A 57,671-nucleotide genomic window follows, 5' to 3' on the forward strand; every position below is an offset into this window, starting at 1 on the left:
CGCATGAGCTGCTGCGCCAGGTAGCACTCGCGGTAGTGCCGCCCGAACCTGCGCCGGTGCGCCTGCTCGAACCCCGCCAGGGCACGCGGCAGGCCGGCCCCGGTCCATGCCACCCCGGAACGGTCCAGCCCGCCGAGGTGCTCCGCGAGCTGCACGCCCGCGGCCATCCCGTAGAAGATCCCCTCGCCGCTGAGCGGGTTGATCGTCGCGGCGGCGTCCCCGACCAGCACCGCGGCCCGCCCCCGAGCGGTCATCGGCGTGCGGGCGGCGGCGTGCGGGAGCTGGTGCGTGGCGACCCGCTCCAGCCCGGACACGGAGAATCCCCGCCGCTCCAGGTCCTCGACGTACAGGTCGAAGAGGTCGCGCAGCTTGCGGCCGTGGCGCGCGGTCTGTCGCTTGAGGTGGTTCACGGGGAGGCCGACGCCGATGTTCGCGCCGTCGTCGGGCAACGGGAAGACCCAGCCGTAGACCGGCAGGAGGGACTCCAGGAAGTCGAACCGGAGCGTGTCGCTCACGGGCTTGTCCGGGTGGGTGACCCGGCCGTAGGCGCGCATCGCGATGTGGGTGTGCCGCATCGACGGGCGCTCGACGCCCAGGGCGCGCCGCACCGTGGAGTAGGCCCCGTCCGCGCCGACGACCAGGTCGAACGTCTCCTCGGCGGTGGACAGGGTGACGCGCTCGCGCGTCCCGGCCGGCGTCATCCCCTCGACCGCGACGCCCTCGCGCACCTCGGCACCGGCGTCGCGCGCCGCGTTCAGCAGCAGGTCGTCCAGGACGAGCCGCGGTGTGACGTGTCCGGCGAGGTCCCTGCCCTCCATGAGCGGGCCGCGCGCGAGCGCCTCGACGCCGCCCGGGCCGCTGATCGCCACCGACATCGGCATGTGGAACGGCTCGAGCAGCTCCGTCAGGCCCAGCCCGTCCAGCACCCGGCGGGCGCCGGGACCCAGCCCGTCGCCGCAGGTCTTGTCGCGCGGGAACGTCGCCTTGTCGACCAGGGTGACGTGCGCGTCGGGCACCTCGCGGCGCAGCGCGATCGCGGTGGCGGCACCTGCGGGGCCGCCCCCGACGACGAGGACCTTGAGTGCGTGGTCGCCGGTCACGCCGTCGACACTAGACCCGCCCGTGCGCAGGGGCCAGAGCGGGCGAACCGGTCAGCGGTGCTGCTTGCGGTTCGGCGTCACGTCCTCGGCGGTCCCCGGCACGGTCTTGCCGTGAGGTGCAGGGCCCGGCGTCGTGCCGGCCTGCGCGGGACCGCCCGGCGTCGCGTCCCCGGTCGTGCCCGGCACCGTGCGGTGCTGGCGGAACCGCCGGATGGCCTTGTAGAGGGTGACGCCCGCGATGACGATCGCTATCGCGTCGTCGCCGAGGCCGAGCGGCCCCAGCACGCCCTCGGACAGGAGGTCGATCGGGCTGGCCACGTACCCGGCGCCCGCGACGAACGTGAGGATCTCCTGCCAGGTGAACTTCCTGGGATCCTTGCCCCGCTTGTTTTCCTCGCGCATCCTCGGAACGTAACGGAGAACCGGACGACTCGCCAGGGATGTCCCGGAAGCCCGGTTTGTGACATCGCCCTCGGCCGCGGTCACACGTCGATCGGACGGCGGTCCTCCACCAGCCGCGACGTGTACCCGGCTGCCACGAGCCGGTCGAAGGCGCCCATCACGTCGGCGGGCACGTCCTCCTCGTGGGAGATGAACCCGAGCTCGGCGTAGAGCGTGAGGCGCTGCGTCTCGCCCACGAGCATGTCGACGACCCGGTCGGCGTCGCCGATCGTGCGCACGTACGCGTCGAGCGACATCGGCCGGGACACGCACAGCACGTCGACGTCCGGCCAGACCATCTGGGCCGTCGCGAACGCGCGTCGCTGCTGGTAGGGGTGCGAGACGAGCAGCACGGAGGTCGGCTCGACCTGGTTCTCCGCGAGCAGCTTGCGGCTGTACTCCAGGTTCTCGCTCGTGTTGGTGGCGGCGGGCTCCACCAACATCGCCTCGGCAGGTACGCCCTCCGCGAGCGCGCGGTCGCGGTAGCCGAGCGCCTCGCCCTGAGGGAACGCGTCGACGGTGGTGGGCGCGTTCGCACCCGTGAAGACGATCTGCGGGAACAGGCCCGCGTGGTAGAGCTCGGCGGTGTAGACGGCCACGCCGAGGTCATGACCACCCAGTCCGATGCCGACGTCGACCGGCCGCGGCTCGTGCTGCAGGTCGTGGAACACCCACAGTGTCTCTACGTCCTCCCGCACTTCGGCGGGGATCATGACGTTCGGCATATGACGACCATATTGCTCGGAGGAATGAGGGGCACAACCTGAGTGAGAGTGCACGCCCGGTTTCCACTGGAATTGCGTGCAATGTCACATTCATCGGGAACGCACCGCCGACGTCGCCCCTCCGTGTCCCCGGGCCCCCCGCACCGACATCCCATACGGAGACAAGGTAGCGGAACGGATGAAACCGCCCTAGCGCGGGGGATCGTCGTCGTCCTCCCCCTCGCCGGCCGGCTCGGCGGCGACCGGCACCACGTCGTCCTCGAGCTTGCCCGAGAACAGGTCGAGGTACTGCAGGTGGAGGTGGTAGCCGGCCCCCAGCGCGATCCGCCGGATCATTCCGAGCGTCGGTTCGACCTGACCGGACTCGATACGACTGATCGTCGACGTGGGCACGCCCGCGAGCACCGCCAGGGAACTCATGCTGAGCTCTCGCTCGGCGCGGATCCGGGCGATGATCTGGGCTGCGTTCGTGAGCAAGGTGCCCTCCCGTCGACGCTCTGCCATCGAAACGTGCCATGACGCACGACAGGGCCTGCCGGAAAGTAGAGATCTGTTTTCCGGCAAGCCCTGTGAGACCTGACTCTATACGTCTATGGCCGTCGCGGCGCAGCGACGAAGCATGTGTCGCCATGTTTCCCCCGGGGGTGCCGCACCGACACGTTGGCCTACTACTCTCAGCCCCCATGGGTACTGCGAGCTCACCGGGCGACGCCGCGCCCCGGCCGGCCGCCGGGCACGGGGCAGGTCGCCGCGGCCAGGCGGCGCGCGCCGTGCGCGCCCTTCTCCAGGAGCACCCCGGGTGGGTGCTGCTGCGGTCGAGGAACGCCGCGGCCGCCGTCGTGCTGCTCGACCGCAACCTCGGGGCGTCCCGCCGCCGGCTGCCCGTGGAGCAGCTCGCCGACCGGATCGACGACGACGTGCCCGAGCTGCGCCGCGCCGGGTTCGAGCTGCCCTACTCGGGCTACTTCTACGTCTCCGAGTGGATCGACGAGGGCGTGCTGGTGCGCCGGCGCGCCGCCCCGCAGGCCGGGGGCGAGCCCGGCGCCGAGACGGTCGAGCTGTCGGACGGCGCCCTGCTCGCCATCCGCTTCGTCACCCGCCTGAGCAGGCCGCACCCCGCGGTGACGCCGTCGCGCCTCGGCGCGGTGCTCGACGGCCTGCACCGGCTGGCCGACGAGGCCGACCCCGACCCGGAGGCCCGGCTCGCCGCGCTCCTGGAGCAGCGTGCCGCCCTCGACGCCCGGATCGAGCGCGCCCGGCGCGGCGACTCCGAGGCCCTCCCGGCGGACGTCGCGGCCGAGCGGGCCCGCGAGATCCTGGCCCTGGCGGGCGACATCCCCGCGGACCTGGCCCGGGTGCGCACCGAGCTGGAGCGCACGGACCGCGAGCTGCGCCGCCGGCTCCTGGAGTCCGACGGCTCCCGCGACACCTTTCTCGACGACATCTACCGCGGCGTGGACCACCTCGCCGAGTCCGAGGCAGGCCGCGGCCTGGTCGGGTTCCGCGAGCTGCTGCGGCAGTCGGAGCACACCGCGCAGGACGACCTCGGCCGCGTGCTCGACTCCGTCCACCTGACGCCCGGTGAGGCCTCCGCGCTGCGTCGCCTGCTGCCCACCCTGCAGGACGCCGCCGACGAGCTCACCGACACCATGGGAGTGCTCCGCCGCGCGCTGCAGCGGACGGTGCGCTCCGGCGAGCTGCCCGCCGAGCGCGCGCTGCGGCGCCTGATCGGCGAGGCGCAGGACGCCGCCCTCGCCGCGGCGCCCGACGTCGCCCCCGGCACCGAGCTGCGCCTGACCCTGCCGCTGGGCGCCGTGGCGCCCCGGTCCGTGGGCGGCCTCGCACCGCACAACCCCGGTGGGGAGGACGCCGAGGCGCCGCCCGCCGCCCCGGCCCTGCCGCCGCGGCCGGTCTCGCTCACGGCGCTGCGTGCCATGGCCCGCGACTCGGAGATCGACGTGGACGAGCTGCGCGGGCACGTCAACGACGTGGTCGACCGGGCCGGCCGGGCCACCGTCGGCTCCGTGCTCGGCGCGCACCCCGCCACCCAGGGCGCCGCGAGCGTCGTCGGCCTGCTGACGCTCGCCGAGCAGCACGGCACCCCCACCGGCGACCGCGAGGACGTCAGCTGGCGGTCCTCGCGCGGCGTCGCGCGCCGGGCCGCACTACCCCAGCACCAGTTCGAGGAGCATGTCCCGTGACAGAACCCGGCGTACCCGGATCCGGCCCGGCGCGGCCCGACCCGGCAGACCTCCGCACCGCGCGCCCCGGGCGACCGGCCGGCACGTCGTCGGGTGGCGCCCCGACCTCTGGCGGCGTCGCTCCCGGAGCCGGCGGCGAGGCCGGGAGCCATCTGTGGCCCGGCGATCACGGCACGCTCCCCGCGCCTGCGCGCCTCGCGCTGGCGCGCCTCGTGCGCGGCCCCTACCTCGCGGCCGAGCCCGAGCCCGACACCTGGCGTGCGCTGCTGGCCCACGAGGACGTGGTCCGCGAGCGCCTCGCCGACCAGTACCTCGACCTGGTGGTCGACGCCGACGCGCAGGTCGCGTTCGTGCGGGACGTGCCGGCGGCCGACGCGCCGCAGGTGGTGCGCGAGGTGGCGCTGACGTTCCTGGACACGGCACTGCTGCTGCACCTGCGCGCGCTGCTGCTGGACTCGTCGGACGGACGGGTGGCGATCAGCCGCGACGAGGCGGCCGACCACCTCGCCGTGTACCGGCGGCGCGGCGGCGGTTCGCCGATGGACTTCAGCCGGCAGCTCGACGCGACGTGGGCCCGGCTGATCGAGTCCGGCATGCTGGAGCCGCTCAGCGGCGACCGGTGTGCGGTCTCCCCCGTGCTCCGGACCGTGTTCGGGGCGGACCAGGTCGCGGCGCTGAGCGCCGAGTACGTCCGGCTGGCGAAGGAGAGCGCATGAAGACCACGCACCCGTCCCCCACCGGGCAGTGGCGCCTGGCGCGCGTCGAGCTGGTCAACTGGGGCACGTTCTCGGGCCACCACGTGGTGCCCGTGCCGCGCGAGGGGTTCCTGCTCACGGGCCACTCCGGCTCGGGCAAGTCGTCGCTGGTCGACGCCGTCGCCGCGGTGCTGACCCCGCCCGAGCACCTGCGGTTCAACGTGGCCGCGGCCGGGACGGCCGCCACCGAGCGCGAGGCGGGCGACCGCGACGTCGTCTCGTACGTGCGCGGCGCGTGGCGGCACCGGACCGACGAGAGCACGGGCGAGGTGGTGGCCGACCACCTGCGCCAGGGCGCCACCTGGTCCGGTGTGCTGCTGCGGTACTCGAACGGCACCGACGCCGACGACGGCACCGTGACCCTCGTGCGCCTGTTCCACCTGACGCGGGGCTCGTCGACGCCGTCGCTGCTGCACGTCGTGGTGCCGGGCGAGGCGGGGCTGCTGGACTTCGAGCGGTACGTGCGCTCCGGGCCCGACGTCGCGGGCGTGACCGCCGCGTGGCCCACCGCGACGGTGAGCGAGCGGCACGCGCCGTTCGCCGCGGCCTTCACCCAGGCGCTGGGCATCGGCTCGGAGCAGGCGCTGGTGCTGCTGCACCGCACCCAGTCGGCGAAGAACCTGGGCAGCCTGGACGACCTGTTCCGCGGGCACATGCTGGACGAGCCCGGCACGTTCGAGCTGGCGGCCCAGGCCGTGAGCCAGTTCGCGGACGTGGCGCGCGCCTACGCCGACATCGAGACGTCCCGGCGGCAGATCGATCACCTGGGCCGGCTCTCGGCGCTGACCAGGACGTACGACGAGGGGTCGGCGGCGGGGGTGCGCGCGGCGACGCTGCGCGGCTCGCTGGAGACCTTCAAGGACGCGTGGAAGCTCGACCTCGCCCACGGTGCGCTCGCGGGCGCACGGGCGGCGGAGGAGCGGGCGCAGCACCACCGCAAGGCCGCGGACACCGAGGTCGACGTCGCCGCGAACACCCACCAGCAGGCCGTCAACGTGCTGGGCGCGCGTGGCGGGCAGGCCCTGGCCACGCAGGCCGACCGCCTGCAGCGGGCGGGCGAGATCGCCGCCCTGGTCCGCACGCGGCGCGGTGAGCTCGCGACCGACCTCGAGTCCGTGGGCATGAACATGCCCGAGACGTTCGCGGAGTTCGCGGCGCTCAAGGAGAAGGCCCGGTGGGAGCTCGGCGGCGCCAGGCCGCCGGCCACGGGCGCGGTGCCGACCCTGACGGGTGCGGTGCCCGCCGTGGCCGCCGCGTCGACCGGCCAGGTGGCGGCCGTCGCGACCGGCGCCGTCCCGGCGGTCACCACGGAGGCGCTGCCTGTCGTGGCGACAGGCGGCGTGCCGACGGGCGCGGTGGCCACGGTCGGCCGGTCCCGCGCGCCCGAGGCACTGGACGGCAACATCCGCGAGGCCCTGGCGGCGCGCTCCGCCGTCGGGCAGCGGCACGAGGCCGTCGCCACGCGGATCCAGGCCGTGCGGCAGACCCAGACGAACGTGCCGGCGGCGCTCGCCACGGCCCGCCGAGCGGTGGCCGAGGCCGCCGGGCTCGACGTCTCGGTGCTCCCGTTCGCGGCCGAGCTGCTGCGCGTGCGCGAGGACGACGCCGCCTGGCGCCCCGTGATCGAGGAGATCCTGCGCCCGCTGGCCACGCTCGTGCTGGTCTCCCCCGCGCACCGCGCCGCCGTCGCCCGCGCCGTCGAGGCCGGCCCCGGGCTGCGCTACCGCGTCGTGGGCGTGCGCAACGACGCGCCGCGGTCCACCGACGACTCGTCGCTGGTGCACAAGGTCGAGGTCAAGGACGGCCCGGCGTCGGGCTGGCTGCACCGGCGCCTGTCCGAGCAGTACGACTACCTGTGCGTCGACGAGCCCGCCGGGCTCGACCTGCACGACCGCGCCGTGACCCGCGAGGGCCTGATCAAGCACGGGCCGGAGGAGATCGAGCAGCCGGTGCTGCCCGGTGTCGAGGACTGGGCGCTCGGCTGGGACGCCGACGACCGGCTCGACCAGCTCCTGGAGCTCGCGCGCGAGACGCAGGCCCGCCTCGCCCGGGCCGACGAGGCCGTGGCCGACGCGGTCGCCGAGCAGCGCGAGGCCGTGCGCCGTCAGCTCACGCTGCGGCACGTGGCCCGCCGCGAGTGGCGCGAGGTGGACATCGAGACCGCCGAGGCCGACCTGACCGACGCCCAGGCGTCGTTCGACCGGCTGCTGGACGGCACGATGGACCTGCTGCAGGCGTCGCAGGACGTCGCGGCCGCCGAGACCCGGCTGGACCAGGCCCGCGCCGCCGCCGCCGAGGCCGCGGACGCGCTCGCCGAGGCCCGCGCGCACCGTCGCTCCCTGGAGCACGTGGTCGCCGAGCTCGGGGACGCGCCGACCAACGCGATCCCGCTCGCGCACCGCCAGGAGCTGGAGAAGCGCTACGCCGCCGTCCGGAAGACGGTGACGCACGAGGTGATCGACGACGTCTCGCTGACCGTGTCCCGCACGCTGGACGCGGAGCGCGAGGCCGGGCTGCGCACGTCCGGCGCGGCCGAGCGGGAGATCGTCGGGCTGCTGGCCGAGTTCCGGCGCCGTTGGCCCGCGATCACGCGCGACCTCACGGCGCAGGTGGGCGACCGGGCGCGGTACCTGGAGGTGCTGGAGCGCATCCGGACGTCGCGTCTGCCCGAGCAGGAGGCCCGGTTCTCGGACCTCCTGACCGACCAGGCCCGCCGCGCCCTGCGCAAGCTCGCCGCCGAGATCCGGCAGGCGCCGGCGACGATCCGCGAGCGGATCGTCGGGGTGAACACCTCCCTGCGCCGGTCCCCGTTCGACACCGACCGGTTCCTGGAGATCCGGGTCAAGGAGCGGCGGCCGGCGGCCGTCGAGGAGTTCCTGACCACGCTCGACACCCTCACCGGCGACACCGAGCCGGAGTACGAGGTGCTGGAGCGGCTGGTGCGCCGGCTCGGGTCCAGCGACCCCGCCGACCGCGCCTGGCGTGCCCTGTGCCTCGACACGCGGCGGCACGTGCACTTCACCGGCGTCGAGGTCACCGCGGGCGGCATCGCGCTGGCCGTGCACGACTCCTCCGCGGGCCTCTCCGGCGGTCAGCGGCAGAAGCTCGTGGTGTTCTGCCTGGCCGCGGCCCTGCGGTACCAGCTCGCCGGGGCGTCCGACTCGGCGACGCCCGCCTACGGCACGATCCTGCTCGACGAGGCCTTCGACAAGGCCGACACGGCGTTCACCCGCACCGCGATGGACACGTTCACCGCGTTCGGGTTCCACATGATCCTGGCCACGCCGCTCAAGCTGCTGCAGACCCTCGAGGACTACGTGGGCGGCATCGGCCTGGCGACCTGCCGGGAGATGCGGGAGTCGCGCGTGGACGTGGTCCTGCTGGAGACCCCGCTGCCCGACGTCGACCCGGTCGCCACCGCGACCCGGGGCGGGGCCGGCGGTGGGGCGGGTGCGGCCGGAGGTTCGGGTTCCGGCGGTTCGGGATCTGGCGGTTCGGGATCTGGCGGAGGTTCGGGTTCCGGCGGTTCGGGTGTCAGCGGTTCCGGTGGCGGGCCGACAACGGCGCCGCCGTCGCGTGGTGCTGGTGCCGGTGCCGGTGCTGGTGCCGCGGGGGCGGGTGCTCCGGCGTCGGGCACTCCTGCTGCGCAGGTCACGAATGGACCGGTGACCCCGTCGAGCGGGCCGACGCCGGGCCAGGGACAGCAGTCGACCGCGCAGCCGCCGTCGTCCGCCGGACCGGCTCAGACCGGCGCCGCTACCGCGACCACGGCCGCCACCCCGGCAGGCGACAACACGGCGACTCCGGCGCGCGGGCTCCCCGCGGTTCCGCCTCCCCCGCCCGGTCCGGCGCCGACGGGGCTCCAGCCACTGACGTCGGTCGCGCACCCGCCGGCCGCCCCGGCCGCGGCGGAGGCTCCCGCCGGGACGCCGTCGGACACGATCGACGACGGCGAGCCGGAACCGGACTGGTCCGCGACGGTGACCGCCGAGGAGTCCGACGCGGCCTCGCCCGTCGTCCGGATGACGTCGCGCCGGCCGTCGCTGTAGCGGGGCCGGACCACGCCCCTGACTCGGCGCCCGGCATCAGGCGAGTCAGCGGGGTGGTCCGACCAGCCTGCTGACTCGGCACCCGGCATCGGGCGAGTCAGCGGGGTGGTCCGACCAGCCTGCTGACTCGGCACCCGGTATCAGGCGAGTCAGCGGGGTGGTCCGACCAGCCTGCTGACTCGGCGCCCGGCGTGGCGCGAGTCAGCGGGGTGGTGCGCCGTCAGCCAGCGTCGCCGTCGGCGTCCGCCCGGCCGTCAGCCAGGCCGCGGGCGTAGGCCTCCGCCGAACCCTCGCGGAACAGGTCGTCCGCGCTGGCCCGCACCAGCGCGCGGGCGCCGGGTCCGTCCTCGGCGGTGACGTGCCGGCCCATGCCGCGCACGACGGCGACGGCTCGGCCCGCGGACTTGCCGCGCACCAGCTCGGACGCCGCGGCGATCTCGTCGACGACGGCGGTGACCGTCACGTTGAGCGGCCGCCCGTGCGTGTCGGTGCTGCCCCGCAGGTCGTCGGTCGGGCTGATGCCGGCGCAGCCGATCGCGATGTCGACCAGCGCGTCGCGCCAGGGCCGGCCGGCCGTGTCGGTGACGACCACGCCGATCCGCTCCAGGCCCAGCCGCTGGGTCAGCGCCGACCGGACGGTGCGGGCCGAGGCGTCGGGGTCCACGGGGAGCAGCAGCACGGTGCCCTCCGGGGTGTTGCTCGCGTCCACGCCGGCCGCGGCCATCACGAGGCCGAGCTTGTTCTCGACGATCCGCAGCGGTGGCAGCCCCGGCCGGGCGCGCTGGGCGACCACGCGGACGGTCTCGTCCGTGATCGCCTGCTCACGGTCGTCGGCGGCCACGACCCGGCCCTCCGCCTTGGACACGATCTTCGAGGTCACGACGACGACGTCGCCGTCACGCGGCCGGTCCTGCTCCTCCAGGCCCGCCAGGAGGTCGGCGATCAGCTCGCCGAGGTCGTCGCCGGGGGTGATCTCGGGCAGCCCGTCGGGGGCCCAGACGCTGAGTCGTTCCACGGGACCATCCTCACATCGACCAGCGGGCGGCCGTGCCGGCGCGATACCCTGCCAGGCGTTCGTCACAATTGTCTGTTTGATACCGCGATCGATGGGGGAAACGTCCGGTGTTGCACGACCCGCCCGCACGAAGGACGGCGCCCGTACCGGAACCGGCAGCCCTGCGCCCCGGCGAACCACGCGCGATCGGACCGTTCCGGATCCGCAGCCGGCTCGGCAGCGGCGGCATGGGAGACGTCTACCTCGGGACCACGCGCCGGGGACAGCAGGTCGCGATCAAGCTGATCCGCGGGGCACAGCTCGACGACGACGAGTTCCGCACCCGGTTCCGGCGCGAGGCGCGTGCCGCGGCCAGGGTGCGCAGCCGGTTCATCGCGAACCTGGTCGACGCCGACGCCGACGCGGACCTGCCCTGGCTGGCGACCGAGTACGTGGCCGGGCCCACCCTCTCGCAGGAGCTGGCGGCCAACGGGCCGCTGGCCGAGGCGGACGTGCTGAACCTGGTGACGGGTGTCGCCGAGGCGCTGTACGAGATCCACCGCGCCGGCCTGGTGCACCGCGACGTCAAGCCGGCCAACGTGATCCTCGGGCCGGACGGGCCGCGCCTGATCGATCTGGGCGTGGTCGCGGCGATCGACGCGACGCGGCTGACCCTGACCGGGCAGCCCGTCGGCACGCCGATGTACATGGCGCCGGAGCAGGCGACCGGCAGCCGCGCGACGTCGGCCGCCGACGTCTGGGCCCTGGGGGCCCTGGCCTACTACGCCGCCACGGGCAACCACCTGTTCGAGGGCGACCACCCCGCCGTCGTCCTGTACCGGGTGTCGGCGGAGGACCCGTCCTACGCCGACAGCCCCGCGTACCTGCGCCCCTTCCTCGACGCCCTGCTGGTCAAGGACCCGGAGCTCCGGCCGTCCCTCGACGCGATCCTGCGGTCGCTCGGCGTGCCGCAGCCCGGCGGTGCCGCGCCGACCCTCGTCACCCCGGCGAGCGGCCCGGTCGCGTCCGCCTCGGGCCGGGCGGCGAGCGTCGCGCCGGGGGCGGACCGGACGGATCGCGCCGACCGCTCCCCGCGGCGGACCCGCGGGCGGCTCCTGCTCACGGTGGGCTCCGTGACGGCGGGGGTGCTGGTGCTGGGCGGCGCCACGCTCGGCCTCTGGAACTCGCTCACGGGCGACGACACGGAACGCAGCGACCTGGGTCAGAGCGAGACGGCCGACCCGCCGCAGGATCCCGTGACTCAGTCGCCGGGCGGCAGCACCGGCCCCGGGGCGGGCACACCGGGCACGGACGTCCCGGCCGGGGACGGGAGCGCGGGCGCCCCGTGGGCGCAGGGCACCGCGCAGGTCCTCGCCGACGGCTCGTGCTGGACCGTCAGCGTCGACCGGGTCGAGGGGCATCAGGTCACCCTGACGTTCTCGTGCGACGGGGTGGGCACCAGCGAGTACCGCCACCCGACGCCGAGCAGCTGGCTCCGGGTCTACGCCGTGGGGGTCGACGGCACCGTCCGCCGCGCCACCGCCGCGGACGCCGCCGCGCAGGACACCTTCTGGGCGCACGGCAACCTCGCGGACACGGGCGACGTGACCGCCACCGTCAGCCTGCCCGACGTCGGGCCCCTCGCCTCGGTGGCCGTGCAGAACAAGGACAGCGAGGGCTGGTACTGGGCCGCACGGTGACGCGTGCGCGCCGTCACCGCACCAGCTTGGGCAGCACCTCGCGCCCGAACGTCTCGATCCACTCACGCTGGTTGCGGCCCGCGTTGTGGAGGTAGATGCGGTCGAACCCGAGGTCGACGTACCGCTGGATCGACGCGCGGTGCTCGTCCGGGTCGGCGGAGACCAGCAGGCGCCCCTCGAAGTCCTCGGGCCGGACCATCCGGGCGAGCTGGGCGAAGTCGTGCGGCGAGCGGATGTCGGACCGCGGGAACCGCATGCCGCCGACCGGCCACTCGGTCAGGGCGTTGGCGACCGCCTCGTCGTGGGTGGGTGCCCAGGAGAGATGGAGCTGGAGCGCCTTGGGCATCCGCGCCGGGTCGCGGCCGGACTCGCGGGCGCCGTCCGCGAACCGGGTCAGCAGGGACGCCATCCGGTCCAGGGGTGCGGCCTGCGTGATCAGCCCGTCCGCCGTCCGCCCGGCGCGGCGCGCCGTGACCGGGCCCGCCGTGGCGACCAGGATCTCGGGGGCGGCGTCCGGCATGGTCCACAGCCGGGTCGACTCCAGCTTGAAGTAGGTGCCCGCGTGCTTGACGTCGCGCCCCGCGAGGGACCCGGCGAAGAGCTTCCGGATGATCTCGACGGCCTCGAACATGCGGTTGATCCGCTCGGCGGCCTCGGGCCAGTAGCCGCCCACCACGTGCTCGTTGAGCGCCTCCCCCGAGCCGACGCCGAGCCAGTGCCGGCCGGGGTTCATCGCCGCGAGGGTCGCCGACGCCTGGGCCACCACCGCGGGGTGCCACCGGAAGGTCGGCGCGGTCACCGGCCCGAGGTCGCCCGTGGTGTGCTCCGCGGCGGCCGCGAGCACGTTCCAGACGAAGCCCGCCTGGCCCTGCTGCGGGGTCCAGGGCTGGAAGTGGTCGGCGGCCATGACGCCGGAGAAGCCGTGCGCCTCGGCGAGCGCCGCCAGCTCCACCGCCTCGCGGGGCGCGAACTGTTCGAGCATCGCGGCATAGCCGATGGTCACCACGCGGGACAGCCTACGGCCCCCGCTCCCGGATGTGTCAGACGCCCAGATCCCCCGGGTGACCTGAGCGCCTGACACATCCGGGTTCAGATGCGGCCGTGCGCCCGGAGCGCCTTGAGCGCGCCCAGCGTGGCGAGACCGCGCGCGTCCACGGTCTGGCCCGGCGACCAGTGCAGGTAGTCGAAGTCCCAGCCGCCGTCGTCGAGCTGCTCCCGCTCCAGCCGGTCGAGCTCGTCCGCGATCAGTCGCTCGGGGAACAGCGCCCGGCTGGGCGCACCGGGCCGCGGGGACAGCAGCAGGGGCCGCAGCTTCTCGTCGTCCTCCCCGCCCGAGACGGAGATGGTCCCGTCCTCGCGCAGGGCGGGCCGCAGGCGCTCGACGGCGGTCGCGACCCGGCCCGGCTCGGGCACGGCGTCGAGGAAGTGGATCGCGAACATCACCGTGTACCCGTCCACGGAGTGCTCCCCGTCGAGCTGCTTCCAGCACCAGGCGGTCGCGGCGTCGAGCCAGGGGTGGTCCAGGCCGAGCTCCCAGAGGTGGCCGGCGATCGCGTAGGTGAGGAAACCGTCGTCGTTCGGCGCCATCCACGGGGCGGCCGGGTAGCCGGCGGCGGTGGGCAGCACGTGCGGTACGCGGCCGTCGGGCAGCGCGACGCCGCCGAGCCAGTCGGCGGTCTCGCGGGCCAGCGTCGTGACCTCGGGGTCGGCGGCCGTGCCCAGCTCGGCCAGCACCTCGAGCGCGGACAGCGCGCCCGAGACCTGGCTGTCCGGCCCGCGCAGGTCGGGTTCCAGGGCGTGGCCCCAGCCGCCGTCGTCGTTCCGGTACGGGCGGAGGGCGTCCAGGACCCGGGCGGGCGGGGCGCCGTCGAGCCGCACCGCGAGGCGGTGCCGTTCCAGCAGGCGGGCGTCGTCGTAGACGAACCGGCGGGCGGCTTCGAGGTCGATGCTCGTCGATGTGCTCATGGCACCGACGCTAGGCGGCGGTCAGGGTCGCGTCTTCCAGAAATCGGACAGGTGTGAGACCGGTGAGGCGACGCACCTCGTCGGACATGTGGGCCTGGCTCGCGTACCCGGCCGCGGCGGCACGCTCCGCGAGGGACGCCGGAGCACCGCCCGAGAGGGCGATCAGCCGCCGCAGCCGGGCCACCCGCCCGAGCATCTTGGGCCCGTAGCCGACGGCGTCCACCGTGCGCCGGTGCAGGTGTCGCTCGCTGACGCCGAGCTCCTGCGCGACGCCGGAGATGCGCGACCCCGGCGCGCCGAGCCGCCGCGCGGCGGCCGCGACGAGCCCGTCCCGCTCCGCCTTGCGCCGCAGCACGGTGCGCGCGAGCAGGTCGAGACGCCCGGCCGGGTCCGCCGCATCGAGCGCGTCGGCGAGCGCCGGGCCGACGTCGGGCCACACCTCCACGAGCGGAACCCGCTGGTCGCGTACCTCGGACGCCGGGATGCCCAGGACCGCGCCGGCCGCGCCGGGCCGGAGCCGGATGCCGCTGGTACGCGACGTCGGGGCCGCGCCGGAGCCGGAGACGACCGGGCCGGTGTCGGCGCCGACGATCACGAGCTCGCCGTCGATCCGCACGAGGTCCACGCAACCGTCCGGGATGATCCGCTGCTCGTGGCCCGGCGGGGCGTCGTGCTCCCACAGGCAGGCCACCACCGGCAGCAGGCCGGCCGGCGGTGCGAGCTCACGGTACGGGGTCACGGCGTCCACGCTACGCGCCGTCTCCGACACTCCCCCGTGTCAGACCCACAGGTCACCCGAGGGACCTGTGGGTCTGACGGGTCGGGGCTCGGTCGAGTGTCAGTGACCGGTGGCAGAGTCGTGTCGTGCCCCTCGTACCGGCTCGGCCGAGCCGCAGGATCCGCCTGCCCCGCGATCAGCGCCACAGCCCGTGGCGCCGACGCGCGCTGCGGGTCGGCGTCGTGGCGGTCCCGGCCGCGCTGCTGGCGGCCGGGGCGTCGTCGTACGCGGCGGTGGTGACCGGCCGGATGGCCGCGGACCCGGCGCGGGACACCCTGGTCCTGCTCGCGGTCGTGAGCACGGCGGTCGTCGTGTTCGACGCCGTGACGTGGCTGGTGGTGCAGCGGGGCGTGGCGCGCGCGGAGGCGACCCTCCGGTCCGAGCTGGCGGCGGCCGCCCTGGGCCAGCCCCTGCCGGAGCTGGAGGAGCAGGCCGTGGGCGAGCTCCTGGACCGGGTCAACGGCGATCCCGAACGGCTCACCCGCGCGATCAGCGGCATCGGCATCACGCTCGGCCAGGCCGCGATCAGCCTCGTGGTGGGGTGGGTGGCCGCCGGTCTCGTGTGGTGGCCCGCCTGGGTGGCGTTCCCGCTGGTCGCCGCGGCGGTGCTGGTGTTCGCGCGCCGGTCGGCGCGGCCGCTGCGCGACCTGAGCAGGCGCAGCTCCGAGGCCGGCTCGGAGCACATGGCGCAGTTCGAGGAGGCCGTGGCGGCCCGGGACGACCTGCGCACCGCGCAGGGGCAGCGGTACGTGCTGCGCCGGTACGCCGAGCTGGCGGCGCGCCAGATCCGGCTGCGGGAGGACTGGTCGGTCGCGTTCTCGCGGGTGCGGCTGCGCACGGAGCTGCCGCTGGACGCCCTGGTGGGCGCGGTGCTCGTGGGCGGGGTGTGGGCGGTGAGCGGCGGCGCGCTCGACGTCGCCCGGCTGGTCACGCTGTGGCTGCTGGTGACGGGGTTCGTGGGCCGGGTCGACGTGCTGGGCCGGCTGCTGCCCCGGGTCGAGGAGGCGATCGGCACGTTCCAGCGGGTGCGCGACCTGCTCGACACGCCTCAGGAGCCCGCCGGGGGCGCGCCGTTCCCCGGCAGCCCGGGCGGGGTCGAGGTGGAGCTGCGCGACCTGACCTTCGCGTACGGCGACGGCTTCGCACTGGGGCCCCTGTCCCTGACCGTCCCGGCGGGCACCACCTGCGCGCTCGTGGGGCGCACGGGGTCCGGCAAGACCACGGTGACCAAGATGCTGTCGCGCGCGGTCGAGCCACCCGCGGGGAGCGTGTTCCTGGACGGCCGGGACGTCACGAGCCTGGACGTGCACGGGTTGCGCACGCGGGTCGGCGTCGTCGGACAGCGCACCGAGATCCTGGCCGCGACGCTCGCCGACAACATCACGCTCTGGGCTCCGGTCCCGGCCGCCCGCGTGGAGCAGGCCGTGGACGCGCTCGGCCTGCGGGCCTGGGTCGCCTCGCTGCCCGACGGGCTGGACACCCGCCTGGGAGCCGACGGCGTGACCCTGTCCGCGGGCGAGGAGCAGCTCGTCGCCTTCGCGCGGCTCCTGGTGCGCGACGTCGACGTCGTGGTGCTCGACGAGGCCACCGCGCGCATGGACCCCGCCACGGCGGAGCGGGTCACCCTGGCCGCGCGGACGCTCCTGGCGGGGCGGACGGCGATCGTCGTCGCCCACCGGCTGCCCACCGCACGGCATGCCGACACTGTGGCCGTGCTCGACGGCGGCCGCCTCGTGGAGCACGGGCCCTGGGACCGGCTGGCGGCGGCGGACGGCCACTTCGCCCGGCTGGTCGCGGCGGCGGGGCTCGCGGACGGCGAGGGAGCGCCCGAGCCCGTCGTGCCGACGGGTCTGGCCCCCGACCTGGTCCCAGCCGGCGGGGACGGGACCGGTGACGTCGCCGCCAGGACGGCGGGCGCCTCCGGTCCGCACACGGCTGCGTCGCATCCCGCCGGATCGGTTCCCGCCGGGTCTCCGCCCACCGTGCATCATCCCGCCGAGCCGCGCCCGGCCACGCCGCGGCCGTCGATGGTGCGAGCGGTCTGGAGCACGCTGCGCGCCCGGCCGTCGTGGCTGCTGCTCCCGGCGGTCGTGTTCGAGGTGACGGACTACCTCACCTCGACCGGGCTCGTCGTCGGCTGGCTGTGGGCGTCGGCCGTGGTGGGTCTGGAGCAGGGGTCGGCGCCCTGGCTGCTGGTTGGCGCGATACTCGTGGCCGTCGTGGCCAACACGCTGCTGCCGCTCACCGTCCGGCTGTCGAGCACCCGCTGGTGGGTCGACTCCCGACTGCGGCTGCACCTCTCCCTGCTGCGCGGCCAGACGGCGCAGCGGCGCACGGTGCGCGACGCCCCGGGCGAGATCGCGGCGCGGGCGCAGGAGGACTACCGGCTCACGGGCCACAGCCAGGCCTGGCGCGAGCTCCTGACGGCGCCGATCACCCTCGCCCTGCTCGTCGTGCTGAGCGACAGCCTGCTGGCCGGCGCGATCGGCCTGGCCATGGCCGCGGTGATGTTCGCGGCGCAGGTGCTGGGCAGCCGGTCGGTCGCCGTGGCGGCGCGGCGGGCGGGCGACGCCGCCGCGGAGCTGGGCCGGCTGCTCGGCTCGGCCCTCGACTCCGTGCGGACCGTCAAGCTCGCCTCGGCCACCGGGGGTGTGCTCGCGCAGGTCGCCCGGGTCGACGGCCGACGGGTGCACGCGTCCCTGGTGGAGGAGCGGACCAACTTCCTGGTCGGCCTGGCGCCGTCGGTGCTGAGCCGCGTCGCGACGGTGCTCGCCTGGACGCTGCACCTGGCCGGCACGTGGTCGCTGGGCACGACGCTCCTGGTCAGCACGTCGATCGGCACGTTCAGCTGGATCGGGTACAGCCTGGGTGCCCTCGTCACCAGCGCCGCGTCCGCCCGCCGCTGGGTCGAGGTCACCTCCCGGTACGCCGGCACCGAACGGCTCGCCGACGTGCCCGACGACGTCGACCTGTTCGCGGGCACCGCGATCCCGGCCGGGCCCGGGCCCCTCGCGGCGCCGAGTCGCCTGCGCGAGCTGCGCCTCGACGGCGTCACCGCGACGCACGACGACGGCACGGTCGGCGTCTCCGGCGTCGACCTCACCGTCCGGCGCGGCGACCTGGTGCTCGTGGTGGGCCGGGTCGGCTCCGGCAAGTCGTCCCTGCTCGGCGCACTGTCGGGACTGGTCGACGTCGGCGGGCGGCTGTCCTGGAACGGCGCCGCCGTCACCGATCCCCAGACCTTCCTGCGCCCGCCCCGCGTCGCGCACGTGGCCCAGGTGCCGCACGTCGTCTCCGGGACCGTCGCGGACAACGTGCGGCTCGACCACGAACGCCCGGTCGACGGTCCCGTCCGGTCCGCGGGCCTCGACCGGGACGTCGCCGAGGCGGGCGGCACCGGCACGATCGTCGGGCACCGCGGTCTGCGGCTCTCGGGCGGCCAGGTCCAGCGGCTCGGCCTGGCGCGAGCCCTGGCCACGGGCTCCGACCTGCTGCTCGTGGACGACGTCTCCTCCGCACTCGACGCCGTCACCGAGGCCGAGGTGTGGACCGGCCTGCGCGCCGCGGGCACCACGGTGCTGGGCACCACGTCGCGCGCCGCGACCCTCGCCGTCGCCGACCGCGTGGTGGTGCTCGACGGCGGGCGCATGGCCGCCGTCGGACGCTGGCGCGACCTGGCGCCGCGCTGGTCCCACCTCGCAGGCTGACCCGACGGTCAGGCCCGCACGGCCTGCCGCTCCGCCCGGCGGTCCGCCTGCGCGTCCGGATCCGCCACGGGCGCGGCCGTCACGAGCGCCCGCGTGTACGGGTCGGCGGGCGCGCCCAGCACCTGCGTCGTCGGGCCCGTCTCGACGATGTGCCCCTCCCGCATGACGGCGACCCGATCGGCCACCCGCTCGACGACCGCCAGGTCGTGGGACACGAACAGGCACGCGAAACCGAGCTCGGCCTGCAGGTCCCGGAACAGGTCCAGCACGTGCGCCTGCACGGAGACGTCGAGCGCGGACGTCGGTTCGTCCGCCACGAGCACCTGCGGACCGAGCGCCACGGCCCGGGCGATCGCCACCCGCTGCCGCTGCCCGCCGGACAGCTCGTGGGGGTACCGCAGCCCGTACTCGGGGCCGAGCCGGACCAGCTCCAGCAGCTCGCGCACGCGGGCGTCCCGGGCGGTCCGGTCCAGCCCGGAGTGCAGGCGCAGCGGCTCGTCGACCGACTGCCCCACGGTCCAGCGCGGGTTCAGCGACGAGGCCGGGTCCTGGAACACCACGCCCGTGGCCCGACGGCGCTCCGCCCGCTCCCGGCGCGACGCGCGCGCCAGGTCGACACCGTCCACGACCGCACGGCCCGACGTCGGCCGCAGCAGCCCGGCGACCACCTGGCCGAGGGTCGACTTGCCCGAGCCCGACTCCCCCACCAGGCCCAGCACCTCGCCCCGGCCGATCGAGAGCGTGACGCCGGCGGCCGCGACCACGGGGTGCCGGCCCCCGTAGGTGACGGTGACGTCGTCGAGCAGCACGACGCCGCCGGACGCGTTCGCGGCGCGCGCGTCCCGCGGCTCCGCCTCGGCACGAGGCTCCGCCTCGACCTGCGGCCTCGGCCCTGGCCCTGGCCCCGGCCCCGGCCCCGGCCCCGCAGGCTCCACCCTCACCGCGGGCTCGCCCAGCCGCGGCACCGCCGCGAGCAGCGTGCGCGTGTACTCCTCGCGCGGCGCCGCGAAGAGCTCGCGCACCGGCGCGGCCTCCACGATCCGCCCGTCGCGCATCACCACCACGTCGTCCGCGAGGTCGGCCACCACGCCCATGTCGTGCGTGATGAGCAGCACCGCCGTCCCGCGCTCGTCCCGCAGCCCGCGCAGCAGGTCGAGGATCCCGGCCTGGACCGTGACGTCCAGTGCCGTCGTCGGCTCGTCCGCGATGATCGCCACGGGGTCCTGCGACAGCCCCATCGCGACGAGCGCGCGCTGGAGCTGACCGCCGGAGAGCTGGTGCGGGTACGCGGCGGCCACCCGCTCCGGATCGCGCAGCCCGGCCTCGGCGAGCAGCTCCAACACCCGCTCGTGCGCCGCCCGCCGGGTCGGCCGGTCCGGCCCGCGCCGGTGTGCCCGCAGCGCCTCGGCGACCTGGTCGCCGATCGTCAGCACCGGGTTCCAGGCGCTCATCGGCTCCTGCGAGACGAGCGAGAGCACCGCGCCGCGGACCTCCCGGAAGGTCTCCGCGGAGGCATCGACCAGCTCGGTCGCCGCTCCTCCACCGGATCCGGCGTCGGCACCAGCCCTCGCGCCGGCCCCACCGTCCAGCCGGATGGACCCGCCCACCGCCGCGGCGTCGGGCAGCAGCCCGAGCACCGCCATCGCGGAGACCGTCTTGCCCGAGCCGGACTCGCCGACGAGGGCGGTCACCCGCCCCGGGCGCAGCGCCCAGGAGACGCCGTCGACGGCGGGCCGCGCGGCGTCGTCGAACACGACGGACAGCCCCTCCACCTGCAGGAGGGGCTGCCCATCGGTCACCAGGACGTTGCTCACGGAGCCAGCGAGACCTGGAGGTAGTTCGGGTAGGCCGGGAAGTCCGGGATCCGGAAGTTCTCGACCTTCGAACCGTGCAGGAACGAGTTCTTCGTGTAGATCAGCGGGACCACCGGGGCGTCGCCCAGGATGAGCTGGTCGGCCTCGACCCACAGCGAGGCCGCGGCGTCCACGTCGGTCTCCTCGGTCGCGCGGTCGATCAGGTCGTCCGCGTCCGGGTTGCTGTACCGGGCCAGGTTGTACCCGCCGTCGCCCACCTGGGACGAGTGGAACAGCGGCTGGATGTTGCCGTTCGCGCTCGGGAAGTCCGGCTGCCACGACGACAGCGTGAGGTCGTACTTCGAGCCGTCGCCCTGCGTGACCGTCTCGGTCCACACGTCCTCGGCCTGCGGCACGATCTTGACCTTGAGACCGGCCCGCTCCAGGCCCTGCTGGATCGCCTGGGCCTTGGCCAGCGTCGGGGCGTCGTCCTCCACCACGAGACGCAGCTCGCGGCCCGACCAGCCGGCGTCGTCCAGCAGCTTCTCGGCCTGCTCGACGTCGCCCTCCGGTGCCACGTCGTTCACGCCGTTCGAGTACTCCTCACGGCCGGGGATGCCGGGCGTCACCAGCGTGGTCGCGAAGTCGCCCGCGATCTCGCCGCCGGACGCGACGCGGTACGCGTTCTTGTCCACGGCCAGGCTGATCGCCTTGCGGACGTCGAGGTCGTCCAGGCCGTCGGCCTCGGTGTTGATCGCGAGGTACGCGAGCGCCCCCGGGCCCGAGGTGACCAGGCGGTCCTTGGCCGGGCCCTGCTGGACCTGGGCGAGCTGCGCCGGCGGCACGAAGGTGGCGCCGAACGCGGAGGCGTCGGTACCGGAGTCGGCGATGAGCCGCTGGGCCACGACCGTCTCGTCCTGGCTCAGCTCGAAGACCACCGAGTCCGGGCCCGCGGTGCGGGCGTCGTCCGTGGCCGGGTCCCACTCGGGGTTGCGCTCCAGGGTCACCGAGGTGCCCTCGACCGTGTCCGCCACCCGGTAGGGGCCGGTGGCGACGGGCTGGGTCGTGTAGGTCTGGATGTCGTCCTTCGCCTCGGGGACGGCACCGAACGCCGGCATCGAGACGATCCACGGCCAGTCGCCGTACGCGCTGTCGAGGTGGAAGACGATCGTCTTGTCGTCCGGTGTCTCGATCGAGTCGAGCTCGTCGCCCTGGTACGGGCCGCCGTACTCGTCGGCCCCCTCCAGCAGGTTCTTGTGGTAGCTCAGGCCGCCCGACAGCTCGGGGGCGAACGAGCGCTCCACGGAGTACTTGACGTCCGCCGAGGTGATCGGCGTGCCGTCCTCGAACTTCAGGCCGTCCTTCAGCGTGTAGGTCCAGCTCGCCCCGTCGTCCGACGGCGTGCCGGTGTCCGTCGCGAGGTCCGGGACCACCTCGGTGGTGCCGTCGGCGTTGGTCTGCCACGCGGTGAGCCGGCGCTCGACCAGGCCGAGCGTCGTGATCGCGAGGTTCTGGCTGGTGGCCGGGTCCCAGTTGATGGCGGGGCTGGCCGTGAGGATGCGCAGCTCGCCGCCCTGCTGGACGGCGGTCGCCTCGTCGCTCGAGGCCGCGCCCGGCCGCGAGTTCGCGTTGCAGGCCGTCAGCGCGAGCGTGGCGGCGACGGCGATGCCGGCGACCGCGACGCGGCGGGCAGGCCTGCGGGTCGTACGTGGTGCGAGGTTCATCTGGTCCTTCTCGTCTCTACGGAGTTCTGGGGTGCTGCGGTAGTACGGGGCACGGGGTCCCGCGGGGTACGGGGTCGGACGTCACCGACGACATCGCCGGGTCATCGGGTTCTCCCTCCGCGCCGCACCCGCGGGTCGAGCACGCCGTAGACGACGTCGACCGCCAGGTTCGCGATCACCACGATGGCCGCGGTGAACACCGTGACGCCCACCAGCAGCGGCACGTCGGTGGCGCCGACCGCCTCCATGAGCAGGGCGCCGACCCCGGGCATGGAGAACACCCGCTCGGTGATGACGGTGCCGCCGAGCAGCGCGCCGAGGTCCAGCGCGAAGAGCGTGACCACGGGGATCGCCGCGTTGCGCAGCGCGTGCCGGGTGACGACCCGGCGTTCCGTGATGCCCTTGGCGCGGGCCGTGCGGACGTACGGTGAGCCCAGCTCCTCCAGCATCTGCGAGCGGGTCAGCCGCGTGTAGACGGCAGCCGACAGCAGTGCCAGTACCGACCACGGCAGCACCAGGTGCCACGCCCAGTCCACCGGGCTCTGGGCGAACGGCACGTAGCCGGACACCGGGACCATGTCGAGCGTGAAGCCGAACAGCAGGATCCCGAGCAGGCCCACCAGGTAGCTCGGCGCGGAGACCCCCGTGATCGCCCCGATCATGAGCCCGCGGTCCAGGGCGGTGCCGCGGCGCACCGCGGCCACGGCGCCGGCACCCACGCCGACCACCAGCCAGAGCACCGCCGCGCCGATCGCGAGCGACGCCGTCACGCCGAAGCGCCCCGCGATCAGCTCGGTGACCGGCGCGTTCCGGGCGAAGGAGTAGCCGAGGCACGGCCGCGGGCAGTCGATGGACGCGCCCGCCGAGCCGAAGGTACGGCCGGTGAACACGCCGCGCACGAACTCCCACCACTGCTCGACGACGGACCTGTCGAGGCCCATGAACGCGCGTGCCGTCTCCAGCCGCTCGGGCGTGCAGGGCCGGCCGCAGGCGAGCTGCGCCGGGTCGGCCGGCAGCAGCACGAACAGCGCGTAGGTGAGGAACGAGACCGTGAGCAGCACGAACACGAGCGTCGCGAGCCGGGTCGCGAGGAACTTGACGAGCGTCATCGCGCACCCCCGCGCCGGCGACGACGATTCGAGCCGCCGCCCCGCGGGTCGAGCGCGTCCCGCAGGCCGTCGCCGAACGCGTTGAACGCGAGAGTGACGCCGAACAGCGCGAGCCCCGGGAACAGCAGGTAGACGGGGTCCACGGAGAACCAGGTGACGGCGTCGCCGATCGACCGGCCCCACGACGGCGTGGGCGGCGGCACGCCCACGCCCAGGAAGGACAGCGCGGCCTCCGACCCGATCGCACCCGGGATGGAGATGGTCGCGAACACCACGACGGTCGAGGCGAGGTTGGGCAGCACCTGCCGGAACAGCACGTGCGCGTGCGAGGCACCCAGCGCCTGGGAGGCACGCACGAACCCGGAGGCGCGCAGCGCCATGACCTGGCCGCGCACCACGCGGGCGATCGACGACCAGCCGAACAGCCCGATCACGAGCACCAGGAGCAGCAGGCGGGGGAACCATTCGGGCGCGACGGCGCCGACGGCGATCATGAACACCAGCGCGGGCAGCCCGATGAGGACGTCGACCAGCCGGGCCACCACCCAGTCCACCCAGCCGCCGAAGTAGCCCGCGACCAGGCCCAGCACCGTCCCGACCAGCATGGACACGACCGTCGCCCCGAGACCGACCAGGAGCGACGTGCGCGAGCCCATGACCACGATCGCGAACAGGTCGCGGCCCGTCAGCGGTTCGACCCCGAACCAGTGCTCCGCGCTGATGCCGCCCAGCGGCCCGGCGGGCGCCCCGGTGGGCCCGAGCGCGTCGAGGTCGTAGGTGTAGGGGTCCACGCCGAGCGCCCGGGTGATGAGCGGCGCGGCCAGCGCCACGAGCGCGTACGCCACGGCGACGACGGCGCCCACCAGGGCGAACCGGTCCCGGGCCAGACGGCGCCAGAGCGACACGCGGCCGACGGCGGCGACAGCGCTGTCGGCGACGGCGCTGTCGGCGACGGCGCCGGAAGCGGCCGACGAGGTCGGGGCGACCAGCTCGTCGGAGCGGTCGAGCGACATGGGACTCCTAGGAACGACGGGACATGACGGGGAGGCGGTGCGGCGAGCACCGACAACACGACATGCGCACGATTCGTCTCCTGGAAAGCGTCGAACGGCCGGGATGACGGTCCTGACCGGTGTGCCCGGTTCCGGGCCAGGCAGAACCATAGTCCATGCCTCTGGCAACCATCGACCATCTCGAATGATCTGTGGCGGACGTCTCGCCGGCGCACCCCGCTCGCCCGTGCCGTCGCGGCCGGGTACCGACCCGTCCGCCCACGCCCTCCCGGCCTGTGGAGAACGTGCGCTTCGGCTTGCTCGAATCTGGGACACTGGTGCGCATGAGCATTCCCGCCTCCACCGGGCCGACGGACCCGGCTGCGACCACTCCCGCACCTGACACGACCCCGACCCGGACCGCCACCGCGGTACCGGGCGCCGAGGTCGTACGCGCGGTGGTCAAGGAGGTACCGGACAAGGTCAGCACGGACGGCCTCGAGGTCAAGTTCGACGAGCGCTGGACCGCCGAGCAGACCTTCGCCTTCGACCGCACCAAGACCCGTGCCGAGATCTACTCGATCGACACCCCGCCGCCCACGGCGTCGGGCTCCCTGCACGTGGGGCACGTGTTCAGCTACACGCACACCGACATCGTGGCGCGTTACAAGCGCATGCGCGGCCTCGAGGTCTTCTACCCCATGGGCTGGGACGACAACGGGCTGCCCACCGAGCGTCGCGTGCAGAACTACTACGGCGTGCGCGTCGACCTCTCGCTGCCCTACGACCCCGACTTCACGCCGCCGTTCGAGGGCACCGACAAGAACGTCAAGGCCGCCGACCAGGTCCCGGTCAGCCGGCGCAACTTCGTCGAGCTCTGCGAGCGGCTCACGGCCGAGGACGAGAAGCAGTTCGAGGAGCTCTGGCGGCGCCTCGGCGTCTCCGTGGACTGGGCCCAGACGTACCAGACCATCGGGGACTCCTCGCGCGCCACGGCGCAGCGGGCGTTCGTCCGTAACTTCCAGCGCGGCGAGGCCTACCAGGCCGAGGCCCCGGGCCTGTGGGACGTCACGTTCCAGACCGCCGTGGCCCAGGCCGAGCTGGAGGCCCGCGACTACCCCGGGCACTTCCACAAGGTCGCCTTCCACAAGCCCGACGGCGAGCCCGTCTACATCGAGACCACGCGCCCCGAGCTGATCCCGGCGGCGGTCGCGCTCATCGCCCACCCGGACGACGAGCGCTACCAGCACCTGTTCGGCACCACCGTGACGTCCCCGCTGTTCGGGGTCGAGATCCCGGTCCTGGCGCACCACCTGGCGGAGCCCGACAAGGGCGCCGGCATCGCGATGTGCTGCACCTTCGGTGACCTCACCGACGTGCAGTGGTGGCGCGAGCTGCAGCTTCCGACGCGCTCGATCATCAACCGCGACGGCCGCATCACGCGCGAGCTGCCGGAGTGGCTCACGGGCGGTCCGGGCGCCGAGCTGTTCGAGGCCGAGGTCGCGGGCAAGACGACCTTCAGCGCCCGCAAGGCCATCGTCGAGGCGCTCACCGCGTCGGGCGACATGCCGAGCGAGCCCGTGGCCACCCAGCGCAAGGCCAACTTCTTCGAGAAGGGCGACAAGCCCCTCGAGATCGTGACCTCGCGCCAGTGGTACATCCGCAACGGCGGCCGCGACCAGGAGCTGCGCGAGGAGCTGCTGGCCCGCGGCAAGGAGCTCGACTTCCACCCCGACTTCATGCGGGTGCGCTACCAGAACTGGGTCAACGGTCTCAACGGCGACTGGCTGGTCAGCCGCCAGCGCTTCTTCGGCGTCGCGATCCCGCTCTGGTACCCGGTCGACGCGGCGGGCGAGGTGGACTACGACCACCCGATCGTCCCGGCCGAGGAGGCCCTGCCCGTCGACCCGACGTCGCAGGCGCCCGCGGGCTACACCGAGGAGCAGCGCGGCCAGGCCGGCGGCTTCGTGGGTGACGCGGACGTCATGGACACCTGGGCCACCTCGTCCCTGACCCCGCAGATCGTCGGCGGCTGGGAGCGGGACCAGGACCTCTTCGAGCGCGTGTACCCGATGGACCTGCGCCCCCAGGGCCAGGACATCATCCGTACGTGGCTGTTCTCCACCGTGGTGCGCTCGCACCTGGAGAACAAGGTGCTGCCCTGGAAGAACGCGACGATCAGCGGCTGGATCCTCGACCCGGACCGCAAGAAGATGTCCAAGTCCAAGGGCAACGTCGTCACGCCGATGGACCTGCTCGTCGAGCACGGCTCCGACGCGGTGCGGTACTGGGCGGCCTCGGCCCGCCTGGGTACCGACGCGGCGTTCGAGGTGGGTCAGATGAAGATCGGTCGCCGCCTGGCGATCAAGGTCCTCAACGCCTCGAAGTTCGCGCTGTCGTTCGGCGGCGGCGCGGGCAGCGAGATCGCGCTCGACCCGGCGGCGGTCACGGTCTCCCTGGACCGGTCGATGCTCGCTGGCCTGGCCGGCGTGGTCGAGCAGGCCACGGCGGCCCTGGAGGCCTACGACCACACGCGTGCGCTCGAGCTGACGGAGACGTTCTTCTGGACGTTCTGCGACGACTACCTCGAGCTCGTCAAGGACCGCGCGTACGGCGCCGGCGCCGACGTCGCCGAGGTCTCCCCGGAGACCACCTCGGCCCGCACCGCCCTGGCCATCGCGCTCGACACCATGCTCCGCCTGCTGGCGCCCTACCTCCCGTTCGCCACGGAAGAGGTCTGGTCCTGGTGGCGCGAGGGTTCGGTGCACCGTGCGCCGTGGCCCGTGGCGGAGCCGCTGCGCGCGGCCGGCGGCGACGCCGACCCGGCCGACCTCGCTGCCGCCGGGCACGCGCTCGCCGCGCTGCGCAAGGTGAAGTCCGAGGCCAAGGCCTCGATGCGCACGCCCATCGTGGCGGCGTCGCTGGCCGTCCCGGCCGGCTCGCTGACGGCGGTCGAGACCGCGGTCGAGGACGTCAAGGCCGCCGGCCGCGTCACCGGCCCGCTCGACCTGGTCGCCGCCGCGGAGGGCCAGGGCGACCCGGCCGTCCAGGGCGGGATCGTCGTCACCTCCAGCGAGCTGGGCGAGGCCCCGCCGCGCAACAAGGGCTGAGCTCGGGCAGACAGACCGGGGCGGGACGCTGACCAGAGTCCCGCCCCCGGTCTTTTCCACGACCGTTGTGGCTCAGTTGAGCATCAGCACCACCGCGTCGCCCGCCTCGGCAGCGGCACCGTAGAACGCGGCCAGCTCGCCGTACGCGACGGCCAGGCGCTCGTGATCGGTCTCCGCGGCGTGCTCGCCCGGGTCCGGGCACACGTCCTCGTCGCACACGTGATCGGCCACGGCCAGCGGAGCCAGCGTGTCGAACGACGTGCCCACCAGGAACGCGGCCGCCTTCTCCACCTCCTCCGGGCCGAGATAGCGCACCGGCGTGATCCCGTCGGTGGAAGCCAACGCCGCACCGCCCTGCACCGGGTCGACGGGCATGCCGCCGTGCACCCGGAGCACCGTGTGGAGCGGACCCCACACGGTGCCGATGCTGAAGTACCTGGCCTCCTGTGCCGGAAGATCCACCTCCACCCATTCGCCGGCGAGCTCGTCGATGTGCTCCAGCGCCCAGGTCAGATCTGTCCGTGCCTTGTCGAAGTCGTCGGCGGCAAGCCGCGCGTACTCACAATGAATCATCCCCATGGCCCGAGACCGTACCGATAATGCGTTTCCGTGTGTATGGGCAAAACGGACACATTCCGGCGCAACAATTTCTCATACGCGGTAAATCGGAAATTCCATCCAGTCTGGCGCCCGTTCTGAGCGCCTTTTGTCCGATCAACCGGCCGAGAATTCACATCGAATTCACGTGGGAGGTCAGTGCAGCCGACGATCGTCGCCGGACATGCTCGCCACCACCTCGGTGGGCGTCCCGTCGTCCCGCCAGCGCAGGGTCGCGCCGACGCCGTCCATGAGCTCCACCGAACCCTCGGGCGCGAACGTCAGACCGGCGTCCTGACCGACTGCCGCCCGCACGAGCGCGACCGTGGCGGGCAGCTCCTCCAGCCGCTCCGTCACCCCCATCGCCTCGAGGTCGGACCGGTCGCCGGCGATGTGCATCGGGTCAGGGCCGATCCACAGCTTGCGCCCGTTCATGGGCCCGGGGCCCGTGCCGTACTCCTCCGCGAGCACGAGCTCCTTGACCTGCCCGCGCGCGAGCACCGCCACGACGTCGTCCACCGAGGTCACGGCGTTCGACTCCCGGCCGAGCTCCTGACGCAGCTCCGCCAGCACCCGCTCGCGCCGCCGCTCCCGGTACGAGTCCAGGACGTCGGAGACCCGCTCGGCGAAGGCACCCTCGTGCACCCCGCCGCCGCGCCCGCCGCCGGGCACCTCGACCAGCTTGTCGGCCGTCGGCGCGGTCAGTGCGGCCCGGGTGAGCGAGACCGCCCGCTTGTCCCCGGTGAGCAGCACCAGCTCCGGGTCGGACTCCGCCACGTGCCGTTCGATCTCGGCCGCCACGGCGGCGGCGTTGCGCCCCCAGGAGTCCTCGGCACGGGACTCGATCCGCGCCCGCTTGATCCCCGAGGAGCTGGTCTTCTCGATCTCGTCGTGCGGCGCCTGGAAGGTGCTGTGCACCTTGGCGTCCGGCCCCGCGCGAAGAAAGTCCGCGCCCGCCCGGTCCACCGTCACCTTGAGCACCTCTACCGACTCGTCAGCGGCCAGGGCCGCCTGCAACAGGGCCGGCACCGCCTCCCAGGAACCGGAGCTCGCGGTCGGCGGGTTGTTCACCACGCGGTCCACCAGCACGCCCGTCTCGTCGGCGATGACGACCCGGCCGTGCGGTCCCGGGACCCTCGTGGGTCGCAGCACCACCTCTTCGATCGCGTCCAGCACGGCGTCCGGGGTGTCCTGCTGCGCCAGGTCCCTGCGCACGGCGTTCCAGCGCCCGCCGACGTCGCGGTCGGCGGCGTGCTCCGACGGCGTCGCGTCGAGGCACAGGGTGGCGAACGGTCCCGGGTGGCCGAGGAGGGGTTTGAGCCAATCGATCTTCATGAACACCTCCGCATCACCCGCCGAGGTCGAGGCGATGCCCTACCGCATGACCTCGCCCCGGCGTTGACTCCAGGAAACGACGGATCCCGGGCACACGCCACCCCTGTGGGGGAAATTTCCGTGACCTGTACAGGAGATATTCCCACCCGACGTTTGCCCAGTGCTCGGAGAGGGCAAAAGAGCGTCAGGCACAGGTCACCTTCAAGCGTAGGTGTCGACCTCGGGCAGGTTGTCGCCCTTGTGCTGCGCGGCGATCAGCTCGTGGTGGCGGATCACCTCGCTCACGATGAACTGGCGGAACTGCTCGGCGAACTCGGGGTCCAGGCCGGACTCCTCGGCGATGCTCGTGAGCCGGGCGATCTGCTCCTGCTCACGGGCCGGGTCCGCCGGGGGCAGCCCGCCGACCGCCTTGAGCTCCCCCACCCGGCGCGTCACCCGGAACCGCTCGGCGAGCAGGTAGACCAGCGCCGCGTCGATGTTGTCGATGCTCCCGCGGAGCCGGATGATCTCGGACGGCACCGGAGCGCTGGTCGGTTCGTTGTCAGACACAAGAAGAGGCTAACCGCCCGTGACCGCCCCGGGCGAAAGGCTGTTCCGACCTGAGACGGGGATCCGCTACAGTCTGCCGAGCAGGCCGCAACTTGGTGAAGGCCCGGTACTGGGGCTTCACCTCTTCAAGACTTCAACGGAGAGCAGCACATGACACTTGCCACGTCGCCGGCATGGGTGGAGGTGCCGGCGGGCACCAGCATCAACACGATCCTCGCGGACCGCGTGGCCCGCTCCGGAGACGAGGCGCTCATCGAGCGGCGTGACGCACCAGACGGCCCGTGGATCAAGGTGTCGGCCAGCCAGTTCGAGGACGAGGTGCTCGCCGTCGCCCGCGGCCTGGTGGCGCGCGGCATCAAGGCCGGCGACCGCGTCGCGATCATGTCGCGCACCCGGTACGAGTGGACGCTCCTCGACTTCGCCATCTGGGCCGCCGGCGCCGTCGCCGTGCCGGTCTACGAGACCTCGTCGGCCGAGCAGGTCCAGTGGATCCTGTCCGACGCCGACGTGCGTCTCATCGTGGTCGAGTCCGCCGCGCACGCCGAGACGGTCAAGCAGGTGCGGCCCAGCCTGCCCGGGCTCGAGGACATCCTGCTGATCGACGAGGGCGCCGTGCTCGACCTGCGCAAGGCCGGCACCAACCTCTCCGCCGGCATCGTGGCCGAGCGACGCGACGCCGTCCGGCGCGACGACCTGGCGACCATCATCTACACCTCCGGGTCCACCGGACGCCCCAAGGGCGTCGAGCTCACGCACGGCAACTTCGCGCACCTGACCCTGAACGCCGCCGCCGGCATCCCGGAGCTGCTCAGCGCGGAGAACGCGCGCACGCTCCTGTTCCTCCCGCTGGCGCACGTGTTCGCGCGCTTCGTCGAGGTCGCGACCATCGCCGGCCAGGCCGTGCTGGGCCACGCCCCGGACATCAAGAACCTGGTGGCCGACCTGGGCTCGTTCCGCCCGACATACCTCCTGGCCGTGCCGCGCGTGTTCGAGAAGGTCTACAACAGCGCCGAGCAGAAGGCGTCGTCCGGCCTCAAGGCGAAGATCTTCGCCTGGTCCGCGCGCGTCGCCGAGGACTTCTCGCGAGCCCTGGACGTGCCCGAGGGCCCGGGCCGCACGCTCAAGGTCAAGCACGCGATCGCCGACCGGCTGGTGTTCAGCAAGCTCAAGGCCACCATGGGCGGGCAGCTCAGCTGGGCCGTCTCCGGCGGCGCGCCGCTGGGCGAGCGCCTGGGCCACTTCTTCCGCGGCGCGTGCGTGACCATCCTCGAGGGCTACGGCCTCACGGAGTCCACCGCCCCGACGGCGGTGAACCTGCCCGGGAAGATCGTCATGGGCTCGGTGGGCCCGGCCTTTTTCGGCACGGGTATCCGCATCGCCGACGACGGCGAGGTGCTGCTGAGCGGACCGCACATCTTCCGCGGCTACCGCAACCAGCCGGAGCTGACCGCCGAGGCCCTCGTCGACGGCTGGTTCCGCACCGGCGACCTCGGCCGCCTCGACGAGCACGGCCACCTGCACATCACGGGGCGCAAGAAGGAGATCATCGTGACCGCCGGCGGCAAGAACGTCGCGCCGGCCGTGCTCGAGGACCGGATGCGGGCGCACCCGATCGTGAGCCAGGTCGTGGTGGTCGGCGACCAGCGCCCGTTCATCGGCGCCCTCGTCACACTCGACGCCGAGATGCTGCCCGGCTGGTGCGCCGCGAACGGCTTGCCCAAGCTGTCGGTGGCCGACGCCCGCGTGCACCCGAAGGTGCTCGCCGAGCTCGACAAGGTGGTCGCGCAGGCGAACGAGGCGGTCTCCAAGGCCGAGTCGATCCGCAAGATCACGGTGCTCGACCTCGACTTCACCGAGGCCAACGGGTACCTCACACCGTCCATCAAGGTGAAGCGGGCCAAGGTGCTCGCCGACTTCGCAGGAACCGTGGACGCGCTGTACGGCGCCCCGGTGCCGAACGCGCAGCCGGCCGCCACGCGCTGACCTCGACCCCACCGCGAACCACGCGGCCCGCGGACGACAGCCCGCGGACGACAGAGAGCCGGAGCACACCCACAGGGTGCGCTCCGGCTCTTCGTATGCCGCTCTCCGGCCCGCGGAGCGGGCGAGGGGCTACGCGCTCTTCTCGCGGGGCTGACGGCCCCGCACGGGGCTCTTGCGGGGCACGACGGTCGGGTTCACGTTGTCGAGCACCACGGAGCGGGTGATGACCACGCGCTCGACGTCGTCGCGACTCGGCACGTCGAACATGACCTGCTGGAGCACCTCCTCGAGGATCGCCCGCAGGCCGCGTGCGCCGGTGCCGCGGAGCAGGGCCTGCTCGGCGATGGCCTCGACGGCCGGCTCGTCGAACTCGAGCTCCACGCCGTCGATCTCGAACATGCGCTTGTACTGCTTCACGAGCGCGTTCTTGGGCTCCGTCAGGATCCGTACCAGGGCGTCGCGGTCGAGCGACGAGACGGAGGCGATGACGGGCAGGCGGCCGATGAACTCGGGGATCAGCCCGTACTTCTGCAGGTCCTCGGGCCGCACCTCGGCGAAGAGGTCCTCGTCCCGGGCGATGGACTCCATGGGGGCGCTGAACCCGATGCCGCGCTTGCGGGATCGGGCCGCGACGATGTCGTCCAGCCCCGCGAACGCTCCGGCCACGATGAACAGCACGTTCGTCGTGTCGATCTGGATGAACTCCTGGTGCGGGTGCTTGCGCCCACCCTGCGGGGGCACCGAGGCCGTGGTGCCCTCGATGATCTTCAGGAGCGCCTGTTGCACGCCCTCGCCGGAGACGTCACGCGTGATCGACGGGTTCTCGGCCTTGCGGGCCACCTTGTCGACCTCGTCGATGTAGATGATGCCCGTCTCGGCCTTCTTGACGTCGTAGTCCGCGGCCTGGATGAGCTTGAGCAGGATGTTCTCGACGTCCTCGCCCACGTAGCCGGCCTCGGTGAGGGCGGTCGCGTCGGCGATGGCGAACGGGACGTTCAGCATCTTGGCGAGCGTCTGCGCCAGATAGGTCTTGCCGGTGCCGGTGGGGCCGATGAGCAGGATGTTCGACTTGGCGATCTCGACCGGGTCCTGGTCGTCGGGGCTGATGGAACGCCCCGCCTCGCCGGCCTGGATCCGCTTGTAGTGGTTGTAGACGGCAACGGCCAGGGCGCGCTTGGCGGGGTCCTGGCCGATGATGTACTGCTCGAGGAAGTCGAAGATCTCGCGGGGCTTGGGCAACTCTGTCAGACCGAGCTCCGCAGCCTCACCGAGCTCTTCCTCGATGATCTCGTTGCACAGCTCGATGCACTCGTCGCAGATGTAGACGCCGGGTCCGGCGATCAGCTTCTTCACCTGCTTCTGCGACTTGCCACAGAAGTTGCACTTCAGCAGTTCCGCGCCGTCACCGATTCGCGCCACTACCTGTCTCCTCGCCTTGTGCACCCTCGCGGAATCCTGCACGGGCCGGCTGGCCCAGCAGATCCGCGACGTCGAGCGGTCTCAGATCCATTCCACACCACCGGTGGCCTGTTGTCAGCCGGGCGGCCCGGCGGGTCGCCTGACCGATTTTCACCAGATCATGACAATTTTGTCAGATTCTGCGCGGCGTGTCCCACAATGCCCGACGCCGGGGCGGATCGTCCACCGGTATTGGTGGCACGGCCCCGGCGTCGGACGCCTGCGGTCCGGGCGGACCAGACCGGAGCGGTCAGTTCGTCACGACCGCGACGGGCTTGCGCGACTCGAGCACCTCGTCGACCAGGCCGTACTCCTTGGCCTGGGCGGCGGTCAGGATCTTGTCGCGCTCGATGTCGTCACGCACCTGCTCCTGCGTCTTGCCGCTGTGCGTCGCGAGCGTCAGCTCGAGCCACTCGCGCATGCGGATCAGCTCGTTCGCGTGGATCTCGATGTCCGAGGCCTGCGCGTAGCCGCCACCCTCCATCGCGGGCTGGTGGATCAGCACGCGGGAGTTCGGCAGCGCGAGCCGCTTGCCCGGCTGGCCGGCGGCCAGCAGGACGGCCGCGGCCGACGCCGCCTGGCCCAGGCACACGGTCTGGATCTGCGGCTTGATGAACTGCATGGTGTCGTACAGCGCCGTCATGGCCGTGAACGAGCCACCCGGCGAGTTGATGTACATCATCACGTCGCGGTCCGGGTCCTGGGTCTCCAGGACCAGGAGCTGGGCCATGACGTCGTCCGCGGACGCGTCGTCGACCTGGACGCCCAGGAAGATGATGCGGTCCTCGAACAGCTTGGTGTACGGGTCCTGGCGCTTGAAGCCGTACGCGGTGCGCTCCTCGAACTGCGGGAGCACGTAGCGTGCGGACGGCATGGCGCCGGCGGTTGCAAAAGGCATCCGCGCACCCGAACGGGCGCCGGCAAGGCGCTCTGCGGCTGCGACGAACTGGGCTTCAGGACTCACGGTCATCTCCTCTTGAGAAAGCTCTTGATGCGTTTCCGGGCGGTCAGCTGTTCATGCCGCCGCCGCCGGCCAGCGCAGCGGTCTCGACGACGTGGTCGACGAAGCCGTACTCCAGTGCCTCGGAGGCCGTGAACCAGTTGTCGCGGTCGTTGTCCTTGATGATCGTCTCGAGCGACTGACCGGTCTGCTCGGCGGTCAGCTCGGCGAGCACCTTCTTCATGTGCATGATGAGCTGCGCCCCGATCCGCACGTCGGTGGCCGTACCACCGATGCCGCCGGACGGCTGGTGCATCAGCACGCGGGCGTGCGGCGTGATGTACCGCTTGCCCTTGGTGCCGGAGGACAGCAGGAACTGCCCCATGGAGGCGGCCATGCCCATCGCGACCGTCGCCACGTCGGGCTTGATGAACTGCATGGTGTCGTAGATCGCCATGCCGGCCGTGATAGAGCCGCCGGGCGAGTTGATGTAAAGCCAGATGTCCTTGTCAGGGTCCTCGGCCGCGAGAAGCATCATCTGCGCGCTGATCGCGTTCGCGTTCTCGTCGCGCACCTCCGACCCCAGCCAGATGATGCGCTCCTTGAGCAGCCGGTTGTAGATGGAGTCGTTGAGCCCGAAGCCAGCACCCTCCGTCCGCGCTACCGGCCCAGCATCCATCCGCAGCAGATCGTTCACGTCCATCTCCTCGGTTCTGACTCTCGTCTGTGGACCACGTCCTAAGACGTCGTGTCGCTCGACCCTAACGTGCCTCCGGCCGCCAGAACTCCCGATTCGACGGCCGTTTCGCCTACAGCGCACCGGTGCTGCCCACGGCGAAGGCAGGGGGAACGCGGACGGCGGTCCGCACCCTCGCGCGAAGGGTGCGGACCGCCGTCGGACGTCCTGCTCCGGCCCTGCCGGGCCGGGGGTGCGTCAGGCCTTCGCGGTCTCCGACGCCTCGGGCGCCGAACCCTCGGGCGCCTCGGCGTCAGCGGCCTCCTGGGCCTGCGCCACGGCGTCGCTCAGGGCGGCCTGGGCCTCGTCGGCCTCGTCCGAGCCGATGAACTCGCTCAGGTCCACGACGTTGCCGTCGGAGTCCTTGACCTCGATCTGGCGCAGCGCGACGGCGAGGGCCTTCGAGCGGGCGACCTCGCCGACCATGGCGGGGATCTGACCGCCCTGCTCGAGGGTCTTGATGAACTCGCTCGGCTCCATGCCGTACTGCTGCGAGGCGCTCACCAGGTACTCGACGAGCTCGCCCTGGCTCACCTGCACCTTGAGCTTCTCGGCGAGGGTGTCGAGCAGGATCTGGTTCTTGATCGCCTTGGTCGCGTCCTCCGTGACCTCGGCGCGGTGCTCGTCGTCCTCCAGGCGGCTCTCGGACTCGAGGTGACGGTGCACCTCGGCCTCGACCACGCCGGACGGCACGGGGACCTCGACGGTCTCCAGGAGCTTCTCCATGAGGGCGTCCCGCGCGGTGACGGCCTGGTTGGAGGTCTTGATGCCGGCGACCTGGCTCTTCAGGTCGTCCTTCAGCTCCTCCAGCGTGTCGAACTCCGAGGCGAGCTGGGCGAAGTCGTCGTCCACCTCGGGCAGGTCGCGCTGCTTGACCGACGTCGCGGTGACGGTCACGTCGGCGTCCTGGCCCTCGTGCTCGCCGCCGGCGAGCGGCGCCTTGAAGGTGGTGGTCTCGCCACCGGACAGGCCGGTCAGGGCCTCGTCGAGCCCCTCGAGCATGTTGCCGGAGCCGATCTGGTACGAGACGCCTGACACGGAGTCGACCTCCTCGTCACCGATGACGGCCTTGAGGTCGATGACGACGTAGTCGCCCTCGACGGCCGGGCGGTCCACGCCCACCAGGGTGCCGAAGCGCTCGCGCAGGGCGTCCAGGCGCTCGGTGACGTCCTCGTCGGTCACCTCGGTGGAGTCGACGGTCAGCTCGACGTCGGAGAGCTCGGGGAGCTCGATCTCGGGGCGCACCTCGACCTCGGCCGTGAACTTCAGCTGGCCCTCGCCGGCCTTGGCCGGGACCTCGGTCACGTCGACCTCGGGCTGGGCGAGCGGACGCAGGTCGGTCTCGCCGAGCGCGTCACGGTAGAAACCGGAGAGCCCGTCGTTCACGGCGTGCTCGATCACGGCGCCCCAGCCGACCCGCTGCTCGATGATGCGCGGGGGAACCTTGCCCTTGCGGAACCCGGGGACGTTCACCTGCTCCGCGATGTGCTCGTAGGCGTGATCGATGCTCGGCTTGAGCTCGTCGTAGTCCACCTCGACGGTCAGCTTGACCTTGGTGGGCTCCAAGGTCTCGACGGCGCTCTTCACTTCGATGGTCTCCAGAATGTCGGGGGTGCGCGCACGCCGGCGTACTGCGTCCCGGGTGGCGCGGGGATGCTCTGCTTCAGTTGCGGCTGCTCGCTGGCAGCGACGTACGACAGGCGCACGGGCAACCCGTCAATAGTACGCCTCACGACCACAGGCGCCGAATGCTGGCCGGTGGCGTGCCGCACACCTCCAGCCTCCCACAGCCGGACGCCTGCGCCACCGATGTCAGCCGAGAGCGCAAGCCGCGCGCGCCGTCACCGGCCCATGCCGGCGGTGAGGCCTGCGACGATCTGCCGCGTCGCCACGAGGAACAGCACCACCAGCGGGAGGGTCGCGATGACCAGGCCGGCGAACAGCGTGGACCACGACGTCTGGTACTCCCCGAAGAACGTGGTCAGGCCCACGGGCAGCGTGTACTGCGTCCGGTCGCGCACGAGGATCAGCGGGTAGAAGAAGTCGTTCCAGATGGGCACGAAGCGGAAGACCACCACGGTGGCGACCGCGGGCCGCACGAGCGGCAGCAGCACCGACCAGAACGTGCGCAGGGGGCCGGCGCCGTCGATCCGGGCAGCGTCCTCCAGCTCGTCCGGGAGCTGGCGCAGGAACGTGGCCAGCACGAACACCGAGAACGGGATCGAGACGGCCGAGTAGACCAGGATCAGCCCGGTCCGGGTCGACGCGAGGCCGATCGTGTCCAGCAGGTAGAAGATCGGCACGATCATGAGGAACACGGGCATCATCAGGCCCGAGACGAAGACCTGCTCGATCACGGCCATCAGGCGTGAGCGCGACCGCGCCAGGGCGTACGCGGCCAGCAGCGAGACCGCCGTCGACAGCACCACCGACACCGTGGTGACCAGCACCGAGTTGACGAAGTAGGTGGAGAACGACGCCTCGACCCACGCCTCGCGGTACGCGTCCAGGGACGGGCTGTGCGGCAGGCCGAGCGGCTCCACCACCAGCTCCTGGTCGGTCCGGAACGAGTTCCACACCATGACCAGCAGGGGCAGCAGCGCGACGGCGGCGTAGCCCCACAGCAACGTGCCGACCGCGGCCCGCCTCACGTCAGCCGCCGTTCGACGCGACGGAACCAGCGCGTGAACGCGACCGAGACCCCGACGATCACGACGAACAGCACGATCGCCACCGCCGACGAGATGCCGATGGCGTTGGACGCCCCCGAGTGGAACGCCGTGCGGTAGAAGAGGAGCGACATGACGTCGGTGGCGCCGGCCGGGCTGCCGCTGGACCCACCCAGGGCGTACGGGATCGGGAACGCCTCCATGGAGAAGATGAACGTCAGCACGCTCACGGTGCCGATCACCGGCGTCAGGAGGGGCAGCGTCACGTGCCAGAAGCGCTGGCGGGAGCTCGCGCCGTCGAGCATCGCGGCCTCCTCCAGCGTCGGGTCGAGCGCGCCGAGGGCCGCACCGTAGACCAGGAGCGGGAACCCGACCCACTGCCAGGCGGTCACCAGGACCACCACCCACAGTGCGGTGTCGGGGTCGCCCAGCCAGGGCTGGGCCACCGCGTCGAGGCCGACGGCGCGCAGGGCGGCGTTGACCGGGCCGAACAGCGGCGAGAGCAGCAGCGACCAGAGGTAGCCGACCACCAGCGGCGAGACCAGGTACGGCATCGTGTACAGCACCTGGAACAGGCGCCGCAGCCGGCCGCGCCGGTGCAGCACGTACGCCAGCAGGAGGCCCAGCGAGTTCTGCACCACCATGGCCCCGGCGAACAGGAGCGCGTTGTGCCCGAACGCGCGCGGGAGCTGGGTGGCGTACGGCTCGGTGGTGAACAGCGCGACGAAGTTGTCCAGCCCCACGAACGCGTCCTGCGCGGTGCCGCGCCAGGAGAACAGCGAGTAGGTCAGCGCCGTGGCCATCGGGTAGAGCACGAAGACGGCGAACAGCGCCGCGGCGGGCAGGATGAAGAGCAGTGCGACCGGCGTGGGCAGTGCCGCGGCTCGACGGCGACGGCTCACTCGCCCGGCGTCCACCAGGCCGACAGGCCGTCCTGGATCACGTCGGCGGCACCCTCGGCGTCGGTGTCGCCGAGAAAGAGCTTCTGCCCCGCCTCACCCATCAGGTCCGTGCCCACGGGGTCGCCGTAGCGGTAGTCCACGAGCAGCAGGTACGGCGCGGGGCTCTCCTGGTACAGGTCCCACATCTCCTGCTGCAGCGGGTCGGAGAACTCGACGCCGGGGATCGGCGAGAACTGCTTGAGCTCGTCGGCCACGAGCTGCCCGAACTCGGGCGTCGCCAGCCAGTTCAGCAGGGTCTCGGCCTCCTCGGGGTGCTCCGTCGTGGCCGACAGGCCCCAGCTCCCGTCCGCGTAGCCGGCGCTGACCGGGTGGTCCAGGGCCGAGCCGGGTGGCGGGGGCACCTGGAACACGCCGAGGTCCAGGTCGGGGTTGGCGTCCTGGAAGAACGCGAGCTCGTATGAGCCGCCGGCGAACATCGCGGCCTGCTCGGAGGTGAACAGCACCTGCGCGTCCGTGTACTGCACGCCCGTCACGTCGTCGGGCATGTACTGCTGGAGGTCCTTCAGCGTCTGGATCGAGTCCACGTAGGCCGGGTCGGTGAAGTCCGTCGCGCCGTCGCGCAGGGCCTCCTGGAAGTCGGCGCCGCCGTACTGGGCCGCCGTCAGGGCGTCGTGCACGGTCGGCACGAACCAGCCGTCGCGTGCGCCGACCGCGAGCGGCGTCACGTCGTGCTCCAGGAGCGTGTCGTTCAGCGCGATGAAGTCGTCCCAGGTCTCGGGCTCCTCCAGTCCGTGCTCCTCGAAGATCGCGGTGTTGTAGTAGACCTGGATCGTCTGGCTGGCCAGCGGCACGCCGTAGACGGCGCCGTCCTCACGGCCGCGCGAGCCGTCGAGGATCGCGTCGTCGAAGTCCGCGAGCGCCGGGACGACGTCCTCCAGCGGCTCCAGGTTGCCGCCCTCGACGAGCGGCTGGAGCAGGCCGTAGGAGCGCACCTGCGCGATGTCGGGCCCGTCCGACCCGGTCAGGCCGGTGCGCAGGATCTGGTCGTACTCGGTGTTGAGGTGGGCCTGGAAGTTCACCGTGATGCACGGGTTGGCCTTCTCGAAGACGTCGAAGATCCGCTCGTACGTCTTGAGGTCCTCGGTCCGCCAGGACCAGACGTCCAGCGCCACCGCGTCGCCGTCGCACCCCGCCCCTGCCGCCGCGCCCGGCTCGGGGCTGTCCGCGGACGGCGCACAGGCGCCGAGGGTCAGTGCCACGAGAGCTGCGGCGGCTGTGGCAAGGGTCGTTCGGCGGCTCATGCGCGGGACGCTGCCGGTCGGAGGTCGAGGTGTCAAGCATTTCGACCGAATCGATACGTCGTGTCGGATCCGCCTACCTGCCGCGGGTTGCGTGCCGTGCGATCCGGCGCGCGTCGGCCGCCATCTCGAGGAACATGCCGCTGATCGGGTTGGTGAAGCCGGTGAAGTAGAGGCCGGGCGCGGCCGGGCGGCCGTTGGTCGCGAGGGGCTTGCCGCGGTCGCCGAGCACGCCCAGGTGGCCCACGACCGGTTCGAGCGCGCGCCGGTACCCGGTCGCGGCCAGCACGACGTCGGGGGTCAGGCGGGCGCCGTCGGCCAGGACCACCTCGCCGCCGTCGAACCGCTCGACGGCGCGGACGACGCGCACGGTGCCGGCCTGGACCGCGGCGACGATGCCGATGTCCTGCAGGGGCACGGAACCCTGGGCGACGCGGGTCGCGATGCCCACGTCCGGGATCGGCAGCCCGAGGTCGGACAGGTCCGGGACGCCGGCCCTGCGGACGGCCACGCCGACGGCGTCGACGAGGCGATCGGGCAGGTGGCGCACCAGGACGCCCGTGTACTGCGCGGCCCACGGGCCCTGGTTGCGGGGCACGATGTGCGGCGGCGTCCGGACGGCGAGGTGGACGCTCGCCGCGCCGTTCTCGGCGAGGTCCTGCGCGATCTCGGCGCCCGTGTTGCCCACGCCGGCCACCAGCACGTGCCGGCCCGCGTACGGGGCGGAGTTGCGGTACCGGCTCGCGTGCACGACCTCACCGGTGAACGCGTCCTGGCCGGGCCAGTCGGGCACGTGCGGGGTGTGGTTGTAGCCGGTGGCGACGACGACGGCGTCCGCGGTGCGGGTGCCGTCGGTGGTGGTGATCGTCCAGCGGCGGTCCGCGCCGGCGTCCGCGACGGGCCGGTCGAGGTGCGTGACCTCGACGCCGTGCTCGACCCGGAGGTCGTGGTGGGTGGCGTACGCCTCGAGGTAGCGGACGACGTCGTCGCGCGCGACCCACCGGCCGTACTCCCGCGGGATCGCGAGCCCCGGCAGCCTGGACAGCCCGCGCGTGGTGTGCAGGTGCAGGCGGTCGTAGTGGTGGCGCCAGGCGTTCCCGACGTGCTCGGACTTCTCGAGCACGGTGACGTCGGCGCCGCGGGCCTTCAGGGCGGCAGCTGCGGAGAGGCCGGCGGGTCCGGCGCCGATGACGGACACGGTGAGCACCATGGAGGGAGCGTAGTGCTCCCCCTGCTCCGGGTCAGCCCGCGGGCGGGCCGTGCAGCACCTCGTGGTCGCGGAAGAGCAGCTCGTCGGCGGTGGTCTCGACGATCACGGCAAGCAGGTCGGTGGTCGCCGTCGTCGCGTGGATCTCGCCGGGTTCCCAGACCACGGCCTGGCCGGGCTCGATCTCCCAGCGCTCGTCGGCGGCGCCGTCGGCGCCCTTCGACGTGACGACGCCCTCGCCGGCCAGGACGGCGAGGACCTGGAGCGACGTCGCCGGGTGCTCCCCCAGCGTGCCGCCCGCCACGATCCGGGCGACGTGCACCGTGGTGCGCTCGGCGTCGGGCACCTGCGGCAGGAAGTCCATGTCGACGCCGGTGCTGCCGAACCGCGTGATCTCTCGGGCCGGGAGCTGGATGATCCGCATCGGACGATCTTCTCAAACCTCGCTCCGGGGTGCGTCGCAGCCGGTTGAGGGTGGCCGGGTGGGCAGAACTCCGGTCGGCTGGGCCCCGCCTGATCCGGCTCTGCAGGATTGTCCTGCAGAGCCGGATCAGGCGGGGCTGAGGTGTTCGTCGTTCAGCCCTGCCAGCACCTGCCGATCGAGTGCACCTTGCGGCCGATGCTTCCAGACCGACGCTTCCAGCCGACACGACCAGGCCGACGCGACCAGGCCTGCCCAGAGCGGCCGACCTAGAAGTCGTCCGCCGTGCGGATCCGGTCGCGGATCCAGGTGCCGGACTCCTTGAGGCGGTCCGTCCCGTACGAGCCGCTCCCGCAGGTCCCCTCCCGGAAGACGGCGCCGGAGCGGTGGTCGTCGGAGAAGTTCCAGTTGACCCAGCTGATCTTCTTCTGCGCCGCGAGGTCGAGGTAGCGCTGCGACATGGCGAAGTCGTTGGCGCCCTCGCCCGCGTAGTCCTGGGTGCCGAACTCGGTGATGAACATCGGGATCCGGTCGGCGGCGCGGGACAGGGTGTCCAGGTACTCCTGGCCGTGCGATGCCGCGTAGAAGTGGAACGTGTACATGACGTTCGAGGCGTTGACCGGGTTGTTCACGACCTCGGACTCGCTCGCGCCGTCGGAGACGCCCAGCGAGGACCAGGCGCGGGTGCCGAGCAGGATGACGGCGTCCGGGTCCTTGGCGCGGACGACCGGGACGATCTGCTCGTGGTAGCCCTTGATGGTCTGCCACGACACCCCGTTGGGCTCGTTCGCGACCTCGTAGATGATGTTGTTCCTGCCGTTGTTCCGCTCGGCGATCGCGGTGAAGAACGTCTTGGCGCGCTCCAGGTTGAAGTTCGGGTCACCCGGGTCGAGCATGTGCCAGTCGACGACGGCGTACAGGCCCCGCGCGGTGAGCATGTCGATGTACTGGTTGACCAGCGCGGTGAACCGGGCCGGGTCCGTCTCGTAGCCGTCCTCCTGGACGTAGGTGGAGATCCGCACGACGTCCGCGTTCCAGTCGTACGCGAGGGTGTCGAGCGACGCGTCGTCCACGCACTGCGAGTACCACTGGGTGCCGTGCGTGCTCATGCCGCGCAGCTGGATCTGCTTGCCCTGCTCGTTGCACAGGCGCACGCCGCAGACGCTGAGCTGACCGTTCGCCTCGACGGGCGTGGCGGCCTCCGGTGCGGCGGCGGGTGCCGCGGCGGGCTCGGCCGGGCCGGGCCGGGCCGCCGTCGGCGCCTCGTGGGCGGCCACGGCGGTGGCCGCGAGGCTGGGCACGACGGCCGCCCCCGTCGCCAGGAGCGCGGCCGTGGCGACGGCGACGATGATCGGTGCGCGGCGGAGAACCATGGGAGACCACCTCAGTCGGTCAGGAGCCGGAGCAGACCGGCGGCATTGCCCGCCTGCTGGTCCCAGGGACGCTAGCAAGATGATCGAGCGGGTGATATCCGGGATTCCCACACCGCGCATGCAGCCGGATGACCCCCTTTGTGTCCTACGGTGAGCGCGAACAACCACCCGCACACCCCAGGAGACACGATGAGCACGTCCGTGGAGCTGACCCGATTCCGGGTGCTGCCCGAGAGGATCGACGCGATGCTGGCGGCACGGCCGGCGATGCTCGCCGACTTCGAGACGGACCGGACCGGCTTTCTCGGGGCGCGCCTCGTGCAGCTGCCGGACGACGAGTGGCTCGACATCGTCGAGTGGCGCACGTCGGAGGACTTCGCCGCGTCGCGCGAGAAGGGCGCCAACCTGCCCGGGATCGCGCGGTTCTTCGCGACGATCGCCTCCCTCGTGACCGCCGAGGAGGGCACCCTCGCCGAGGTCGGGTGACACCACGATGACATAGTGTCGGGCAGTCCCCTCCGGACCATCGCGATCCGGTTCCCGCACCCGAGGTGGGCTCATGACTGTTCCCCTGACACTGCGCATGCCCGCGCGCCCCGACGACCAGCCGCAGCCTCCGGACCCCGCGGTCCTGGCCGCGGCCCTCGACCGGCTGGAGGCGAGCGGCGGCAGCGCGCCGGGCAGGCCGGACGCCGAGACCCGGGCCGACGCCGAGGTGCTGCTGCACGCGCGCGGCGCCGACCTCGACCGGCTGCTCGCCGTCGCAGGGGCGCTCCGCGACCAGGGCCTGACGGAGGCCGGCCGCCCCGGCGTCCTCACCTACTCCCGCAAGGTGTTCGTCCCGCTGACGCACCTGTGCCAGGACCGGTGCCACTACTGCATCTTCGTGCAAACGCCGGGCAAGCTCGCCAAGGCGGGCATCTCGCCGTACATGTCGGCCGAGGAGGTGCTCGACGTCGCCCGGCAGGGCGCCGCACTGGGCTGCAAGGAGGCCCTGCTCACGCTCGGCGACCGCCCGGAGAACCGCTGGCCGGTGGCCCGGCAGTGGCTCGACGACCACGGCTACGCCTCGACGCTCGACTACGTGGGCCACATGGCCCGCCTGATCCTCGACGAGACGGGTCTGCTGCCCCACCTCAACCCGGGCGTGATGTCGTGGGCGGAGCTGCAGCGGCTCAAGCCGGTCGGCCCGTCGATGGGCATGATGCTGGAGACCACGTCGTCGCGCCTCTGGACCGAGAAGGGCCAGGCGCACTTCGGCTCCCCCGACAAGGACCCGGCCCTGCGCCTGCGCGTGATCGACGACGCCGGCCGCTCCCGCATCCCGTTCACCACCGGCGTGCTGCTCGGCATCGGCGAGAACTACGCGGAGCGGGTCGACTCGATCCTCGCGCTGCGCGACGCGCACGCCCGGCACGGTCACGTGCAGGAGGTGATCGTGCAGAACTTCCGCGCGAAGTCGGCCACGGCCATGATGGGCGCCGCCGACCTGGAGACCCAGGAGTACGCGGCCGCCGTCGCCGTGACGCGCGTGCTGCTCGGCCCCGGGATGCGCGTGCAGGCCCCGCCGAACCTGACCGACGCCGCCGAGCTCCAGCTCCTGGTCCGCGCCGGCATCGACGACTGGGGCGGCGTCAGCCCGCTCACCCCCGACCACGTCAACCCCGAGCGCCCCTGGCCGCACATCGAGGACCTGGCCCGGCTCACCGCCGAGGGCGGGTACACGCTGCGCGAGCGGCTCACCGCGCACCCGCACTACCTGCGCGAGGCGCGCGCGGGCGCGGAGTGGCTCGACGACCGGCTGCGCGACCGGGTCCTCGCCCTCGCGGACGACTACGGCCTGGCCCGCCACGACGCCCTCCTGGGCGAGTTCCCCTCATCCGTTCCGTTGAGTGCTGGACATACGCCCCGTTCCGCCTCGGAAAAGGGCGAAAGTCCAGCACTCAGCGGGGTGGGTGGGCGGTTGGCGGGGCTGTTGAGCGACGTCCAGGGCGATCCCGGTGGGGCGGACGACGCGGCGTGGGTCGAGCTGCTCGGCGCGGACGGGACCGACCTCGAGGAGCTCGCCGCGCTCGCCGACCAGGTGCGCCGCGAGCGGGTCGGCGACGCCGTCACGTACGCCGTGAACCGGAACATCGACGCGTCGCTCGGCCTGCCGCCCGAGCGGGTCGCGGAGCTCGCCGCCGAGGCGGTCGCGCTGGGCGCCACGGAGGTGTGCGTGCAGGGTGTGCCGCCGACGGCGGCCGGCGCCGACGCCTACCTCGACCTCGCCCGGGCGGTGAAGCAGGGCGGGCCCCGGCTGCACCTGCGGCCGACGGCGCAGCACGCGCCGGCCTGCCCCTCGCCGACTGGCTCGGGCTCCTGCACGAGGCCGGCGTCGACACGGTGCCGGGCACGGGCGCGCGGATCCTCGACGACCGGGTCCGGGCCCGGCTCACGGGCGGCAGGGACATCCCGGCCGACCGCTGGGTCGAGCTCGTCACGGCCGCGCACACCGCGGGCCTGCGGTCGACGGCGACGATCGTGCACGGCCACGTCGAGTCGGCGCGCGACCAGGTGCGGCACCTGCGCGCCCTGGCCCGGATCCAGGACGCGACCGGCGGGTTCACCGAGCTGATCCCCATGCCGTGGCTGCCGTCCGAGTCGCCGGTCCCGGTGCCCGGCGCACGGGTCGCGACCCTGCGCGAGAGCCGCGCCCTGCATGCCGTCGCGCGGCTCATGCTGGCCGGGCGGATCGACCACGTGCAGGCCGCCTGGACCAAGCTCGGGATGCGCGGCGCGCAGCGCGTGCTCGCGGGCGGCGCCGACGACCTGGGCGGCGTGCTCCTCGACGGCGCGCTGGACCCCGACGCCGGGCCGGAGCAGGGCCGCGAGCTCACGGTCACGGACGTGACCCGGCTGGCCGCCGAGCTCGGCCGTCCGGTGCGGCAGCGCACCACCACGTACGAGCAGGTGGGGTGACGGCGGCGTACGCGGACAGGCACGACGGCGGCCCGGCCGCCGACGTGGACATGGCGGTCGTCGGCGCGGGGCTGGCCGGCGTCGGCCTCGGCGTGCGCCTGCGGCGCGCCGGGCGCACGGGCTTCACACTCCTGGAGCGCGCCGACGACGTGGGCGGCACCTGGCGCGACAACGTCTACCCCGGCGTCGCGTGCGACATCCCCAGCGCCCTGTACTCCTACTCGTTCCTGCCGCAGCCGCGGTGGTCGCGGGTGTTCGCGCCGGGCGCCGAGATCCACCGATACGTCCGCGACGTCGTCCGGTCCGAGGGCCTGACCCCGCACCTGCGCCTCGGCACGGGCCTCACGTCGGCCCGCTGGGACGACGACGCCGCCACGTGGCGACTGACGACGTCGCGCGGGCCGCTGACGGCGCGGGTGCTGGCCACCGCCGTCGGCCGGCTGAGCGAGCCCCGCGTGCCCGAGATCCCGGGGCTGGCCACGTTCCCGGGCCGGGTGTTCCACTCCGCCCGCTGGGACCGGGAGCTGCCCGCCGGGCTGCGCGTCGCCGTGGTCGGCACCGGCGCGAGCGCCGTGCAGCTCGTGCCGGAGGTGGCCCGGCGGGCGGCGTCCGTCGTCGTGCTGCAACGCACCCCGCCCTGGGTGCTGCCGCGCGGGGACCGGGCGTACGCGCCTGGCGAGGCGCCGCCCGACCGCGCGGCGCTCGCCGCGGAGGCGGAGCGGCTGTTCGACGCCCGGATCGCGGGCACGACGGCGGAGACCGAGCTGCGCGAGCGGGCGCAGACGCACCTGCGTGCCCAGGTGCCGGACCCGGCGCTGCGCGCCCTGCTCACCCCGGACTACGCGGTGGGCTGCAAGCGCGCGCTGTTCAGCGACGACTGGTACCCGGCCCTCCAGGAGCCGCACGTGACGCTGGAGCCGGGCCCGCCCGTGGCGGTCGAGGGGTCCACGCTGGTCGCGGCCTCGGGCGCCCGGCACGAGGTGGACGTGATCGTGCTGGCCACCGGCTTCGAGACCACGCGCCCGCCGTTCGCGCACCTGGTCACGGGCCGCGACGGGCGCACGCTCGCCGAGCACTGGGCGGACGGCATGACGAGCCACGCCTCCACGGTGGTGCACGGGTTCCCCAACCTGTTCGTGCTGGACGGCCCCAACGCGGGCCTCGGCCACCACTCGGCGCTGGAGGTGATCGAGGCGCAGATCGGCTACGTGCTGGGCGCGCTCGACCACCTGGACGCGACGGGCGGACCGCTGGAGGTGTCCGCGGCGGCCGAGGCGGCGTACACGCGCGAGGTGGACCGCCGCGCGGCGGAGACGGTGTGGCTGCGCGGCGGCTGCCGGAGCTGGTACGTGGACGAGCGCTCGGGCCGCCTCACGCTCCTCTGGCCGGGCCGCGCGGCGGAGTTCCGGGAGCGGTTCGGCGCCTTCGACCCGACGCCGTTCGCCCCCGACGGGCTCCGGGTCGGCTGAGGCTCAGCCCGGGACCAGGCCGTTCTGGTAGGCCCAGACCACCGTCTGGAGACGGTCGCGGGTGCCCACCTTCGCCATCGCGCGGCCGAGGTGGGACTTCACCGTGCTCGTCTCCACCACGAGCTCCTGGGCGATCTCGGCGTTGGACAGTCCCCGGGCGAGCTGCCGCACGATCTCGGCCTCGCGAGCCGTGAGCTGGGCCGCGGCCGCCGCCTCGTCCGCGGCGGAGCGGGGCGGGGCCGTGCGCCGGGCGAACTCCGTGATGACCCGGCGGGTCACCGCCTGGTCGATGAGGCCGTGGCCGTCGGCGAGCCGGCGGACGGCGTCGATCAGCTCCTCGGGCTCGCAGTCCTTGAGGATGAACCCGCTGGCGCCCGCCTCCAGGGCCCCGAACACGTACTCGTCGAGGTCGAACGTGGTCACGACCAGCACGGCCGTGTCAGACCCGAGCGCCACGATCTCGCGCGTCGCCGCGAGCCCGTCGCCGCCCGGCATGCGCACGTCCATGCAGACGACGTCGGGGTGGTGGCGGCGTGCGAGCTCGACCGCCGCCGGGCCGTTCGAGGCCTCGGCGACCACCTCGATGTCGTCGGCCTCCTCCAGGAGGAACCGGAACCCCGCCCGGACCACCGCCTGGTCGTCGACGAGCATGACCCTGATCATTGCTGTCCCCCCTCGGCGAGCGCCGGGCTCGCCTGCGTCGTGGTCGTGACCTCGTGGTGCAGCGGGAGCGCCAGTCGCACCCGCCAGCCGCCCGACGGCGTCGCGCCCGTGCTGAGCGCGGCACCCACCAGGTGCGCGCGCTCGCCCATGCCGATCAGTCCCATGCCCCGGCGGTCCGAGCCGCGCGCGGAGTCCGCGGGCGCCCGCCCGGCGGCGCGCTCGTTGGTCACCTCGAGCGCCACCTCCCGCTCCTCGAAGCGCACGGCGACGTGGACCGGCGCGCCGGGTGCGTGCTGGCGTGCGTTGGACAGCGCCTCCTGGGCGACCCGGTAGAACGCGGCGTCGGCGATGGGTGCCAGGGGCCGCGGCCGGCCCGCCCGGTCCAGGTCGACGGTGTCGCCCAGGGCGCGTGCCGTCCGGACCAGGTCGTCGAGGGCGTCAAGCCCGGGCGGCGGCGCGTCGTGCGGGTCCTCGCCGGACCCGCCGGAGCCCGGGCGCTCCCGGAGCACGCCCACGATAAGCCGCAGGCTGTCGAGCGTCTCCTTGCCCTGCGCGCGGATCCAGGCGGTGCCCTTCTTCGCGGTCTCGGGGTCGCTGTCGATCTGCCGCTCGACGGCCGCCGCCTGCACGACCAGCCCCGAGAGGTGGTGCGCGGCGACGTCGTGCAGCTCGCGGGCCATGCGGGAGCGCTCGGCGAAGATGGCCGCCTGGGTGGTCGCGCGCTGCGTGCGCAGCACCTCGGCGGCCCGGAGCCGAACCAGCTCGGTGTAGTTGCGGCGGGTGGCCACCGCGTTGCCGACCAGGGCGCTGACCACGTAGGTGATCAGGCCCGAGGCGAGATGGTTGAGCACCGGCACCAGCAGATCGTTCCCGGTCACGAGGGCGGTCCCGGCCGCGGCGAGCGCCGCGACCGGGACCGCGGCGCCCGTGACGGCCAGTGCCCGGCGCACGGGCAGCAGCGTGCCGACGGTGTAGCCGGCGATGACCTGCGGGATGCCGCCGACGGACAGGTCGGCGGGCGACGCGAAGACGATCATCACCTGGCAGGCCACCACGAGGCCCAGGCAGAGGACGGGGCGGACCCGGCGCAGGACGAGCGGGAGTGCCTGGAGGCACGCGGCGACCATGAGCACCACACCCTGCACCGGGCCGATGGTCGGGCCCTCGATCTTGAGCACGAACTCGAACAGGCTCAGCAGCAGGGCCGCCGTCAGGACCAGCACGACCGCCGCCAGGAGGCGGTCGCGCGCCACCGCGCTGGTCAGGCCCAGCCGGTTCAGGAGCGCGTCGAACCGGCGGGGACGCACGGGGAGCGATACGTCGTCGAGCACGATGGGCCTGCCTGTCGTGGACCCGCTTCTCGTGGACCCGCTTCTCGTGGACCCGCCTGTCGTGGACATCGATCAGTACGATACCGACGGCGCGAGCAGCCGGAACTCGAGGGCGAGCCAGGCGACGCCGACCAGGGCGAGCGCCACGAGGGCAGTGCCCACGATCCGGCGCCAGCCGTGGCGGTGCCGGGCGGCGCCGACCACCTGCAGCACGGCCGGGACGATGCCGAGCACGCCGACCGCCTGGGCCGCCTGGAGCTGCCGCAGCGACGCCTCGGGGATGTCCTGCAGGCTCATCACGGTCGTGACGGTGATCGCCCAGCCGGCGAGGGCGAGCACGGCGCAGACGGCCGCGATCTTCGTCAGGATCCGGGACACGCGCCCGGTGCCCGGCGGCAGGGACTCCTTGCGCACCCGGCGGCGGATCGCGCCGACCGGCCACGCCACGGCGGCCACCAGCAGGATCAGCGCGGACGCCCCGAGCACGGGGAGCACCACGGCCTGGGCGCGCTCGGGCTGCCCGGGCAGCAGCGTGAAGGCTCCCTCGTAGACGATCGCCTGGACCTGGTCGTCGGCGACGCGCACGGCGAGGGTGCGCTGGCCGTCGACCTCGCGCCAGACCCACGGCTCGACCTCCTCGTAGAGGGCGGGCGTGGCCGAGCCGGGTCCGGGCGTGATCAGCAGCCGGCCGTCCTCCGTGGCGGTGAGCCGGGTGGGGCTCAGGACGTCGAGGGTCGCGAGGAAGTTGCTCTGCACGCCGCGCGAGGAGACGTAGCTGCCCTCGGCGAGCGCGGCGTGCTCGCGTGCGGTGTCCTGGTCGACGGTCACGCCCGGGGCGGGGGTGACCGCGGCGTCGTCCGCCGGGAAGTAGCGGTCGGTGAAGCCCTGCAGCACGGCCTCGCGCAGCGGGACGGTGGCGTAGCCGTCGGTGCCCGAGCTGTTCAGCGAGACGAAGATGCCCGTCCGCTCCTCGGGGTAGAGCTGCAGGTGCGAGTGGAAGAACTGGGTGTCGCCGCCGTGGCCGATGATCCGGTGGCCGTTGCGGCTCTCGTCGAAGAAGCCGAGCGTCATCCGGGGCGCCGCGGCGAGGCCGCCGAGCGTGCTCTCGTCGAGCGCGGGCGCGTGCATCAGGTCCAGCGTGTCGGGCTCCAGCAGCGACCCCGCGCCGGGCTCGCCGAGCTGGGCCAGCATGAAGCGCGCCATGTCGGGGGCGGACGACGTGAGCGAGCCGGCCGGAGGCGCCCCGACGACCTCGAACTGCCCCGGGGCGTCCCACGACGTGGCGTACCCCTGCGACATGCGGTCCTGGAGCGCGGACGGCAGCGGCTGCACGAAGGTCGACGACGTCATCCCGGTCGGCTCGAAGATGTTGCGCTCCACGTACTCCTCGAAGGGCACGCCGCTGACCCGTTCGACGACGTAGCCGGCGAGCGCGTTGCCGTAGTTGGAATAGGCGGGAACGGTGCCGGGCTCGTAGACCTGCTCGGGCGGGTCCTCGGCCAGGGCGTCGCGGAGCACGACCGGCTGGTCGCCGAACCCGATGAGGCCGCCGACCCGCTCCTCGAACCCGGCCGTGTGGGTGAGCAGGTTCCGGAGCGTGATCGGCTCGTCGAACCGGCGCGGCACGTCGAGGTCGAGGTACTCGGCCACGTCGGTGTCCAGGTCGAGGTCGCCGCTCTCGACGAGCTGCATCACCGCCGTTGCGGTGAAGAGCTTGGAGACGGATCCGGGGCGGAACAGGGTCTGCTCGGCGTCGACCGGCACGGCCTCGCCGCCCGTGGTGCCCGTGTCGGAGTGGCCGTAACCGCGCGTGGTGACCACCTCGCCGTCGTGCACCACGGTGACGACGGCGCCGGCGATGCCGGCGCTCTCCAGGGAGGCGGGCAGCAGGCCGTCGAGCCAGGCGTCGACGTCGGACTGCTCCAGGGTGTGCTCGCCGGCGGGGGCCGTGACCGGCGGGGGTGGCGTGGGCTGGTCAGTCGCCGCGAGCCCGGCCGCCGTGGCGGCCGGTGCCCCGGCGACCGCGACGGCGAGCGCCCCGAGCACGGCGAGGGCCGCCAGCGCTCGGGGGCGGCGCCGGGCGGGCCGCTCGGTGGGTGTGTGGTCGTGGGACGAGAACATCGTCGCGCTCCTCGCGCTCGGCAGGTGTTCGGTCTGGTCCGGGGGTGTTTCTCCGGACGAGACAACCCTGTCGAGCGGGACGCCGGGACACATCGCCCGCAGGGCCACACTCCCCCTCCGACCTTTGGTGGAGGACGCGGTTCCGAGCGGCGGCGTCGAGCACAGTGGTTGCTGCCAGAACCCGCGGCCCGCTGGCAGCAACTGCTGTGGTCAAAACCCGGCGGGAATCACCCCCGCGTGGATAGGCTCTGCGCCGTGATCACCTCGGAGATGGTGTCGATCCTGTCGGTGGGGCTGCCCGCACTCGGCGCCGTGGTGTCGGCGTTCGCGGCGTTCCTCGGCGTGGTGCCCGGCACCGACCGCAAGCTGCACCGGCTCGTGACCATCCACCGGGACATGCCGGAGGGTGAGGGCAAGGAGGCCCTGGAGGACGCGCTCAACGAGCTGGCGACCCGGGCCGCGCGGCGCGCCGTCGGCTCCCGCGTCAGCAAGCAGCGCCCGCGGCGCAAGCTCGATGCGGGCAAGGTGATCGGGGCGATCCTCATCGTCCTGGTCGGCGGCGGCATCGCCTGGGTCTTCTGGTGGCTCGGGTCGCTCGCGCCATGGGCTTGGCTGCAGTGGACTCTGTGGGTCATCGCGATTCTCGTGACCCTCTTCACCACGTTCGTCGTGACGCTCGACAACGTGTTCCAGGACGACGCCGACGCGGCCCAGCGGAAGGCCCGGCGGGCAGCACGGAACGCGCCGACGCCGGACGACGGCCCGGTGCCGGCGGACGCGCCGACGCCGGACGACGCGCCGACGCCGGCGGACGATCCGGCGCCCGCGCCCGCCGACAAGGTCTGAGCCGGGCGTCAGTGCGCCGAGGTGACGTGCGCGCAGCGCGCGTGGACGGCCCACGCCCCATGCCCGAGGATGGCGGCGTGATCACGCAGACCGTCGCCACCACCGACTACCACACGGCGGGCGAGCCGTTCCGGATCGTCGCGGAGCCGCCCGTCCCTCTGCCGGGCGACTCGGTGGCCGACCGCCGCGCCCGCGCCCTGGCGAGCACCGACGCCCAGGACCTGAGGCGGCTGCTGTGCTCCGAGCCGCGCGGGCACGCGGACATGTACGGCGGGTTCATCGTGCCGCCGGACGACGACGGCGCCCACCTCGGCGTGCTCTTCTGGCACAAGGACGGCTTCTCGACCGCGTGCGGGCACGGCACCATCGCCCTGGGCGCCTGGGCCGTCGACACGGGCCTGGTGGCGGCGCCCGGTGACGGCGCGGTCGACGTCGTCGTGGACGTCCCGTCCGGCCGCGTCACCGCACGGGTGCACCGGGCCGGCGGACGCACGGTCGGCGTCGACTTCGTGAACGTGCCCAGCTACGTGCTGGCCCGCGACCTCGCGGTGCCCACGACGTGGGGCACGGCGTCGGCGACCCTGACCTACGGCGGCGCGATCTACGCGAGCGTCGACGCCACGAGCCTCGGCCTGGTGGTCGACCCGGCGAGCTACGCGGACCTCATCGCCGTGGGCCGCGAGATCAAGCAGGCGCTCGACGCCGACGGCCGCGCCGTCCATCCCACCGACCCGCGCCTGAGCGGTGTGTACGGCACCATCCTGCACGAGGACCTCGGCACCGACGCCGACGGGACCGTGCGCCAGCGCAACGTGACGGTCTTCGCCGACGGCCAGGTCGACCGGTCGCCCTGTGGTTCGGGCACCTGCGCCCGGCTGGCCGTGCTGGCCGGCGACGGCCGGGTCGGTGTCGGCGGCCCCGTGCTGGAGCACACCTCGATCGTCGGCTCGACGTTCACGGGCGCCGTCGTCGGGACGACGCGGGTGGGCGACCTGCCCGCCGTGGTCCCCCAGGTCACCGGCACGGCGTACCGCACGGGCGAGCACCGGTTCGTCGTGGACCCCGCCGACACCCTCGTGCCCGGGTTCGTGCTGCGATGAGCGCGCCCCTCGTGCTGGACGCCGCGGCCGTGGCCGCCGCCTGCTCCCCCGCCGACGCCGTCGCCGCCCTCCGCGCCGCCCTCGCGGCCGGGCTGGACCCGGCCGCCGACCTGCCCCGCCAGGGCGTGCCGGTGCCGGCAGGCGAGCTGCTGCTCATGCCGTCGGACGGCGGCGGCGACCGGGCGCACGTCGGGATCAAGGTCGCCACGGTCGCCCCCGCGAACGCGACGCTCGGCCTGCCCCGTGTCCAGGGTTCGTACCTGCTGCTCGACGCCGCCACGCTCGGCGTCGTCGCCGTGCTGGACGGCATCGCACTGACCACGCTGCGCACGCCCGCCGTGTCGGTCGCGGCGGTGCTGGACCGGCTGCTCGACGCCGCCGACCCGCTCCAGGTCGCGGTCGTCGGCGCGGGGCCGCAGGGGCACGGGCACGTCGCGACGCTCGCGGACGCGCTGGGCGAACGGCGACCGCTGGGCGACGTCACCCAGCTCGTCCGCGACCCGGCCCGCACCGAGGCGACCGACGGCGCCCAGATCGACGGCGCCACCGTCGTCCGGCTGGGCGGCCCGGCGTCCGACGACGCGCTGCGCGCCGCCGACGTCGTGGTGTGCGCGACGTCGGCCCGCGAGCCGCTGTTCGACGCCGTCCTGATCGCGGACCGCGCCGTCGTCATCGCTGTGGGCTCGCACGAGCCGGACGCCCGGGAGCTGCCGGCTGGACTGCTCGCGCGCGGCACCGTCGTCGTCGAGGACCCGGGCGCCGCGCTGCGCGAGGCGGGCGACGTGGTGCTCGCCATCGCGGAGGGCGCCCTGGCGGCCGGCGACCTGGTGCCGATGCGCGACGTCGTCACGGGCGCCGTCCGCCCCGACCCGGAACGGCCGCTCGTGTTCAAGAGCACGGGCATGTCGTGGGAGGACCTCGTGGTGGCCGAGGCGGTGCTGGCGGGGGTGCGGTGACGCGCTGACGGGCGGTCCCGACGCCCGCGTGACCGAGGTCACGCCGTCGTCCGGTCACATCTTCCAGGCCTGGCGAGTCGACTCCTCGTTCGGCACAACCGCTTGGAAGGAACGTCATGACCTCAGCACTCGACACCCTGCGCCGCGACTTCGGCGGCGACATCATCGAGCCGGGCGACGCCGACTACGAGTCGGTGGCGCGTTCGCGGCTCGTCGTGGGCAGCCCGGCCTACGTCCTGCGGCCCAAGACCGTGGGCGACGTGCAGGCGGCCGTCCGGTTCGCCGCCGGCTCCGGGCTCGCCCTGTCGGTCCGCGGCGGCGGCCACAGCTTTCCCGGCTTCAGCACCAACGACGGCGGCATCGTCATCGACCTGAGCCCGCTCGCGACCGTGGAGGTCGTCGACGCCGAGCGGCACCTCGTGCGGATCGGCGGCGGCGCCCACTGGGGCGACGTCGCGGAGGCCCTGGCCCCGCACGACCTGGCGATCTCCTCGGGCGACACCAAGAGCGTCGGCGTCGGGGGGCTCACGCTGAGCGGCGGCATCGGCTGGAAGGTCCGCAGGTACGGCCTGGCCCTCGACAACCTGGTGGCCGCGCAGGTGGTCACCGCCGACGGCGCGGTCGTGACCGCGAGCGCCGACGAGCACCCGGACCTGTTCTGGGCGATCCGCGGCGGCGGCGGCAACTTCGGCGTCGTGACGTCGTTCGAGTTCGCGGCGCACCGGACCACGCGCGTCTTCTTCGGGAAGGTGTCGTTCCCCGGGAGCGAGGCCGCCACAGTGCTCCAGGGCTGGGCGGACTACCTGCGCACGGCCCCGGAGGAGGTCACGTCCATCACCAACCTCGCCAACCCGTTGGCGGGCGGGCCGGAGGCCCCGGTGGAGGTGCACGTGGCGTTCGACGGCGACGACCCCGACGCCGCGGCGGCGGCACTGGACCCGATCCGCCGGCTCGGGACGGTCATCGAGGACGACGTCACGCTGATGGACTACGCGGACGTCCTGGTGGAGGGTGGCACGCCGCCGCCCGGCATCCACGTGATCGCGCACGACGGCCTCGTCGACCACGAGTCGGTCCAGGAGACCCTGCGGATCCTGGCCGAGGCCGGTACGTCGGCGGGTTCGCCGTCCATCTCGATCCGGAGCCTGGGTGGCGCGATGGCCCGGGTGCCGAGCGACGCCACGGCGTACGCGCACCGGGGCGCGGAGCTCATGGTCACCACCTTCACCGGCGGCCCGGCGCCCGTGATCGAGGCCGCCCGGCCGGTGCTGGACGGGCTGTGGGGCAAGCTCGCCCCGCACCTCAGCGGTGCGTACGCGAACTTCCTCACGACGGCCGATGAGACGGACGTCACAGCCGTCTACCCGACGGCGACCTACGAACGGCTCGCGGCGGTCAAGCGGCGGTACGACCCGGACAACCTGTTCGCCCGCAACCACAATGTGCGACCTGGACAGATGTCCTAGTCGGGACCTTCGGCCCGGTGGGCGCCGCCCTCGATCCGGACGGCGCCCGCCGCATTAGCGTAGGTCGGACATTCCGGTCAATAGCTCCAGCACTGGCCGGGATGTCCGTAACGCGATCGTGACTTTCGGGCCCAGGCGGGCTACGGTCGGTCCCGCTCGCGGGGAATTCCGTGGGCACTCGTGGAGGACGCCGAGCCCTGTCACCGCCACGAGATCTGCTCTGAACAGATGACAGGGACGGGGGAACCAAGTACGCGGGCACCGCCAGGTGCCCTTGGGGTGAAGCCGCACCAGCAGGACGCGGCCGGGTCATTCTCCGATCCGAATCCGACAGCTCACCTCGTAGGCGCCGGGAGAAATTGCTGTGACCACACGCATGCCCGGGCGCCATCGTGCTGCCCACGCACCCCTCACCCCGCTGACCCCGATCTCGCGCGCCGCAGCCCGCGGCATCTCCGCGACCGCCCGCCGTGGCGCGGTCGTCGCCGCCGGATCGGGACTCCTCGTCTCGCTGCTCGCCATCCCGGCCAACGCCGCCCCGGCGAACGACCCCAGCACCAACACCGCCGAGCTCGAGACCGTGCGCGACGCGGTCCAGGACGCCGTGCAGAAGTCGGCCGACACCGAGGTGGACACCGCCGCCCTGACCACGGCGAAGGTGGACACCGCCCCCGCCGTGAAGGTGGCCGCGGACAGCGAGTTCGCGCTGGAGACCGGCACCATCAAGGTGACGCCGGCCCCCGAGCCGGAGCCGGAGCCCGAGCCGGAGCCGGAGCCGGAGCCCGTCGTCGAGGCCGAGCCCGCCAAGGAGGAGGTCAAGGCCACCACCGTCGCCGAGGAGCCCGAGGAGAAGGCCGCCCCGGCCGCCACCTCCGGGTCCAAGATCGTCGACATCGCCATGCAGTACCTCGGCGTCCCGTACGTCTGGGCCGGCGCGACCCCCGCCGGGTTCGACTGCTCGGGCTTCACGTCCTACGTCTACGCCCAGGTCGGCATCACCCTGCCGCACTCCTCGGCGCAGCAGCGCTATTCCGGCACCGAGGTCTCGGCCGCCGACGCGCAGCCGGGCGACATCATCTGGTCCCCGGGCCACGTCGCCATCTACGCGGGCGACGGCATGCAGATCGAGGCTCCGGTCCCGGGCGAGACCGTCCGGTACACCGAGATCTGGCAGGACAGCCCGGTCTACCTCCGGATCGGCTGACCCACCCGGGTCGGCTCCGCCCGACACCTGCTCACGAAGGGCCCGCACCAGGACGGTGCGGGCCCTTCGTGCGTCGTGGCAGGATCACCACCATGAGCAGCGCGCCCACGAGCGTCGAGACCAATGCCCTGAACACCATCGACGAGGCCGAACGGCGCGGCTCGCCGCGCAACCTGTTCTGGCCGTGGTTCGGGGCCAACGTCTCGGTGCTCGGGCTGGGGTACGGCTCCTACCTGCTGGGGTTCGCCGTGTCGTTCTGGCAGGCCGTCGTGGTCGGCACGATCGGCATCGTGGTGTCGTTCCTGTTCTGCGGGTTCATCTCGCTGGCCGGCAAGCGCGGGTCGGCGCCCACCATGGTGCTGTCCCGGGCCGCGTTCGGCGTGCGGGGCAACAAGCTGCCGTCGCTGCTGTCGTGGATCCTCACGGTCGGCTGGGAGACGGTGCTGGTCGCGCTGGCCACGCTCGCGACCTCGACCGTGCTTGGGACGCTCGGCTGGGGCGGCGGAACCGTCACCAAGGTCGTGGCCCTCGTCGTCGTGGCGGGCATCGTGGTCGTCGCGGGCGTCTTCGGCTTCGACCTCGTCATGCGGCTGCAGGTGGTCATCACGGTGCTGACCGCCGTGCTCACCGTCGTCTACATCGTGCTGGTGCTCGACCACATCGACTGGGCCACGGTCGCCGCGATCCCCGCCGGCGGCAGCCCGCAGGTGATCGGCGGGCTCGTGTTCATGATGACCGGCTTCGGGCTGGGCTGGGTCAACATGGCCGCCGACTACTCGCGCTACCTGCCGCGTTCCGCCTCCGGGCGCGGCATCGTCGGGTGGACCACGCTCGGCGCCTCGCTGGCCCCCGTCGTCCTGCTCGTGTTCGGTCTGCTGCTCGCGGGCTCCGACCCCGTGCTGAACGAGGCGATCGGCGCCGACCCGATCGGGGCCCTGTCCAC

General features: G+C 73.3%; 45 protein-coding genes and 1 riboswitch (2 of these 46 cut by a window edge). Of the genes, 17 read left to right on the forward strand and 28 right to left on the reverse strand.

Annotated elements, in window-relative coordinates:
- The 4 genes from QRN56_RS17065 to QRN56_RS17080 all read right to left on the reverse strand — a co-directional run.
- A protein-coding gene (locus QRN56_RS17065; RefSeq protein ID WP_285105223.1) for an NAD(P)/FAD-dependent oxidoreductase crosses the window boundary here: on the reverse strand, nucleotides 1–1,100 show its 5' portion. 157 nt of this gene lie to the left of the window's left edge; only the first 1,100 of its 1,257 coding nucleotides appear in the window; its start codon is at nucleotides 1,098–1,100; the stop codon falls past the left edge of the window.
- A 51-nt stretch (nucleotides 1,101–1,151) separates the two neighbouring features.
- Nucleotides 1,152–1,502, reverse strand: a complete 351-nt coding sequence (locus tag QRN56_RS17070) for a DUF1232 domain-containing protein (RefSeq protein ID WP_285105225.1) — start codon at nucleotides 1,500–1,502, stop codon at nucleotides 1,152–1,154.
- Nucleotides 1,503–1,582: 80 nt separating this feature from the next.
- Nucleotides 1,583–2,254, reverse strand: a complete 672-nt coding sequence (locus tag QRN56_RS17075; RefSeq protein ID WP_285105227.1) for a YdcF family protein — start codon at nucleotides 2,252–2,254, stop codon at nucleotides 1,583–1,585.
- Between the two features lie 201 nt (nucleotides 2,255–2,455).
- Complete coding sequence (locus QRN56_RS17080; RefSeq protein WP_285105229.1) at nucleotides 2,456–2,743, reverse strand: helix-turn-helix domain-containing protein; 288 nt, start codon at nucleotides 2,741–2,743, stop codon at nucleotides 2,456–2,458.
- A gap of 206 nt (nucleotides 2,744–2,949) precedes the next feature.
- On the opposite strand from QRN56_RS17080, the gene QRN56_RS17085 reads away from it, so the two are divergent.
- Genes QRN56_RS17085 through QRN56_RS17095 form a run of 3 tightly spaced genes read left to right on the forward strand, consistent with a single transcriptional unit; the run spans nucleotide 2,950 to nucleotide 9,271 of the window.
- On the forward strand, nucleotides 2,950–4,467 hold the full coding sequence (locus QRN56_RS17085; RefSeq protein WP_285105231.1) for a DUF3375 domain-containing protein: 1,518 nt from the start codon (nucleotides 2,950–2,952) through the stop codon (nucleotides 4,465–4,467).
- Nucleotides 4,464–5,183, forward strand: coding sequence for a DUF4194 domain-containing protein (locus tag QRN56_RS17090; RefSeq protein WP_285105232.1), 720 nt, complete (start codon nucleotides 4,464–4,466; stop codon nucleotides 5,181–5,183). The genes QRN56_RS17085 and QRN56_RS17090 overlap by 4 nt, the downstream gene beginning before the upstream one ends.
- Nucleotides 5,180–9,271 carry an ATP-binding protein gene (locus tag QRN56_RS17095; protein ID WP_285105234.1) on the forward strand — a complete coding sequence of 1,364 codons (4,092 nt, stop codon included), beginning with the start codon at nucleotides 5,180–5,182 and terminating at the stop codon, nucleotides 9,269–9,271. Before QRN56_RS17090 ends, QRN56_RS17095 begins: the two co-directional genes overlap by 4 nt.
- Before the next feature lie 220 nt (nucleotides 9,272–9,491).
- Here QRN56_RS17095 and cofE read toward each other — a convergent pair whose 3' ends face one another.
- Nucleotides 9,492–10,286, reverse strand: coding sequence for a coenzyme F420-0:L-glutamate ligase (gene cofE, locus QRN56_RS17100; protein WP_285105236.1), 795 nt, complete (start codon nucleotides 10,284–10,286; stop codon nucleotides 9,492–9,494).
- A gap of 107 nt (nucleotides 10,287–10,393) precedes the next feature.
- Here cofE and QRN56_RS17105 point away from each other — a divergent pair, with 107 nt between their 5' ends.
- Nucleotides 10,394–11,965 (forward strand): serine/threonine-protein kinase, encoded by a 1,572-nt coding sequence (locus QRN56_RS17105; RefSeq protein ID WP_285105238.1) that lies wholly within the window; start codon nucleotides 10,394–10,396, stop codon nucleotides 11,963–11,965.
- A 13-nt stretch (nucleotides 11,966–11,978) separates the two neighbouring features.
- Here QRN56_RS17105 and QRN56_RS17110 read toward each other — a convergent pair whose 3' ends face one another.
- From QRN56_RS17110 to QRN56_RS17120, 3 genes are all read right to left on the reverse strand, one after another.
- A complete protein-coding gene (locus QRN56_RS17110; RefSeq protein ID WP_285105240.1) occupies nucleotides 11,979–12,971 on the reverse strand; it encodes a TIGR03557 family F420-dependent LLM class oxidoreductase in 993 nt (330 codons plus the stop codon).
- Nucleotides 12,972–13,054: 83 nt separating this feature from the next.
- Entirely contained in the window at nucleotides 13,055–13,930 is an 876-nt protein-coding gene (locus QRN56_RS17115) for a hypothetical protein (protein WP_285105242.1), read from the reverse strand.
- A 10-nt stretch (nucleotides 13,931–13,940) separates the two neighbouring features.
- Complete coding sequence (locus QRN56_RS17120) at nucleotides 13,941–14,669, reverse strand: DUF6597 domain-containing transcriptional factor (RefSeq protein WP_285105243.1); 729 nt, start codon at nucleotides 14,667–14,669, stop codon at nucleotides 13,941–13,943.
- A gap of 125 nt (nucleotides 14,670–14,794) precedes the next feature.
- Here QRN56_RS17120 and QRN56_RS17125 point away from each other — a divergent pair, with 125 nt between their 5' ends.
- Nucleotides 14,795–18,415 (forward strand): ATP-binding cassette domain-containing protein, encoded by a 3,621-nt coding sequence (locus QRN56_RS17125; RefSeq protein ID WP_285105244.1) that lies wholly within the window; start codon nucleotides 14,795–14,797, stop codon nucleotides 18,413–18,415.
- A gap of 8 nt (nucleotides 18,416–18,423) precedes the next feature.
- Here the strand turns inward: QRN56_RS17125 and QRN56_RS17130 are convergent, their stop codons facing one another.
- The 4 genes from QRN56_RS17130 to QRN56_RS17145 form a co-directional block, all read right to left on the reverse strand.
- Nucleotides 18,424–20,229 (reverse strand): dipeptide ABC transporter ATP-binding protein, encoded by a 1,806-nt coding sequence (locus QRN56_RS17130; RefSeq protein ID WP_285105246.1) that lies wholly within the window; start codon nucleotides 20,227–20,229, stop codon nucleotides 18,424–18,426.
- Nucleotides 20,226–21,932 (reverse strand): ABC transporter substrate-binding protein, encoded by a 1,707-nt coding sequence (locus QRN56_RS17135; RefSeq protein ID WP_285105248.1) that lies wholly within the window; start codon nucleotides 21,930–21,932, stop codon nucleotides 20,226–20,228. Before QRN56_RS17135 ends, QRN56_RS17130 begins: the two co-directional genes overlap by 4 nt.
- Nucleotides 21,933–22,033: 101 nt before the next feature.
- Entirely contained in the window at nucleotides 22,034–23,041 is a 1,008-nt protein-coding gene (locus QRN56_RS17140; protein WP_285105250.1) for an ABC transporter permease, read from the reverse strand.
- Nucleotides 23,038–24,054: an ABC transporter permease gene (locus tag QRN56_RS17145; RefSeq protein ID WP_285105251.1), complete on the reverse strand. Its 1,017-nt coding sequence runs from the start codon at nucleotides 24,052–24,054 to the stop codon at nucleotides 23,038–23,040. The genes QRN56_RS17140 and QRN56_RS17145 overlap by 4 nt, the downstream gene beginning before the upstream one ends.
- A gap of 323 nt (nucleotides 24,055–24,377) precedes the next feature.
- Between QRN56_RS17145 and valS the strand changes: the two genes are divergently transcribed.
- Nucleotides 24,378–27,143 carry a valine--tRNA ligase gene (gene valS / locus QRN56_RS17150; protein WP_285105252.1) on the forward strand — a complete coding sequence of 922 codons (2,766 nt, stop codon included), beginning with the start codon at nucleotides 24,378–24,380 and terminating at the stop codon, nucleotides 27,141–27,143.
- A gap of 72 nt (nucleotides 27,144–27,215) precedes the next feature.
- Here the strand turns inward: valS and QRN56_RS17155 are convergent, their stop codons facing one another.
- From QRN56_RS17155 to QRN56_RS17165, 3 genes are all read right to left on the reverse strand, one after another.
- Nucleotides 27,216–27,722 carry a DUF1877 family protein gene (locus QRN56_RS17155; protein WP_285105254.1) on the reverse strand — a complete coding sequence of 169 codons (507 nt, stop codon included), beginning with the start codon at nucleotides 27,720–27,722 and terminating at the stop codon, nucleotides 27,216–27,218.
- A 174-nt stretch (nucleotides 27,723–27,896) separates the two neighbouring features.
- Nucleotides 27,897–29,075, reverse strand: coding sequence for a baeRF2 domain-containing protein (locus tag QRN56_RS17160; protein WP_285105255.1), 1,179 nt, complete (start codon nucleotides 29,073–29,075; stop codon nucleotides 27,897–27,899).
- A gap of 201 nt (nucleotides 29,076–29,276) precedes the next feature.
- Nucleotides 29,277–29,624, reverse strand: coding sequence for a chorismate mutase (locus QRN56_RS17165; RefSeq protein ID WP_285105256.1), 348 nt, complete (start codon nucleotides 29,622–29,624; stop codon nucleotides 29,277–29,279).
- Between the two features lie 150 nt (nucleotides 29,625–29,774).
- Between QRN56_RS17165 and QRN56_RS17170 the strand changes: the two genes are divergently transcribed.
- On the forward strand, nucleotides 29,775–31,607 hold the full coding sequence (locus tag QRN56_RS17170) for an AMP-dependent synthetase/ligase (protein ID WP_285105257.1): 1,833 nt from the start codon (nucleotides 29,775–29,777) through the stop codon (nucleotides 31,605–31,607).
- A gap of 129 nt (nucleotides 31,608–31,736) precedes the next feature.
- Here QRN56_RS17170 and clpX read toward each other — a convergent pair whose 3' ends face one another.
- The 10 genes from clpX to QRN56_RS17220 form a co-directional block, all read right to left on the reverse strand.
- On the reverse strand, nucleotides 31,737–33,026 hold the full coding sequence (clpX, locus tag QRN56_RS17175) for an ATP-dependent Clp protease ATP-binding subunit ClpX (RefSeq protein WP_285105259.1): 1,290 nt from the start codon (nucleotides 33,024–33,026) through the stop codon (nucleotides 31,737–31,739).
- Between the two features lie 289 nt (nucleotides 33,027–33,315).
- Nucleotides 33,316–34,029, reverse strand: coding sequence for an ATP-dependent Clp protease proteolytic subunit (locus tag QRN56_RS17180; RefSeq protein WP_285105261.1), 714 nt, complete (start codon nucleotides 34,027–34,029; stop codon nucleotides 33,316–33,318).
- A 43-nt stretch (nucleotides 34,030–34,072) separates the two neighbouring features.
- On the reverse strand, nucleotides 34,073–34,708 hold the full coding sequence (locus QRN56_RS17185) for an ATP-dependent Clp protease proteolytic subunit (RefSeq protein ID WP_400539713.1): 636 nt from the start codon (nucleotides 34,706–34,708) through the stop codon (nucleotides 34,073–34,075).
- Nucleotides 34,709–34,939: 231 nt separating this feature from the next.
- The gene (gene tig, locus QRN56_RS17190; RefSeq protein ID WP_285105263.1) at nucleotides 34,940–36,328 is read right to left on the reverse strand and encodes a trigger factor; all 1,389 of its coding nucleotides are present in this window, start codon (nucleotides 36,326–36,328) and stop codon (nucleotides 34,940–34,942) included.
- A gap of 254 nt (nucleotides 36,329–36,582) precedes the next feature.
- Nucleotides 36,583–37,392 (reverse strand): carbohydrate ABC transporter permease, encoded by an 810-nt coding sequence (locus QRN56_RS17195; protein WP_285105265.1) that lies wholly within the window; start codon nucleotides 37,390–37,392, stop codon nucleotides 36,583–36,585.
- A complete protein-coding gene (locus tag QRN56_RS17200; protein ID WP_285105266.1) occupies nucleotides 37,389–38,312 on the reverse strand; it encodes a carbohydrate ABC transporter permease in 924 nt (307 codons plus the stop codon). Before QRN56_RS17200 ends, QRN56_RS17195 begins: the two co-directional genes overlap by 4 nt.
- A complete protein-coding gene (locus QRN56_RS17205) occupies nucleotides 38,309–39,613 on the reverse strand; it encodes an ABC transporter substrate-binding protein (protein WP_285105267.1) in 1,305 nt (434 codons plus the stop codon). Before QRN56_RS17205 ends, QRN56_RS17200 begins: the two co-directional genes overlap by 4 nt.
- Before the next feature lie 73 nt (nucleotides 39,614–39,686).
- On the reverse strand, nucleotides 39,687–40,820 hold the full coding sequence (locus QRN56_RS17210) for a flavin-containing monooxygenase (protein WP_285105268.1): 1,134 nt from the start codon (nucleotides 40,818–40,820) through the stop codon (nucleotides 39,687–39,689).
- 31 nt (nucleotides 40,821–40,851) lie between these two features.
- Nucleotides 40,852–41,241: a cupin domain-containing protein gene (locus QRN56_RS17215; protein ID WP_285105270.1), complete on the reverse strand. Its 390-nt coding sequence runs from the start codon at nucleotides 41,239–41,241 to the stop codon at nucleotides 40,852–40,854.
- A 266-nt stretch (nucleotides 41,242–41,507) separates the two neighbouring features.
- Nucleotides 41,508–42,611, reverse strand: coding sequence for a glycoside hydrolase family 5 protein (locus tag QRN56_RS17220; protein WP_285105272.1), 1,104 nt, complete (start codon nucleotides 42,609–42,611; stop codon nucleotides 41,508–41,510).
- Between the two features lie 189 nt (nucleotides 42,612–42,800).
- Here QRN56_RS17220 and QRN56_RS17225 point away from each other — a divergent pair, with 189 nt between their 5' ends.
- From QRN56_RS17225 to QRN56_RS17240, 4 genes are all read left to right on the forward strand, one after another.
- On the forward strand, nucleotides 42,801–43,097 hold the full coding sequence (locus tag QRN56_RS17225) for a hypothetical protein (RefSeq protein ID WP_285105274.1): 297 nt from the start codon (nucleotides 42,801–42,803) through the stop codon (nucleotides 43,095–43,097).
- A gap of 73 nt (nucleotides 43,098–43,170) precedes the next feature.
- Nucleotides 43,171–45,228, forward strand: a complete 2,058-nt coding sequence (cofG, locus tag QRN56_RS17230; RefSeq protein WP_285105275.1) for a 7,8-didemethyl-8-hydroxy-5-deazariboflavin synthase CofG — start codon at nucleotides 43,171–43,173, stop codon at nucleotides 45,226–45,228.
- Entirely contained in the window at nucleotides 45,135–45,572 is a 438-nt protein-coding gene (locus QRN56_RS17235) for a hypothetical protein (protein ID WP_285105277.1), read from the forward strand. Before cofG ends, QRN56_RS17235 begins: the two co-directional genes overlap by 94 nt.
- The gene (locus tag QRN56_RS17240; RefSeq protein ID WP_285105278.1) at nucleotides 45,569–47,041 is read left to right on the forward strand and encodes a flavin-containing monooxygenase; all 1,473 of its coding nucleotides are present in this window, start codon (nucleotides 45,569–45,571) and stop codon (nucleotides 47,039–47,041) included. Before QRN56_RS17235 ends, QRN56_RS17240 begins: the two co-directional genes overlap by 4 nt.
- A 3-nt stretch (nucleotides 47,042–47,044) precedes the next feature.
- On the opposite strand, the gene QRN56_RS17245 is transcribed toward QRN56_RS17240, so the two are convergent.
- From QRN56_RS17245 to QRN56_RS17255, 3 genes are all read right to left on the reverse strand, one after another.
- Nucleotides 47,045–47,692 carry a response regulator gene (locus tag QRN56_RS17245; protein ID WP_285105280.1) on the reverse strand — a complete coding sequence of 216 codons (648 nt, stop codon included), beginning with the start codon at nucleotides 47,690–47,692 and terminating at the stop codon, nucleotides 47,045–47,047.
- Between the two features lie 8 nt (nucleotides 47,693–47,700).
- On the reverse strand, nucleotides 47,701–49,035 hold the full coding sequence (locus QRN56_RS17250) for a sensor histidine kinase (RefSeq protein ID WP_285105281.1): 1,335 nt from the start codon (nucleotides 49,033–49,035) through the stop codon (nucleotides 47,701–47,703).
- Nucleotides 49,036–49,107: 72 nt separating this feature from the next.
- On the reverse strand, nucleotides 49,108–51,156 hold the full coding sequence (locus QRN56_RS17255; protein WP_285105282.1) for a serine hydrolase domain-containing protein: 2,049 nt from the start codon (nucleotides 51,154–51,156) through the stop codon (nucleotides 49,108–49,110).
- 255 nt (nucleotides 51,157–51,411) lie between these two features.
- On the opposite strand from QRN56_RS17255, the gene QRN56_RS17260 reads away from it, so the two are divergent.
- From QRN56_RS17260 to QRN56_RS17285, 6 genes are all read left to right on the forward strand, one after another.
- A complete protein-coding gene (locus QRN56_RS17260; RefSeq protein WP_285105284.1) occupies nucleotides 51,412–52,002 on the forward strand; it encodes a hypothetical protein in 591 nt (196 codons plus the stop codon).
- A gap of 77 nt (nucleotides 52,003–52,079) precedes the next feature.
- Nucleotides 52,080–53,102 carry a proline racemase family protein gene (locus QRN56_RS17265; protein WP_285105286.1) on the forward strand — a complete coding sequence of 341 codons (1,023 nt, stop codon included), beginning with the start codon at nucleotides 52,080–52,082 and terminating at the stop codon, nucleotides 53,100–53,102.
- The gene (locus QRN56_RS17270) at nucleotides 53,099–54,058 is read left to right on the forward strand and encodes an ornithine cyclodeaminase family protein (RefSeq protein WP_285105288.1); all 960 of its coding nucleotides are present in this window, start codon (nucleotides 53,099–53,101) and stop codon (nucleotides 54,056–54,058) included. Before QRN56_RS17265 ends, QRN56_RS17270 begins: the two co-directional genes overlap by 4 nt.
- 116 nt (nucleotides 54,059–54,174) lie before the next feature.
- A complete protein-coding gene (locus QRN56_RS17275) occupies nucleotides 54,175–55,524 on the forward strand; it encodes an FAD-binding oxidoreductase (protein WP_285105290.1) in 1,350 nt (449 codons plus the stop codon).
- 208 nt (nucleotides 55,525–55,732) lie between these two features.
- A riboswitch (cyclic di-AMP (ydaO/yuaA leader) is annotated at nucleotides 55,733–55,885 on the forward strand.
- 3 nt (nucleotides 55,886–55,888) lie between these two features.
- Nucleotides 55,889–56,728, forward strand: a complete 840-nt coding sequence (locus QRN56_RS17280) for a C40 family peptidase (RefSeq protein ID WP_285105291.1) — start codon at nucleotides 55,889–55,891, stop codon at nucleotides 56,726–56,728.
- A gap of 92 nt (nucleotides 56,729–56,820) precedes the next feature.
- Nucleotides 56,821–57,671 carry the 5' portion of a purine-cytosine permease family protein gene (locus QRN56_RS17285; RefSeq protein WP_285105292.1) on the forward strand. It continues 577 nt past the right edge of the window, so the window shows 851 of its 1,428 coding nt (coding positions 1–851); the start codon lies at nucleotides 56,821–56,823; the stop codon falls past the right edge of the window.

This window comes from Promicromonospora sp. MEB111 (assembly GCF_030209445.1).
In the GTDB taxonomy this organism is placed as follows: domain Bacteria; phylum Actinomycetota; class Actinomycetes; order Actinomycetales; family Cellulomonadaceae; genus Promicromonospora.

What these genes read in the sequence shown, in the direction of transcription:
- QRN56_RS17070 (WP_285105225.1), bottom strand. Translation starts at nt 1,502, where the DNA reads ATGCGCGAGGAAAACAAGCGGGGCAAGGATCCCAGGAAGTTCACCTGG.
- QRN56_RS17075 (WP_285105227.1), bottom strand. Translation starts at nt 2,254, where the DNA reads ATGATCCCCGCCGAAGTGCGGGAGGACGTAGAGACACTGTGGGTGTTC.
- QRN56_RS17085 (WP_285105231.1), top strand. Translation starts at nt 2,950, where the DNA reads ATGGGTACTGCGAGCTCACCGGGCGACGCCGCGCCCCGGCCGGCCGCC.
- QRN56_RS17095 (WP_285105234.1), top strand. Translation starts at nt 5,180, where the DNA reads ATGAAGACCACGCACCCGTCCCCCACCGGGCAGTGGCGCCTGGCGCGC.
- QRN56_RS17115 (WP_285105242.1), bottom strand. Translation starts at nt 13,930, where the DNA reads ATGAGCACATCGACGAGCATCGACCTCGAAGCCGCCCGCCGGTTCGTC.
- QRN56_RS17135 (WP_285105248.1), bottom strand. Translation starts at nt 21,932, where the DNA reads ATGAACCTCGCACCACGTACGACCCGCAGGCCTGCCCGCCGCGTCGCG.
- QRN56_RS17140 (WP_285105250.1), bottom strand. Translation starts at nt 23,041, where the DNA reads ATGACGCTCGTCAAGTTCCTCGCGACCCGGCTCGCGACGCTCGTGTTC.
- QRN56_RS17145 (WP_285105251.1), bottom strand. Translation starts at nt 24,054, where the DNA reads ATGTCGCTCGACCGCTCCGACGAGCTGGTCGCCCCGACCTCGTCGGCC.
- valS (WP_285105252.1), top strand. Translation starts at nt 24,378, where the DNA reads ATGAGCATTCCCGCCTCCACCGGGCCGACGGACCCGGCTGCGACCACT.
- QRN56_RS17155 (WP_285105254.1), bottom strand. Translation starts at nt 27,722, where the DNA reads ATGGGGATGATTCATTGTGAGTACGCGCGGCTTGCCGCCGACGACTTC.
- QRN56_RS17160 (WP_285105255.1), bottom strand. Translation starts at nt 29,075, where the DNA reads ATGAAGATCGATTGGCTCAAACCCCTCCTCGGCCACCCGGGACCGTTC.
- QRN56_RS17170 (WP_285105257.1), top strand. Translation starts at nt 29,775, where the DNA reads ATGACACTTGCCACGTCGCCGGCATGGGTGGAGGTGCCGGCGGGCACC.
- QRN56_RS17185 (WP_400539713.1), bottom strand. Translation starts at nt 34,708, where the DNA reads ATGGACGTGAACGATCTGCTGCGGATGGATGCTGGGCCGGTAGCGCGG.
- QRN56_RS17205 (WP_285105267.1), bottom strand. Translation starts at nt 39,613, where the DNA reads ATGAGCCGCCGAACGACCCTTGCCACAGCCGCCGCAGCTCTCGTGGCA.
- QRN56_RS17210 (WP_285105268.1), bottom strand. Translation starts at nt 40,820, where the DNA reads ATGGTGCTCACCGTGTCCGTCATCGGCGCCGGACCCGCCGGCCTCTCC.
- QRN56_RS17215 (WP_285105270.1), bottom strand. Translation starts at nt 41,241, where the DNA reads ATGCGGATCATCCAGCTCCCGGCCCGAGAGATCACGCGGTTCGGCAGC.
- QRN56_RS17220 (WP_285105272.1), bottom strand. Translation starts at nt 42,611, where the DNA reads ATGGTTCTCCGCCGCGCACCGATCATCGTCGCCGTCGCCACGGCCGCG.
- QRN56_RS17225 (WP_285105274.1), top strand. Translation starts at nt 42,801, where the DNA reads ATGAGCACGTCCGTGGAGCTGACCCGATTCCGGGTGCTGCCCGAGAGG.
- cofG (WP_285105275.1), top strand. Translation starts at nt 43,171, where the DNA reads ATGACTGTTCCCCTGACACTGCGCATGCCCGCGCGCCCCGACGACCAG.
- QRN56_RS17245 (WP_285105280.1), bottom strand. Translation starts at nt 47,692, where the DNA reads ATGCTCGTCGACGACCAGGCGGTGGTCCGGGCGGGGTTCCGGTTCCTC.
- QRN56_RS17255 (WP_285105282.1), bottom strand. Translation starts at nt 51,156, where the DNA reads ATGTTCTCGTCCCACGACCACACACCCACCGAGCGGCCCGCCCGGCGC.
- QRN56_RS17270 (WP_285105288.1), top strand. Translation starts at nt 53,099, where the DNA reads ATGAGCGCGCCCCTCGTGCTGGACGCCGCGGCCGTGGCCGCCGCCTGC.
- QRN56_RS17275 (WP_285105290.1), top strand. Translation starts at nt 54,175, where the DNA reads ATGACCTCAGCACTCGACACCCTGCGCCGCGACTTCGGCGGCGACATC.